The organism is Actomonas spartinae (genome assembly GCF_051209155.1).
Classification (GTDB): Bacteria; Verrucomicrobiota; Verrucomicrobiia; order Opitutales; family Opitutaceae; genus Actomonas.
Genome location: NZ_JBPJGB010000002.1, coordinates 881,052 through 937,063 on the forward strand (window position 1 = coordinate 881,052; position 56,012 = coordinate 937,063).

Sequence of the window (56,012 nt, forward strand, 5' to 3'; positions counted from 1 at the left end):
CAGGCCGCCTACGAGCGAGCGGTGGTCGACGCCCAGCGCGACAAGGACGTGGGTGTGCTTGAGGCTGAGAAGAAGGCGCAACAGCAGGTGCTCGACGCTGGCGCCGCGGCCCAGCGGGTGGAACTCGCTGCCAAGGCCGACAAGAACCGCAATGTGCTCGCCGCCCAAGGTGAGCAGGAGGCCGCGCTCCTGCGTGCGCAGGCCATCAAAGCCCTGGGTGAAGCCGAAGCCGAGGCGACCCGTTTGAAGCTGAGCGCCTATTCGGCCGAAGGTTCAGAGGCCTTCGTGCGCATCGAGGTGGCCAAGTCGATGAGCTCCGCCTTCCAGAATATCGACGGTTACCTGCCGCAGGACATGACGGTGAACCTGCTCAGCGATTCCTTCCTGCGCGCGGTGGAGTCGGTCGTCGGTGGCAAGGCCGCAGCCGATCCGGTGCCGATGCGCGCTCTGCCGAATCGCTGATCCCGAGCGGCACCACCACCGCCTGCCCAAGCCACCGCGACATCGCGGTGGCTTTTTGCGCCCCGGTGCAGAACCGGTTCACGGTATGATTTCTGGCGATGCGGTTGACCCTAAGCCGGTAAGCGTGCTGTTTTGCGGGCGTCCAGCCTTCTTCTTCCGCCCAACCTCAACTCCTGCTTGCTGTGAATAAACTGACCCAACGTCTCACCGTCGCCGCCCTCTGTCTGAGCGCGCCGTTTGCCGCCTTTGGCAACCACCACGAAGAAGCGGCCGTGCCGCTCACCAACCGGATCATCGTTGGCAGCCTCTCTGGCGCGGCCGACAAGATGGTCCAGCTCGCCAACGCGATTCCGGAAGACAAATACGACTGGTCGCCCGCCGAAGGTGTCGCGACCGTCCGTGGCGTGCTGAGCCACGTTTCCGGCGCCAACTACTACATCGGCAGCATGCTCGGCGCGAAGATGCCGGAAGGCGTCAATCCGCAGGCGATCGGCGAGGGCGCCGACAAGGCGGCCCTGATCGCCGCCTACCAGGCCTCGATCGAGTTCGCCAAAATGGCGATTTCCAAGGCGTCCGCCGAAGCGATGGCCGAGGAGATCGAATTCTGGGGCACCAAAGCCCCGCGCGCTCAGCTCGCCATGATCGTGGCCGATCACGGCCATGAGCACCTGGGCCAGATGATCGCCTACGCGCGTTCCAATGGTGTTGTGCCGCCTTGGAGCCAATAGGATCGATCCCGGATTCCACCTTCGTTTTCCGCCGCACCCATGGAGGGTGCGGCTTTTTTGCGCCGCTCGGCAGGATGGAGCAGTGCAATGCGAAACGCCCGGTTGCCTTGTCTGGCATCGTGCAGGATGCCCGAATAGCGCCGGAGGGAGATGGGCGTTAATTCTATAAAAAGCTAATAGGCAGAGTTTAAAGCAAGCTTGGTTCAGTTGGCACGCCGTTGGCGTCAAGGGGAGGCAAACCCATCCAAGCTATGAAGAAACTGTTCCCTCTCCTCCTGTTCGTGATCGGCCTCGTGCTGGTCTACTTCGGTCTCGAAGCCTCCGATTCGTTCGGCTCGGCCGTATCGGAAGTCGTGAACGACGCGCCTTCCAACAAGAGCATCGTCTTGCTGGCGGTGGGCGCCCTTGCCGCGGTGGGCGGCTTCGTCGGATTCGCGCGCTCTTCGACTTGATGCGTGATCGCCACCGATCGCGCCTGACCTCATTTCTCTCCCGCAAACCACAACCTGTATCCATAATAATAATACAATGAAAGCCAAGAAGCCCGATATCGAAACCGCCACCGCCGAACTCCGCTCCCTCATGCAGGAAGCCGAGGTCCTTCTCGCCGAAAAGGGCGGTGAAGCGGACACGAAAGCCGCTCAACTCACCGAGCGATTCAACCACCTTGTCGACGTTGGTCGCGAGCGCGCCGTCAAGGCCAAGGAAGTCGCGCAGGAGCAGTTGCACCAATGTGATGACTACGTCCGCAGCCACCCGTATCACGCCGTCGGCATTGCCGCCGGAGTGGGCGCGCTCATCGGCCTGATTGCCTCGAATCGCCGCACGGCCTGAGGTCGGTGATGTCAGCAACCGCGCAGACTCCGCCCCGCGTTTCCGCCACTGCCCGCCGCACGATGTGGCGGGCGGTGGAAAACCGCGGGCGACTGGCCGGACTCGAGCTGGTTGAAGCTCGAGGCCGGCTGTTTGCTGCGTGGTGGGGCAGCACGGTCGTTTTGTTGGGCATCCAGCTCGTCTTGGCGGCCGGATTGATCGCTCTGGTCGCGGCAACCTGGGATACCGATTGGCGGGTGGCCGCCCCGGCGATGGCGGGCGGCGTTCTTGCCGTGGTGACCTTGGTGACAGGGATGGTGGCGTGGAAGCGATGGCAGGCGTGGGCCCCGTTTGCGGAAACGCAGCGGCAACTCGCGCAGGACCTTGAATTGATCAAAGCCGAATTTGCCGCGGCAAACGACACTGTGGGGGAGGACGCCTCATCGACGGACGAGCAAGCAAGCCCGGGAGGAAACCCCTATGGAGTCTGAATTGAACGCAGAAAAGCGTCGGCTGGTGCTCGAGTGCACGTGTGACCGGATGAGCTGGAAAGTGCGGCGCCTGCGCGCCGAACGGCGCGCCGCCACTTCGATCGGGACGGATGTGTTGTTTTGGGCCAGGCAGATCAATCAGGTCGCCGGACCCTGGTTGCCACGCTGGTGGCGAACCGGCTACGCGGTGCTGAGCCGCTTCGGGCGGTAGGCGCAAGCGGTCGGCTGGCGGAGAGGCAGGGGACACAGACAGGAATGTCTGTGCTAGGTCGTTGGGCATCGTGCGGGCGAGTTATGCCTCCGGTAGCAGGCCGGCTTCCGTTTCGCCGTTGGTGAAGCGGATGGATTTGAACCCGGGCAACTCGATGCGGCGCAGGGGGGCATCGGCGTGCCATGCGGTGTCCAGGTTTACGCGCCAACCGTGGCCGGATTTTCCGCGGATGAAACGAACCGTGACCGGGCCCCAGCGCGTTGCGGTGGGACCGTAGCTGAGTTCATCGGTTTCGGTCTGTTCAAACCACGCTTTGGGTAGGCCGGCGCCGATCACAAGGTGGTCATCCTCTTCGCGCACGAAGAGGGCGCGCATCATGAGCAGCCATTCGGCAGCCGCCCAGGCGTGTTGACCATCACCCATGCAGCCGCCGCCGGTGTGGGGGTGAATCGCTTCCGGCCATTGACCGGTTGGCGAAGCGGCGTCGGCTACGGCTTGCACGATTTCGAGATATCGGTCGTCGCCGTGCCGGAGCAGGGTTTGGGCAAGGTCGAGTGAAAGGTAGGCGTTGATGCCGGAATGGATCATGTCCTGAAAGAAGCCTCCGTGATGGCGACAGTTGCGGGTCAGCCAATCAGCGGTGCGAGTGAAGAGCTCCGGGCCGAGCTCATCCAACTGCAGCGGATAGTCGCCGACCATGGTGCCGATCGCGCCGGAATCCATGCGGCGATAGGGGGAGGCGGGCACACCGTGGCGGGTCACGTCGGCAGGCAGCGTGCGCATGCTGCGCTGCAGCGCATGGGCGAGGTCGTTCGCCTCTTCGGTCCAGGTCTGGGCGGCGGTGGTTTCGCCGCGGCGGGTCGCCATGCGGGCCGCTGAGCGCAAACCGGCGAGGGCCCAAAGGTCGTCCCAATAGTAATAATCGTTGGGGCCGAGGTGTTCGGCGCTGAACCCCGGTGGCAGCAACCCGTCGTGGGGTTCACCGGTGGCGTGAACACGCTTCAGCCGCACCCAATCGGCGCCGCGGGCGAGGTCTTTCCACAAGCTCTGCGGCAGCAGGTGGCCTCCGGTTTGCTCAACGCGATCGGCGATCCACAGCACCTGACCGTTGGCATCCCATTCCCCTTCCTGAGAGTGAAAGTAACCGTCGCTCTTTTGGCGGGTCGGGAAGGCGGAGAGCACCTCGCGGGCGCGCTCCACTTCGTTGGCGGCGAGGAGGGCGTTGAGGATGAGGCAGGCGTCGCGAAACCAAAAGCGGCGGTAGGTGTAGGGGCCGGGGTAGATTTCGTGCGGTGAGAGCAGGTGTAGCGTGCGCAGCGCGGCGTCGTGCAGAAAGTTCCAGTGAGTTTCGGGAGTCTGAATACGTGGGGATCCACGCAGCGCTTCGGCCCAGGTGAGCGTCGATTGAGCCGCGACTTCGGCGGCGTCGGAGGCACGTTTTGAGCGATGGGCGGTGCGGTCCTCGGTCGGCAAGGCCATCTCGGCGGATACGGTGGTGTTGGTCTCGGGTGAGACGGGAAACAGGGCCGCACCGGTGGCCAGGCCTGCCGGGCAAACCGTGGTGGCCGGAGCCGGGACGGCCTCGTCGATGGTGACGCCCGCGATGTCACCGCGTTTGTAGTCCGAGGCGATCCAGCGGGGCGTTTCCGACCAGCGGAGCGCAGGCGCGCCGTTCACCCGCAGTTCGCCGTCATGAAAGGCGAGTTCATCGACAAAACTGATGCCCTCCGGATTGACCGGGCGAATGACGCAGGCGAGGAACCCCGCTTGGGGCGACCGCAAGGAGGCTTGCAGGCGCAAGCGCGGCGCGGTTTCGGTGGCGGAGGGCGTTTGGACGCTGGCCCGCGACTCGAGCTCGAGGCCGTGCTCGTCTGCGGTGCTGGTCACCACCTCCAGGTTTGGGTCGAGCCGGAGCTCTTGGACGCCCTGCTTCTGACGCGAGGGGAAGTGCGGCGGGATGGAGGTGGAGGCGGAAGGCAGGAACCACCAGTCGATGGACCAGCCATCGAGGATGGGGGTGACCATACCGCGTGGGTCGATGATCGGGTATTGGTCCATGCCGGGCAGACCGACCGCGGTCCAGTTGCGGTGGGTGAGGTTGACGTGCGTAAAGGAGAAGGCGCGCGGCAGGAAGGCGGGGTCGGCCGGGTCAAACTGCCGACTGGCCCAAAACGGCCACACCCAGTCGAGGTTGTTTTGCAGAACCTTGGTATTGACCAATCCGCGGGCATGAAAAGCCACGCCGGCGCGGATGAGTTCGATGGGTTCTTGAACCTCGGAGGGTTGGGAAAATTGGCGAAGTCGAGCCAGCACGGCGACGGGATCGAGAAACCCGCGTCGACGAGCGAGGCGACGAATCAGGAAGCGCCAGGGGAGCCAGGAAGACATCGGTAGGTCGAGACGTGTGAGGTTGGATTTGCGGCGAGGGGAACGGCGGCGGGCGTGGGAGGCGGGCAGCATGGAGCCGGGTCGACCTGCTTGGGTCGCCCGGCCCTGGTGAAGCGGAAACGAAGTGCGCGGGTGGGCGGACTTCGGGAGTCGAGCCGTGCGAGTGATTAGCTCTGCAGCTTGTCGGCGAGGTCCTCGTAGGCCTCCCGGACGTTTTCCCACGCGACCGCGACGCGGTCCTTGGTCTCGTCCCAGGTGTCGGCCGTGGCATCACCGAGGTCTTCGAGGGAGTCGGCGAGTTCGGAACGGGCCTCGCGGAGGTTGTCCATGCCGTCGTTCCATTCGTCGGCCATCTCATCGGAGACTTCGTCGGACTTGGCGGCGAGGGCATCGGTCTTGTCGTCGATGGCGTCGGCCATGTTGCTCATGCCGTCCTTGAAGGATTCGCGCTGAGCGTAGGTGGCATCGGCGATGTCGTTCCATGTTTCGGCGGTGGCGGACTTGGCATCCTGCCACGCTTCGGCGCTGGCTTCCTTGGCGTCGGCGACGGTGTCCTTCATGTCGGACTGCTGCTTTTCGGAACAGGCGGAGAACAAAAGGGCGACGGAGCCGAGGGTGATGGCCGGGAGAATGGTTTTGCGGTATTTCATGTGCTTAAATGGGTCGTGGTTTCGAGGGCGGGGGAAACGGTGCGCCGTGATGGTTTACGAGACCGGCGGCTTGCCACGCATGGCGCCGGCGAGGGCGGAAATCACGAGAAGCACGAGGAAGACGAAGAAGAGGATCTTCGCGATGCCAGCGGCGGCGCCGGCGATGCCCGTGAAGCCGAGCAAGCCGGCGATGAGGGCGACGATGAGGAAGGTGATGGTCCAGGATAGCATGATTTGAGTCTCCGTGTTGAGTTCGTGGTTGGGAGTGATGCCAACCTTACTAACTGGACCCGTGCCAACGGACTCAGCTACCTCGTAGGATATTGGTAAAGAATGAGAAGCGAGAATAAGGCGGCGGGCCGATTGGGCGCGGTTCGTGCGATATGCACGTGCCGCCACCGCGCATTTGGGGCGGAATGCAATGGCCCGCAGGGGCGCCGGTTGAAGCCACTTCACGCGGTCCAAGGGCAGGGGGCACAGACAGGAATGTCGGTGCCACCAAGGTCAGCTGCGGAACAGGTCGGCGGCGGTCAATTGGCGGCCGAGGCGGACGCGCATGCGGCCGCAGAGCCAGAGGAAGAGCTGCGCCGTGGTGAAGGCGTCGCCGCTGGCGGTGTGGCGTCCTACGACGGGCAGGCCGGCGTGGGTGCAGAGTTCATCCAGTCCCGGCGGGCGCTGGTTGGCATAGCCGGTCTTGTGAAAGGCGTCGAGGCGGCGGCGGGCGAGGGCGGCTGTATCCAACAAGGGGTTACGCAGGCGCGTGCCGTAGTGACGTTTGAGCGCCGCGCTGATCATCGCGGCGTCGAAGCCGATGTGATGGCCGACGACGATGTGGCCGGTGAGCACGCCGAGAAGCTCACGCAGGACCTCGGCTTCGGGCTGGCCGTGGGCGGACTCCACCGGGGAGATGCCGTGAATCTTGACGGCCTCGTTGTTGGGCGCATCGGCTTGGCGCACCAGCCACGCGCGGCGTTCCTCGATGAGGATACGGCCGTCGCGGATCGGGACAAGGCCGATACTCAGCAGGCGATCGGTATCGTGGTTGAAGCCGGTGGTTTCGGCATCGAGCACGATGAACTTGAGCTCGGGCCAGCCCTGCTTGCGGTCCACGCGCCGCGGCGTGCCCTCGTGGTAGTCCACGATGAATTCAGGCCAGGCGGTGCGTCGGAGCCAGCGGAACATGGCGGTGATTTTTTTACAGGAGGGAACGGAGGCGAACGGAGCCGAGGGACATACGGGACTTCTTGAAGAACGAAGTGTTCAGCGGAGTGGCTCTGTTTTGCTCCCTATCCTCCCGTAAAACCAATCCGTTCATTTGCCTTCGAGGCGGAAGGCGAGGCGGACGTGGGTTTGGACCATGCGCACGACGTCGAAGGCGTGGGCGAGGCGGGCTTTTTCGAGTTTCGAGAGTTTGGCCGGATTGACGAAGCGACCGGAGTCGTGGCGGTCGAGCGCGGTGGTGAGGCGCAGGGTGAGGAGCACGTCGTAGGCTTCGCGCGCGACCTTGGCGGTTTCGGCGAGGGAAGGCACGTTGCGCCGCAGGTCTTCCCAGCGCCCGCCGGTGGAGTAGCGACGGGTCTGGTTGTGCTTCAACGCGAGCAGACGGGCGGCGTCGCGCAGTGGGGCGAGCGCGCGGCCCTTGAGGTCGAACTCCCCGGAGTGGTCGCCTTTGCGCTCGACAACGAAGTTGCCCCAGAAGTTTAGCGGGGGCGGGGTTTCGATGACGAGCTCGGCGAGGCGACGTTGCAGCCAGGCGTTGTTGCGCACCGAGTCGATGACCGCCTGGCGCAAGGGGCGCGGGATGGCGGCATCACCCGCGACGTAGCGCATGTCGTAGAGCACGATGCCGCGGAAGAGTTCGTCGGGGTCGGTGGTGGTGGCGAGGGTTTCGATCTCGTCGAGCCATTCCCGTGCGGTGCGGCACCAACGCGGGTTGGATGCCATCACACCGCCTTGGCAGCGGGCGAAGCCGCACTCGACCATCTTGTCGACGACGCGCTTGGTGAGCTGAAGGAAGCGCTGGCGGTTGGCTTCGTCCTCCTCGGGGGTGTCGGCGTTGGCGAAGACGAGCGCGTTGTCCATGTCGGTCCGCAGCGTCTGCTCGCGACGGCCATCGGAACCGACGGACAGCCAGGCCCAGGGAATGCGCGGGAGCCGCGTGCCTTCGGCGGCGAGCTCGGCCGTGGCCATCTCGAGCAGGCGCTGCACGAGCTCGTCGTAGAGCTCGGCGCAGATCTGACCGAGGAAGATGGCGGAGACGTTGGCGTCGAGGTAGGAGGCGGTGATTTCCTCGACCTCGTCACACAGTTCGCGGAGGCGGGCGACGGTGCGGGCGTGGCGAAACTCCCGCAAGAGCCCGGCGGGGTGATGGCCGCTTTGCGCCAGCAGGTCCTTGTTGGTGAAAACATCCAGGGCCGGCGTGTCGGGCGTGCCGTCTTCGGTGACGCAGACTTGGCCGATACGCTCGCGCAACATGAGCAGGATGGCGGCGGTGGCCGAAGAGAGCGCGGAGACGGTGATGACCGGGCTGGCCATCACGCCGGACACCGCATCCTCCCGCGACATCTCGCCGGCGACCACGTGGCGCACGATGTTGCTTTGGGTCACGATGCCGAGCGGGTGGCGGTCGGGATCAACCACGAGCACCGACGGCACGCGCCGGGTGGCCATGAGTTTGGCCGCCTCGTGAATGGAGGTGTCGGGCGAGCAGGTGAGCAGGCGCTCCAGCGCGCGGGGTTGGATGACCTTTCCGCCGGCAAGATGGGCCTGGAGAATGTTCTTCGCGCGACCGCCGATCGTGTCGTCCTCGGGCGCCGGAATGGACTCGGTCTCGCCGCCCAAGCGGGTGGTCCAGAAGAGGTGGCGGTTGACGTAGTGGCGGGCGTCGTCGTTTTCGGCGAGCAGGCGCTGCAGGCGATCCCAGGGCAGTCCGTAGAGGATCGCATCTTCCACCACGAGGGCGGTGGTGCGGGTGGGCTGGGAACGCAGCAGGGGAGTGAGGCCGAGCAAGTCGCCCTCGTCGCGCACGGCGACGCGTTCGGTCTGGCCGTCGCTGGTGATGAGGTATTCGACGCGCCCGCGCACGAGCACGAGCAGCTCGGTGCCCGGCGGATCACCCTGTTCCCACACATGTTCCTTGGCAACGTGGACGTGCACCCGGGCGCGATCGGCGAGTTCGTCGATGTCCTCCGGCGGCAACATCGAGAACGGTGGGAAACGGCGCAGGGTGGCCGCAATGCGATCGGGGATAAGGTTGTTTTCGTCCATGCAGGCACGCCCACGCTGGCCGGTCGGCCAGCGGGAATCAATGCGAGCTTCGCGCCGACCTATTCCACCGTGGCCTGCAGCGCGAGCAGGGTCGCGCCGGGCGGCGGGACGTCGGGGTTCTCGAAGGGCAGGGTGAGCTCATCGACCATGAGGTCCGGGGCTCCGCCGAGCATGACGCGCCACACCATGGGAGCGGGCAGATCGCCGGCGCCGGGTTGCCACCAGAGGGGTCGAATCCCGAGCACCTCGTCGGCCGTGACGGTGTAGAGGCCGAGTTCGTCGTCGTAGAACTTGGCGTCGGCTTCCGCAGTGAGGGCGTCGTTGCCCAGCGCAAGCGCGGTCAGCACGAGGTCCTCGGGGGTCGCGGGCACTTCGCTGTTGGCGACGTGGGAGAAGAACTCGGTTTCGGCCGCGAAGTCACGACGCAGGGCGGCCTGGGTGCCGAGGGCGTAGGCGCCGTGGTCGAGGTCGCCGAGCTCCGCTTCGGAGCGTTTCATGGCGTGCAACATGAGGGCGTGGCCGGCGGCGTTGGCCAGCTGGTCGACCAGCGTCGAGGCACGATCGGCGCGGTCGAAGAGCAACTTGGCGCGCAGGTCGAACATCGCCTGCGGGCGCATGGCGATCGGCGAGGCGTTGAGGATGTTGCGACCTTTGTGGTGGCCCTCCAGGTCCTCCTCGGGGTCGACGTTGCCCTCGGCGCGGGCGCCGAGCGCGGTGGCCATATCCTCGCCGACGAGCGCGATGATCTCGGCCCAGGTCCAGGTTTGCACCACCGTGGCGTTGGGGGAGGTGGCGTCTTCGCCAATGACGAAGGTGCCGTCGCCGGCGGGGCTCAGGCGGTTGATGGCGTAGTCGAGCGCGCTCTTGGCGCCGGCGGCGAAGATGGGGTCGTCGCTCACGGCCGCGGCGTCGAGGCAGGCGAGGGCGATGCGGGCCTGATCGGTGAGGCGCTTTTGGAAAACGGGGATGCTGCCCTTGCTGTCGGCGGTGGCGCGGTAGAAGCCACCGTCGATCGGATCGCGCAGGGGGCTGAGGATGCGTTTGCGCAGCGCGTCGAGGGCGGTGTCACGCGCATCGCCGCCGCGGGCGATGAGGAAACGGATGGTTTCGGGTTCGAGGCTGTGGGGGGCGTCGCCGAAGGTGCCGAGCTCGGGGTTGAGGCGGGCGAGCCAGTCCTCGGCGGCAGTGGCCAGCGCGGCGTTGAGGTCGGCCGGTGGCTCGGCGGCGAAGGGCAGGTAGTTGGCGATGAGGTCGGCGGTGCCGGCGGTCGAGCGGGCGACGGCCTCGGCATCGGCGCCCCAGCGTTCGGCGACGCGACTGGCGACGACCATGAAACCCTCGCGACCCCACTCCTCGGTGGGCGGCAGGTAGGAGGCGCCTTCAATGGGGCCGAGGTCGGGCGTGAACCAGAGGTTGAGTGGCCAGCCGGGCAGTTTTTGGTCGGCGGCGAGCCACTGTTGACCGAAGCCAGCAAGGCCGGGCGCGGCGTCGCGATCGATGCGGACGCAGGCAAAGTGTTCGTTGAGGAAGGCGGCGACCTCGGCATTGGCGAAGGTCTGGCGGTCGGTGGCGCCGGTGAGCTCGTTGAGCGGATCGCTCAGGAAGAGGTAGACGGGCACCTGGCGCTCGCGGGCGTCGGCTTGGCCCTCTTCGAGCGACGTGTGCCAGCGAACCTGGGCGTGGGCGACGCTGGCAAAGGCGAGGCTGGAAACGAGGAGAACGGCGGACAACAAACGACGGGGAAGCATCATGGATGTGGGGAGGATGTCGGGGCTTAAAGGGCGGCCTGGGCGGCAGGGGCGGCCGCCACGACGGTGAGGGAGAGACCGGTCGGGGGCGCAGGGGTGCCGCACAAACGGCGCCAAAGAAAGCAAATTGGGGCCAAGCGCACAAGACCCGGCGTCGATTGCCGGATTAGCGTTCCGAAACGGCGGAGGCGACGTGATGGGGCGATTGTTTGCAACTGCCTGCATTTGCGCCTCGTTGCCCGCATGTCCGCTCCCGTTGCCCATTTCGCGCCGACCCCGACGGCGGCGCGCGCCGCGCTCGAGCGGGTGGATCCGCGCGCCTACGCCCGCACCCGCAACGCGCTCGACGGCGCGGTTACCGGCCTCTCGCCCTACCTGACGCATGGTCTGCTGGAGCTCCGCGACGTGGCGGGGGCAGTGGCGGAGCGGCACGACTTGGACGTGCAACACAAGTTGGTCTTCGAACTCGGTTGGCGCGCGTATTACCGGCACGTCTGGGCGCACCGTGGCGATGGCATCCTGAAGGCACTGCACGAGGGAGTGTTGCCCGAGGCGGCCTACCGGCGCGATTTGCCGACGGACATCGCGCGGGGCACGACCGGCGTGCCGGTGATCGACCGCGCCGTGAGAAAACTCGGCTCGACCGGTTACCTGCACAACCACGCGCGCATGTGGTTGGCGAGTTATGTGGTGCACCTGCGCAAGGTGCACTGGCGGGTCGGGGCGGATTGGATGTTCGGCCTGTTGCTCGATGGCGACTTGGCGAGCAATCACCTGAGTTGGCAATGGATCGCCGGCACCGGCAGCCACAAGCCCTACCTCTTCAACGCCGAAAACGTGGCGCGCTACGCCCCGCCGACCTGGCACTGTCCGGGAACGGTCCTCGACGCCACCTACGCGCAGCTCGACGCGTTGGCGCGCGATGCCGATTGGGTGGCGCCGGCCGGTGCCACTTCGCCGGATGCGACCGACGACGCGGAGACACAACTGCTGGCGCAACCGCCGCTCCCGGCGGATCAGCCCGAGCCCACCGCCGCGCGCTTCGCGGATCGGGCGGTGTGGCTCATTCACCCCTGGGCGCTCGGGGAGGTGCCGGCCGAACACGTGCCGGTGGCGTGGTTGCCGGCGGAGTTTTTTGCGCAGTGGAGGTGGAGCAAAGTGCGGTGGGACTTCGTGCTCACCCGACTCGCCGAACTCGACGCGCCGGTGTGCATCGGTGACTGCGCCGAACTCACCGAACTGCTCGCCGGGGCGCAGGTGGTGCGCACGCGGACTGATCCGCATATTGCGTCGATTCTGCCAGCCAATGTGGAGGCGCGTCGCGTGCAACCCCTGTTCCCCGTCGTCGACACGCGTTGCGACTCGTTTTCGCGGTGGTGGCGCCGTGCTACCAAAGGCTGTCACCGCGTCCATGATTTGCTCACGCCCACGCTTTTATGAACCAAACCAGCAACTCCTCTTCATCCATTGCACTGGTGACCGGTGCCCGTGGCGGCATCGGCCGCGCCCTCGTCGCGCAGTTGCGGGCACAGGGGCACCGCGTGGCGGCGGTTGGTCGCGTCGCCGAAACGCTCTCGACGGTTGATGCCGATGCGCACATCGCCGCCGACACCACCACGCCCGACGGCGCGGCGCAGACCGTGACCGAGTGCGCCGAGCGATTGGGCGCTCCGCCGCAGTTGTTGGCGCACTGCGTGGGCAACACGCTCATCACGCCGCTGCATCGCACCAAAGCCGAGGCGTGGCGCGAGGTCATGCGGGTGAACCTCGACAGCTCGTTTCACATGCTCGCGGCCTGGGTCGGCGCCCTGCAAACGGCGAAGCTCAAAGGCGCGGCGGTTTTTGCCAGCTCGGTCGTCGCGCGCATCGGCGTGGCCAACCACGAAGCCATCGCCGCGGCCAAAGGCGGGGTGGAGGCGCTGGTGCGGAGCGCTGCCGCCACCTACGCCAGCGCCGGACTGCGTTTCAACGCCGTGGCGCCCGGCATGACCGACACACCGCTCACCGCCGGCATGCTCAAGGTCGACGCCATCCGCGAAGGTGCCGGCAAACAATACCCGCTGGGCGGCGTGCAGACGCCCGACGAGGTCGCCGATGTGATGGCCTGGTTGCTCAGCCCGGCGGCGGCGCGCGTGACGGGTCAGATCATCCCGGTCGACGGCGGTTTCACCACGGTCCGACCGCTGGTCAAATAGCCCGTATCCAGAATCCCGATGCATCTGCTCAAACGCCTGTTCACCGCCGGCCTCCTTGGCTCCGTCGCGACCTCCGCCGCCGCCGAACTGGTAACGGCGCCGCTACCGCCGGACCTGCAAGCCTACCGCTGGCAACACCGTCTGCTGGTGCTGCGTGCGCCGGCGGACGACGATCCCGCCTATCGGCGTCAGCTCGCCGTGCTGGCGGCGGTGCCGGGCGAATTGGCGGAGCGCGACCTGCGGGTTTTCACCGAGTTTGGGGCGCCGCGTTTTTCGATTGAACTGATCGGCAAGGACGGCGGCCGCAAGGACCGTCGGGCGACCGTGCTGGATCCGACGGAACTGTTTGCGATCATCGACGCCATGCCGATGCGGCGCGCGGAGATGCGGCGGGCGGCGGACAGCTCTTAGGCGATCAGGGTAGGTATTCGATGCCGTGCTCGCGGCTGATCTCGACGATGCGGCCCATGTCCGGGGCACCGCCCTTGGCAAACTCTTCGCCGCAGCGGCTGAAGAAGGTTTCGAAGCCGGCGGGCAGGGTGAGGATCCAGTGCTGGCTCGGTGTGTCGCCCACGTTTTTGTAGGTGTGCACGCAGCCCTTGGGCAGATAGACGACGGAACCGATGGGCAGCTCGGTCCAGGTCTCGTCGAGCCGGTAGCTGATGCGGCCATTGGCCACGAGGAAGATCTCGTCCTCGTTGGCGTGGCGGTGGAGGGGCGGCCCGCCGCCGGGAGGGGTGGTGTCGAACATCACGGCGATTTTGCCGCCGGTCATGCTGCCATCGAGCATGACACGATTCACTTCACCAAAGGCGTGGATGTCTTTGCCGTCTTCGGGCCGAACAAGGATGGGTTTCATGGGAGTCGATTGAAGGCTGGGGAGAAAGGCGTTCGAGCGGCGTGTGCCGACCGAACTGGTTGCCGCGAGACGCCAACCGAGCACCGCGATCAGGTCAATTCTCCGTCACCGGCGAACCGCTTCCCCGCGGGAAGCGACGGTTGATGTGTAACGACACGTCCCTTTCTCCGGCCCCCTTTTCCGGTCTGCCTCGCGAGACCTCCATTTCTGCCCAAGGATTCTTCGTTAGCTACGATCCGCCGGGCCGGTGGCCTGCTGAGGAAGGTCGTGCGCTGGGGGCGGTTCCTTCGCCATCTCAGATGACTCGATAAACAGTTCGATGTTGTCGCTGAAATCGGTGAAGTCCCAAGACCAGAACCCGATGGATGCCGTCACCCAAGAAAAGACACAAACGAAGGCCGGTGGCTCTCCATCCCTGAAGCGGATGCGATAGACGGGTGGCGTGCAGAAGGGCACTTGGGCAATACCTTGGACATCGCTCCACTGCTTTGCGGTGGTCTTCCCGTTGCGGTGGATTTCGAGTCGATCCGCGTAAGCTGAAACCACCGCGAACCGCCACGCGATGTAGGCTATGAGTGCGAGGAAGAGGGGGACGAAGAGGACGCCGAAAATCAGCTCGTCGATCTTGGCGTGACGAAACGCGTCTGGTTCCAAATCGGTGAGCTCGAACACCAGGAACAGCAAACTGCCCACCAGCATCACCCCCATGATTTTGAACAGCGCGTAGTAGAGCCAACTGCTCTTATACCTCCGCTTGAAGAGTATCATGGTTCACGGGGTCTGTTTGCGCTGCTCCTTGGACCGGCGGAGTTGGCGGCCGGTGGCAACGTCAACACGACGGGTTGTTTTCATCCCCTCCAATCACCAATTTCCGGTGTTCAGCCAATGCCAACTGCGAACGGCGCCCAGTTTGGCTGCTGTTTGTGCTCGTGCTCAATTCAGACTCCGTCCGGCTGAGCTTCGTGCGCACTATCTGCTCGGGACGGTCACCGGCTTCGTTCGCTTGGCTGAAGCTTGCCTGCGGATAGGCGGCCAACGCGTTTCGGATCCTCTTTCCTCGTGTCTGATCCGTCGAATCACCCTCGTTGGCCGAATACTTGGTCCACGAGAGCGGTGTCGCAATATTCGACCACCGCCGTGATCAACCCGGCTTTGACGGTGAAGATCTGACAATAGGTGTTGTGGTAGGCGACGCCGGCGGTGGTCTCGGCCCGACCCGACGATTCGACCACCACGTGGTCTCCCTCCGCGATCACGGTGTGGAGCTCGGAAACGATGCCTCCTTTGAGCTGACCGAACAGCGGGCCAATGAGGTCCTGCAGCACGCGCTCTTTGCCTTGGTAGGTGCCGGAAAATTTGGTGCTGCCGATATCGGTCCAAACGAGTTCATCCGCCAGCAGACCGAGACAGGTGTTCATGTCTCCCCGGTTGGCGGCGTCGAAAAAGGCGAGAACGGTTTCTTTGTTGGTCATGGGCTGCTTTTAACCGAGATGAACCGATTCGACTATCCCTGAAATCATCGTCCCGACCACGGATACTCCATGTAGGTCGCGGTGCGTTGGGCGGTATCGTGTCCGTGGATACGGGCGACGAGGTGGAGGGCGGCGTCGATGCCGGCGCTGATGCCGGCAGCGGTGACGATGCGGCCTTGGTCGTGAAACCGGGCGGAGGCGTCGACAGTCGCGGTCGGCGCGAGGGCGGTGAGTTCGTCGAGGTTTTCGTGGTGGGTCGTGACGGTGAGCCCGTCGAGCAGGCCCGCCTTGGCGAGGACGAGGGCGCCGGTGCAGATCGAGAAGGTGAGCTCGGCGGTTTTGGCCCGATTGGCGATCCACTCCAGGGTGGCCGGTTGGCGCAAGAGGGGGCGGGTGCCGGAGCCACCAGGAACAATCAGGATATCCGGGCGCGGCACCGTTTCGAGGGTGTGGTCGGGGATGACCTTCAGGCCGTTTTTGGCGCGGACCGTGCCGGCGCTGATACCCACGGTGTGCACGTGGTAGAGCTGGTTTTGATTCAGCTCGTTGGTGACGGAAAAGACTTCGAAGGGACCGGCAAAATCCAGAACCTCGACGTCGTCAAACAGCAGAAGGGCGACGGTGCGCATCTGCTGGAAAATGCTGAAAACCCAAGAGCCTGAAACGCTGAAATTGCCGGCGGCGGCGTGGGCGAAGAGGCAACGCGGGGCGGCCTGCCGCAAGCAGTCGCCCTACCGGGGCCGGCACGGCCACGGTGGGTTCGGTGGACGATGCGAGCTCAGCTGATTTTCAGCAGGCGTTTGATCTCCTTCAGCAAGGTGTCGAGCGGGGAGGTTTTGCTGATGTAGGTGGAGATCTTGTCGGAGAGTTTTTCGTCGACGGTCTTGGCGTCGAAGAGGATGCCGGTGAGCAGAATGACCGGGGCTTCGGGCACGAGCTCGGCGAGTTGGTCAACGAGCTCGAGCCCGTCGGACTCTTCGAGCTGGAGGTCGGTGATGATGAGGTCGGGCGGATCGTCGCGCGCGATGGTGAGGGCTTGGTGCGGGGTGGCGACGCCGGTGAAACGGAAGCCGTGGGCTTCGAGCAACTCGCCGAGCAGGTTGCGGATGATGTCTTCGTCGTCGATGGAGAGGATGTGATGTTGCACGGGAAGGAGGGGCTGAAGGTCTTAAGGTCGGTGGAGCTCAGTCGTTGAGATGGAGCGTGACGACGCCGCCGACGACTTTGTCGCTGTCGCGGAGCGGGAAGAGGGAGAAGCGCACGGGGACGAGGTCGCCGCGACGGTTTTTGAGTTGGGCGGGTTGGTTGCGCAGGTCCTGGCCGCTGCGCAGGGAATGGGTGATGGGTTCGACGAGGGCATTGTCGCCCGCGGGGGTGTCGAGTTGCACAAACTCGTCGAGCGGGCGATCGACCAGCTCGGCGGTGTCGAGGCCGATGGCGCGGGCCACGGCGGGGTTGATGCGGGAAATGTTGCGCGCCTTGGTGATGACGAGGACGAGCTCGCTGATCGAATCGACGATGAGGTGGTTGTAGCGGAGCTGGTGGCTGAGGGCTTGGTTTTTCCAGCGGCTCTCGAGGTTCTCGGTCTTCAGCTGGCGATTGGCTTCGCGAAGCTCGGCGGTGCGTTCGGCGACGCGGGCTTCGAGGCGTTCGTTGTCGGATTGGAGCAGAGCGGCGGCGCGGCGACGGGCGGCGAGGTCATCGCGGATGAACCAGGCGGCGCCAAGGAGGAGCAGGATGTTGAGACCGGCGCCGAGGTAGAGGGTGGTGCGGGCGGTTTGGTCGGTGCGGTAGGCGGCGCGGTCGCGGTCGTTGAGCTGCTCGATGAGATTGGCGCGGAGGCGTTGACCGGCGGCGACGATGTTGTAGAGGCCGCCGTTGGCGGTGTCTTCGGAGAGTTGTTCCTGCACGGAAGCGGTGTCGCCGGAGCGGTGGGCGGCGAGCAGGGCGCGGGCGTGTTCGGCTCGTTCCTGGAGCAGGGCTTCGAGTTCGGCGACGCCGGCGGCGTTGGTTTCATCGGCATCGGCGAGGGCCTTGGCGACTTCGACATGTTCGGCGAGTTCGGCAAAGGCGTCGCGGAAGGCGGTTTGGCGGCCGGGGTCGTTGGTGAGCAGGAAGGTGCTTAGCGCGCCGTCGGCGGCGCGGATGGCGGCCACGGTGTCGTTGACCTCGGTGATGAGGGCGTGGGTGTGGTTGACCCATTCGGACGCGAGTTGGGCGCGTTGGATGTTGCGCAGCGAAACGCCGACGACACCGAGCAGCACGACGGCGGCGGCGATGAAGAGGACGAGGAGGATGCGGAAGGTTTTATCCATGGGAGGAAGTGGAGGCGGGGAAGGTCCCGCGGCTGCGGGAGCGGAGAACTGAAAGCGGAAGGCGGACGTCTGAAATGGAGCGCGCGGGGGCGGACGGGTTTCGGGCGGCGGGGATGAAGAGAACGATGAAAGAGAAAGATGGAGTCAGTGAAAACGAGGAGCCTACTCCACCAGAAGGGAGCTCTTGGGGGCTGGGGCTTTCTTTGGGGGCGGGTCCTTGGCGGGGTCGGCGGTGCGGACGACGGTGGCGGTGATGATCTTGCGATCGGTTTCGTAAGAGTAGACGAATTCCGAGGCGGAGGTCCAATTGGCGTTGAGCGAGGCAGCGACCTTGTCGGCGATGTCGCGCAGGGCGGGTTTGGCCTTGGTGGTGCGGAAGAAGACGGCGCGGTTGTTGTAGTCGAGGTAGGCGCGGTCTTCGGTCACGTAGCAGACGGCGTGGGCGACCATGCCGGCGAGGCGCACGTGAATGAGGCGGGTTTCGTAACCGCGCTCGGGCAACACGTGGTCGGCCAGAACCGCGTAGTCATCGCAGTCGCCGCGGCGGTTGCGCAGAAACTCGTCCGGGCTTTGAACGTGGTGGAAAAGTTCGAAGCGGAAGGTCTCGAAGTAAGCCGCGAATTTTTTGGGCGTGAGTTTGGGGGTGGCTTCGAGTTCGCGCAGGGAGATGGCCATGGCGGAGCCGGGCAATACGCCAAACAGAGATAGGCCGAGCACGAGGGTTGAGAGCTGCCGGGCTCGGGAGCGGGCGCGCGCCCGCGGAGCGCAGCCCGGCTGGGCGGCGCCGCCAGTGAAACGGGCGAGGCGTCGGAACGTGGCCATGAAAGGAGGGCAGGTCGCGTCGTTGGGGCGGACGGATTCCTACCTCCTGTCTACATCGGTCGCGAGGCGGTTTTCTTCAGCGCGGCGACCGGGAAATATCTCCCCGAGCCAGGGTGCGAAAGGTGCACAACGCCGTTGGGGACGTCGGCGTCCCCCCAGCCCCTTGCAGAGAGGGCCGGTCTAGCCGAGCTGGCGGGCGATGAGTCGGCCGAGCGTGGCGAGGGCTTGCTCGACGGCGGGCGTCCAAGGGAGACCGCAGTTGAGGCGCAGGCAATTGCGGTAGCGGTCGCGCACGGAAAAGAGCAGGCCCGGCGCAATGTTGATGCGGTGGGCGAGGGCGTCGCGGTGGAGGCGCAGGGTGTCGACGCCGGCCGGCAGCTCGACCCACAGCACGAAGCCGCCCTGGGGTCGGCTGATGCGGGTGCCGGCGCCGAACTCGCGCACGATGGCCGTGGAGAACTGCTGCACCTGTTCGCGATAAGCGCGGCGGATGGAGCGCAGGTGGTGGTCGTAGCCGCCACTGCGGAGAAAGTCGGACACCGTCTTTTGCAGCACGAGCGGGGTGGCGAGGGTGTTGGTGAACTTGAGGCGGCGCACGCGCTCGAGGTAGCGACCCGGAGCGCACCAGCCGACCCGCAGGGAAGGCGCGAGGGTTTTGCCGAAGGAGCTGCAGAGCAGGACGCGGCCGTCGCTGTCCCAGGCTTTGAGGGGTTTGGGGCGGCGATCGCCCCAGTGCAGGTCGCCGTAAACGTCGTCTTCGATGGCCGGCAGATCGTGCTCGCACAGCAAGTCGTAGAGGGTGGCTTTGCGCGCGTCGCTCATGCAGGCACCAAGTGGGTTTTGAAACGCGGGGATGACGAGCACGGCCTTGATGGGAAAGGTTTCGAGCGCGTGGCGCAGGGCATCGAGGCAGATGCCCTCGCGCGGATCGGTGGGGATCTCGATCACCTTGAGGCCGAGGGCCTGCGTGGTTTGCAGGATGCCGAAGTAGGACGGGGTCTCGATGGCAACGGTGTCGCCGGGCCGGGTCACGGCGCGCAAGGCGAGGTTGAGCGCTTCGGTGCAACCGACGGTGATGACGAGTTCGTCGTGGTTGAGGGGCGTGCCGACCTGAAGGTAGCGGCGGGCAATCTCGCGGCAGAGCGGTGGGTGCGAGTTTTCCATCGCGTAGCGACCGAGCATGGCGGGGTCGTCGCGTCCGGCAGCGCCGAGCAGACGCGCGAGTTTTTTGTTGGGAAACAAACTGTGGTGCGGGCAGGCGGCACCGAAGGCGACATAGGTTGGATCGGCGGAGACGGCGACAATCTCAGCGGCGAGGTCGCTGACGCCGACCTCGGACGGGCGCGCCATCGGGCGGGCCATGCGCGGCTCGGGAGCAAGGAGCCCGGGTCGGGCGCGCACGTAGTAGCCGGATTGGGGGCGGGCCTCGAGCAGGCCGCGATTCTCAAGGACCGTGTAGGCTTGGATGACGGTCGACACGCTCACGTCGCGCTGCATCGCCATGCGCCGAACCGAGGGCACGCGGTGACCGGGGCGCAGGGTGCCGTGCTCGATGAGGGCCTGCACCGACTCGGCCAACTGTTCGTAGAGCGTGGACGGGGGAGGCGAGGTGGCGATCATGGCGGGAGGGCGTGGTGTGGAAGGAAGGGAAGCGCGAATGCGACGTGGGAGGATAACGGACAGGGGGCGCTTCGGCCTAGTCACAGTGCTGAGTTGATGTGGCCAATACAGTTGGCGCGACAGCGTATTTTGGGGCGGCACAATTTTGTTCGGCTTGAAGGCGAGAGCGCGCTTGCGCCCGCCAGATGAACGCCCCTATGTCTTTCGAGGCTTTCATGAGCGTCGAAGTCACAGAAGTCCCCGAATCACCCCGTGTTATCTTGATCGAAGATGAGACGGTCTTCCGTCAGCTCCTCAAGCGGGCCTTGGAAAAACGGAAGGGGTGGAAGGATGTGGCGGATTATTCCGACGGCTCGGCGGGATTGGAAGCGTGTCTGGAATCGCCGCCGGATTTGCTCCTGGTGGACCTGCATTTGCCGGGCAAGCACGGTCTGGAAATCGTGCGGGAGCTGCGGCAGCGTGCCCCGGATGTGCGGATTCTCGTGCTGACCGCGCATGCTGAGCCGAAGCTACCGTCGCAGTTGATGGGTTTGGGCGTGGGGGGCTACGTCGACAAGACGGCGCCGCTGGCCTACGTGATCCAAGCGATCGATACGGTGATGGCGGGCGGTATGTTTTTCGCGTCCCACGTGCAGGCCGAGAGCGGCCCGGTGGCGGGCGGTGGTTTGCCGCCGGCTAGCACGGCCTTGCCTTCCGTTTTGTCGGCGCGCGAGCTCGAGGTGGCGCGACTGGTGGCGGCCGGTCGTTCTTCCAAGGAGATTGCATCGGATCTGGATCTGAGCACCCGCACGGTGGAAAAACACCGCGCCAACATCATGGAGAAGTTGGGGGTGCGCGAAGTCGCCAGCCTTGTGCGCTGGGTGCTGCAGAACGGCCTCGGTTGAGGCGTTCGCCGGTTCACGGCAGATCGATCGTGCCGCGCAGGTAAGTGACGGCGTGGCCGGAGATTTCGACGCGTTCGCCGCGGTCGGTGCACCACAACTCGCCACCGCGTGGAGAGAGCTGGCGGGCAGTGAGTTCCGATTTGCCGAGCTGTTTGGACCAATACGGCGTGAGGGAGCAATGGGCCGAACCGGTCACGGGATCTTCGTCGACGCCGGCGGTGGGCGCGAAAAAACGCGAAACGAAATCCACGTCGTCGCCGGGTGCGGTGACGATGACCTTGTGCGGGCTGGCGTCGGCGAGCGCGCGGAAGTCAGGCTGCATGGCGCGCAGAGCGGCAACGTCGGGCAGCACCACAAACCAATCGCGCGCCCGCGTGATGGGCGTGGCGGCGGGGAGGCCCAAGGCGGCGAGCACTGCGGTGGGTTCGGCCGTCGGATCGATCGGTTGCGGGGGGCGGGCCGGAAAGTCGAGGGCGAGTCGGACGGTCGCGGGATCACGTTGCACGGTGAGGATGCCGCTGAGGGTTTGGAAGCGGAGCTGCGACTTGTCGCGCGCGGCGGCGAAGGCCGGGGTGGGCAGGGACAGGGGCTCGTTAAAGAGCACGTGGGCGGTCGCCAGCGTGGCATGGCCGCAGAGGTCGATCTCAAGTTCAGGCGTGAACCAGCGCAGATGGAAATCGGCGACGGCGGAATCGGCGAGTGGGGTCACGAAGGCGGTTTCGGACAGGCCGTGCTGCCGGGCCATGGTTTGCAGGATCGGGGTCTCGAGCGAGGCGGTGCCGGTGGCGGGATCAAGGGGGCAAACCGCGGCGGGGTTGCCGGCGAACGGGCGCTGGGTGAAGGCGTCGACCCAATAAAATGGCAGCGTGGTCATGTCCGGAGCTGAAGGTGACGAACAGGGCAGGGCAAGTGGCGGCCGGATTGTGCGGTGCGAAGGAAACGGGCTCTGTGTCGATTTTGCAAAGTGCTGGTAATAAAGATATCCAATTATTTGCAATGCGCTTTGCGGACTCGACAGCACGCGCGCCCCCTCTTGGCTAAGGTATCCTACCGGGAATGACATTAGCTCTTTTGCGTCTAAGCCAACGGATGGTTTGGGTGACCCTCATTGCGGGTTGGACCCTTGCGTCGATCGCGCTGGGTCAGACCGTCGCCGTGGACGAACGGCCGCTGACGCGGGTTGAACTGGTCCTGCGAGGCGAACCGGGTTTTCGCCAGGCGGGTTATTACGCGGCGGTGTGGAATGGATATTTTCGCGAGGCGGGGTTGGACGTGGTGCTGCGTTATCCGCGGGCGGGGGAAGATCCCCTGCAAACGTTGCTGGTGGAGCCGGGCGTGTATGTGGTGGGTGGAGACGACTTTTTTTTGGCGCGCCTGCGGGAGCATCCGGTGGTCCTGTTGGCGGCGATCCAACAGGAAACGCCGACGGCATTGCGGGCAGTGGCCGAGGGAGAGGGCGAGGTCCGCGGGGCCGGAGCGGTAGATCTGGCCGGACGCACGATTGCGTTGCGAACGGAAGGCCGTGGGGCGCCGCTGCGGATGATGTTGCGACGCTTGCACGCCGACGAGTCCCGTGCGACTTGGATGGATTGGGCGCTGGGCGTGGCGGTGCCGGAGACGGCTGACTGGCGGCAAGGCGATGTGTTTGAGGGCGACTTCGCTTGGCTGCGCCCGGCTGACAACGGCATCGCGGTGTTTTATGGGGATTGCCTGTTCGCGAGTGAGGGGGAGCTGGCGTATCACCCGGAACGGGTCGCCGCTCTGCGGGCGGCAGTGCTGCGTGGGTGGCAAACGGCGCTCGCGGACTCCGGCGCAATGTTGGTGCAGCTGGGGCAGCACGCGGCGGAGTTGGGTTTGGTGCAGTCGCGGTCGCGGCTGCGTTACGAAGCGGACATGGCGCGCGGTCTCGTGAAGCCGGCGACGGTGCCGCTGGGGTCGGTGGACCGTGATCGGGTGCAGGAGGTCGGGGTCGCCCTGTTGGAATTGGGGTTGGTGAACGGCCCGTGGAACCTGCGCGACTTCGTTTACCAGCCGCCGACCTCGGGATTGCCGCGCTGGGTTTACGGCATCGGCGCGGGACTGGTGCTGGCGACGCTGGTGGCACTCGGTGTGATCTGGTTCAACGTGCGTTTGCAGCGGCGGGTTCAGGAAAGCACGCAGCAACTGCGCGAATCCGAGGAACGGTTTCGCGAGATGTTTCAACATGCGCCGGTGGCGATCGTGGAGGAGAACTACAGTGCGGTGGCGGCGTGGATTCTCGAGCGGCGCGCGGAGGGTATCCAAGATTTGGCGACCTGGTTGGATGAGCATCCGGAGGAGGTGTCGCGGCAGTTCAACACCGTCGAGGCGGTGCGGGCCAATGAGGCGGCATTGCGCATGGTGGGGGTGCCCGACGTGGCGTCCTACGGGCGGTGTCTCGCGCCGGATGACAACACCAGTCTGCACCGGGCGTTTCGCGAGGAGCTGCTGGCCTTGTGGCGCGGCGAGCTCGATGTGCGGGTGGAGATGACGTTTCGGCGCGGAGACGGCACGACCGGTGACGGCTTGTTGCAATGGACGGTCCCGATGGTCGGGGGGCGACCGGACTTCGGGCGAGTGTTGGTGGTGGTGACGGAGGTGACGGAGCTGCGTTCGGCGGAGGTCAAGTTGCGCGAGAGCGAAGAACGTTTTCGCACGCTGTTTGAGAGCGCGATCGAAGGCGTCTATGAATCAACGCCGGAGGAGGGCATCGTGGCGGTCAACCCGGCCTTTGCGCGGATGCTTGGCTGTGCTTCACCGGAGGGTTTGTTGGCGTGGAGCCGCGAGATCGGAGTGGGGAATCTCTATCTCGAGTCGGGTCGGCGCCATGCCTTTCTCAAGGCGCTGGGCGAGAGCGACGCGGTGTTTGATTTCGAATCGGAGATCGAGTGTGCCGACGGCACGCGAAAGTGGATCTCCGAGAACGTGCGGGCGGTGCGGGACGCGCAGGGCAAGTTGTTGCGGCTGCAGGGCTTCGTGTCGGACATCACCGATCGCAAGCGTTTCGAAAAGGCGCTGGGCGAGGAGCGGGAGCGGCTTTCGGTCACCTTGCGTGCGATGACGGAGGGCGTGATCACGACCGACGAGCGCGGCGTGGTGCAGTATGTGAACGAAGCGGCGGAGATGCTCACTGGTTGGGTCGAGGGCGCAGCTATCGGGCGGCGTCTCGGCGAGGTCTGTGTCTTGCGCCACGAGCGGACGCGGGGGGATGTGCCGGTGCCGTTCGACACGGCGATGCGCAGTGCGACGGTGGTGGATCTGCCGCGCTCCACGCAGTTGGTGCATCGGGCCGGCACGCCGCGTTTGATTGAGGGGCGTTGCGCGCCGATTCACGATGCGCGGAGTCAGCCCGTCGGAGTGGTGTTGGTGTTTCGCGATGTGACGGAGCGCGCGCGTCACGAGTCAGAGATGTTGCGCACGACCAAGCTCGAATCGCTCGGTGTGCTGGCGGGTGGCATCGCGCACGACTTCAACAACCTGTTGACCGTGGTTTTGGGCAACCTGCACCTGGCCCGCCACAAATGTGAGGACGTGGCTGACGTGTCGCGTTGGTTGCGCGATGCGGATCTCGCGGCGGAGAAGGCGCAGGGCTTAACCCAACAGTTGCTCACGTTTTCGAAGGGTGGGAATCCCTTGCGGTCGGCGGTGCGCCTCACGGAGGTGGTGCGCGAGGCGACGAATTTTGCGCTGCATGGTTCCAAGGTGCGCAGCGAGATGGATTTTCCGGAGCGCTTGTGGACGGCGGATGTCGATCGTGCGCAGATCGGGCAGGTGGTGCAGAACCTCGTGCTCAACGCGGTCCAGGCGATGCCGGATGGCGGGGTGGTGAAGATCGCGCTGCAAAACCTGCGGCATCGGGAGGATCCGGTGCGGGGGATCGCGGCGGGTGACTATTTGCAGTTGCTGATCGAGGATACGGGGATGGGCATCCCGCCCGAGCATATGAGCCGCGTATTTGATCCCTATTTCACGACGAAGGAGACTGGCAGCGGTCTCGGATTGGCGTCGGTGTATTCGATTGTGAAGCGCCATGCCGGTCACATCGACGTGAGTTCGGAGCCGGGGCAGGGAACGCGTTTTCGCATCTTGTTGCCGGCGATTCCGCAGGCCACCACTCCGGTCGCGCGGGAGACACAGCCGGAGACGGAGCGGCTGAAGGGGCGGGTGCTCTTTATGGATGACGAGGAGAACATCCGCAACATGGCGCGGACCCTCCTCGACCTGTTGGGCCTGGAGGTGAAGACGGTTGAGAGTGGCGAGGAGGTGGTGCAGTGCTATTTTGAGGCCAGGAGTGCTGGAACCCCCTTTGACGTGGTGTTGATGGATCTTACGGTGCCTGGTGCGATGGGAGGCAAGGAGGCGATGGAGGAGCTGCGCAAACTGGATCCCGAAGTGCGTGCGATCGTATCGAGTGGCTATTCGATTGATCCGGTGCTGGCGAACTACGGCGACTACGGATTTTGCGGTCGGGTGACCAAGCCCTACCGGGCGGCCGACCTCGCCCGGGTGCTCCGCGAAGTGCTGGCCGGCAACGCGATGGCCGAGTAATCCGGCGCCCAAACGACCCGCGCAGACCAATAGTATCATGTAATAAGGGACAGGTTAAAAATAATCGACTTTGGATGGGGTGGGTGTTGGCGTGGGGGTGATGAGGATGGCTCGGATTAAGGTCGATGCGGGGGAGGGGGCGGCGGTTTATCATGTGATGAGCCGCACGGTGAATGGGGAGCGGCTGTTCGATGAGGTCGCGAAGGAGGTCCTGCGTAAGCAGTTGTGGCAGATCGCTGACTACTGCGCCGTGCAGGTCTGCACGTTCGCGATCATGTCCAATCACTTCCATGTGCTCCTGCGCGTGCCGGAGCGGCAAGAGGTGAGCGATGCGGAGCTTCTGCGCCGCTACGCGGTGCTCTACCCGAAGCCGACGCGATACCAGACCGCCCGCCTCGAGGTGATCAAGGAGCAATTGGCTCAAAATGGTCCGGAGGCCGTCGCTTGGCGCACCCAACAGGTGGCACTTATGGGCGACGTCTCTCAATTCATGAAGCTGCTCAAACAGCGCTTTTCGGTTTGGTTCAATCGGTCCCATGGCCGCTACGGCACCCTTTGGTCCGAGCGCTTCAAAAGCGTGCTGGTCGAAAACAAACCCGGCGCCATGCGCACGATGGCCGCCTACATTGATCTCAATCCGGTGCGGGCAGGTCTGGTGAACGACCCGAAGGACTACCGGTTCGGCGGCTATGCAGAGGCACTGGCCGGGAATGAAAGGGCGCGGGAGGGCCTGGCGCGGTTGTTCGATGGGCCGGAGCGGGCGTCCTGGCGAGCCGTTCAGGCGGGCTACCGGCAGATGTTGTTCGGCACCGCCGTGGGTCCTCGCGAGGAGGGGGGCGTCGTTTCGTATGAGGACTTTGAGGAGGTGATGGCGCGTGGCGGGAAACTGCCCTTGTCGACCGTATTGCGGCACCGGATACGTCATTTCAGTGATGGCGCGGTGCTGGGGTCACAGACCTTTGTCGCGGAACAGCTTCGATATTATCGTCTTCGCTCGGGGCGAAGATCACGGTCCTTACCGCGTCCGGTGCCGGCGGTGACCGACTGGGGCGGATTGTGCACCCTGCGGGGTTTGCGCCGGCGGGCGTTTGGTTGACGCCGCCAGGTGACCTGCGCAAAAAAACCGGGCCCAGCGAGCCCGGTTGCAGTGGAGGGGCGCGAGTATCCCTTTATTTGATACGCACCTCGCGGCCGGTGGCGGTCGACTTGTAGATGGCGTCGAGGATCTTTTGCACGGCGAGCGATTCGGCCGGGTCAACGTAGGGCTGCTCCTTGCCCAACAGCACGTCGATGAAGTGCACCATCCGATTTTCGTGCACCAGCGGAGTGCCGGCGGCGACTTCCTCCGTGATGTAACCTTGCTTGCCCGGGCGAATGAGGCGCAGCGGGTTGAGCATCACGCCGGCGTCGGTGCCGAAGACCTGGGAGGTGAAGAAATCGTGTTGGGGCAGATGGGCGGCCCACGAGGCTTCGAGCAACACGGTGCGGCCGCTCTTGAGCTTGATCAGCGCGACGGCGAGGTCGTCGACGTCGAAGGTGGCGTTTTTGTCGATCTCGCCTTTGCCCCACTTGCCCTCGCCGCGGCCGAGGGGGCCGAGCTTGGAGTAGGTTTGGCCGCTGACCGCGACAGCATCGAACTCCCCCATAAGGAAGAGCGCGCGGTCGAGGGCGTGCACGCCGATGTCGTAGGTGCAGCCGCCGCCGGCGAATTGTTTCTGGGTGAACCAGGAGCCGATGCGCGGAATGCCGCTGCGGCGGGTCCAGGCGGTCTTGGCGTGATAGACTTCGCCGAGCTTGCCGTCGGTGATGAGCTTCTTGGCCGTCTGCACCTCGGGGCTGAAGCGCATGTTCTGCCCGACCATGAGCTTCACGCGGCGCTTCTTCGCCTCGGCGATCAACTTGGCGGCGTCCTTGGCGTTGGTTGCCATGGGCTTGTCGATCATGAGGTGCTTGCCGGCCTTGAGCGCTTCGAGGCCGACGGAGGCGTGCAGGTAATTGGGCAGCGCGACGGAAACGACGTCGATGTCATCACGGGCGAGCAGTGCGGTATAGTCGGTGACCAGGTCCGGTATGTTGTAGGTCTCGACGGCCTCGCGTCCACGCACCGGGGAAACTTCAGCGAGGGCGACGACCTTGGCGGCGGGGTGTTGCTGGAAGCTGCGAATGTGGTCGAGGCCGATGGCGCCGGCGCCGATCACGGCGACATTGAAGGAGGACTTTTTCTTGGGCATCTGGAGGGATTTTCGAATTTGGATTCTCGATTTTTTGGTTGGGGCGCGGGGGCGTCAGGCTTGGCCCCAGGACTTGAGTTGTTCGAGAGAGAGGCGGACGGACTCGAGCGGGTCGTGGTTGTATTGTTCGACCTCGATGACGTTCCACTGCACCGCGCCGATCTCGGCGGTGGCGGCGAAGATGGGGGCGAAATCGACCGGGCCGCTGCCGATTTCCTTTTCGTCCTTCACGTGCAAGAGGGTGATACGGCGGCCCTGTTCACGGATGAACTGGGTCGGGTCTTTGCCGCCTTTGTGCACCCAATAGACGTCGGCCTGGCAACCGAGGTTGGCGGGCGCAGCTTCGTCGAGCATCCAGTCAAAGACGCGGCGGCCGTCGACCTCCTTCATTTCCCAATCGTGGTTGTGAAAGTGGAGCTGGAATCCGAGGTCGCGCAACTTCGCGCCGAGGTCGTTGAGCTCGGCACCTATGCGGCGGCAGGCGTCGGCGCTGCGGTATTGGATGGCGGGCCAGGAGGGCACGATGAGGTCGGTGGCGCCGCAGGTGATGGCCTCGTCGACGACCTTGTTGAAGTCGGCCCGGAAGTGGCGGATGTTGACGTGCATGCCGGAGACGACGAGGCCGGCGTCCTTGATCGCGGCGGCGGCAGCAGCGGCATCGAGGTTGCCGAAACCTGCGGTCTCGACGCCGGAGTAACCCATCTGGGCAACCTTGGCGACAGTGCCGGCGAAGTCATCTTTGGTGTGATCGCGCAGCGACCAGAGTTGGAGGGAGGTGCGGGGAGTCGTTGAGGTCATGGAAAGGAAAGAGCAGAGGCCGCACGGTGCGCGGGGTCAACGGCCAGACCGGGCTACAGCCGGGTGTCCGACGGTGAACGTGGACGATCCTCGCTGAGCGCCAGCTCGATCTGATTATCGTCGGCACCGATCCGGGCCTGGTGGCTGAAGTAGCGGTCGCTGAGGAGCTGATCGAAGGCCAGGAGTCGCTTTATCGTGGTGTCGATTACCCGGCGCAGGTTGGCGGGGGTGGCGTCGTCGTCTGGAGCTTCGCCGGAGAAATGGCGGCCGAGGTCGAGTTGTTCGAGTTCCTCGAGCAAGGACTCCAACAACTCTTCCGCTGGCGATTCTTCGGTCCGACCGGTCAGGCCGCGAATGTGGAACAGGGCGCCGTGAATCTGGGAGAGGTTGTGCAATACGCTACGCGGGGCATGCGGCTGTTGCAGGAACAGCTTGGCGACAAAGACCGGTTGGCTGCGCGTGCGGAAGAGACGGCGGTAGGCGTCCTGTGAGCCGAGCATGCGCAGCAGGGCGGAGAGCTCGGGGTTGTCGCGGAAGAGGAGTTGGCGGTCGAGGTCGTGTTCGCGTGCGGCGTGATCGCGCGCGGCGTGCTCGGCGGCAGCGACCAGCACGTGGCGCAGGGTGCTGGCGGTGACGTGGGCGCGCTCGAGTTGCTGCCCGATCTGGAGAAAGTGCCAGCCGGCGTCGTGCAACATGGTCCGCGAGGCAGAACCGAGGCAGGCGTTGACCTCATCGAGCACGCGGGTGATCGCCTGCTTGGCTGCACTCGAACGCATCGCGCGGGCCTTTTTGGTGCGGGCGGCGGAGGGTTGCGCGGCGAGTTCGCGCAGGGTGGCGTCGAGACGGGTGAGCACGCTGCCCGCCTCGGGACTCACGTAGTCGCGGAGTTGGCGGGCGTTGTTGGCGGCGGTGGTGACGCTGTTGATGAGCGAGCTCGGGTGGGATTTGCCGAGGGTCATGCGCCAGAGCAGGTCGCTGGTGAAGGTGGCGGTGGGGCTGGTGCGCGCGTCGATCTTGAGGTCGCTGTGGCCGGTGGCTTCGAGCAGGCCGCGCCAGAGCGGCAGCCAGCGCCGCCGGTCGGCGCCGGAGATTTCCTCGAGCGCCACATCATCGAGGATGTGCAGCATGCGCGCGGTCGACTCGGCGCGTTCCAGATAGCGCCCGAGCCAGAACAGCGATTCGGCCGCGCGGGAACTGGGGACGGTGGACTCGGCGCCGGCAACGACGTTGGTCTCGTAATCGGCCAACGCGCCGGCGGTTTGTTCATCGCCGGCGAGCACGATGACATCGGCACAGGGGCCGACGCGGTCTCGCGGGTAGGGACCTTTGCCGACGTTGATGATACCGCCGGGAAGGACCGCGATGTCGGTGCCGCGGGCGAGGGTGAAGGCGCTGAAACGAAACGGCGACTGCGCCTTGGGGGCATTGGGCAGGGGCACCGACTCGAGGGTGGGTTGAGCGACCCAGGCGTGTGGGTTTTCGCGCAACATGCGGGGCAGCACATTGCCCTTGATGCGGAGTGGCGCGCGATCGGGTTGGCCGACGCGCGGCGAGTGGGTGGGGCGCAGGTGGAGTTCGTCGGCCTGTTCGATGATGGCGTCAATCTGGTCGGTGTCGGTGCAGATGTAGGTCGGCGCGGACGGGAGGATCAGACGCTCGCCGAAATAGAAGCGGGCGAGAGCGGGCCAGTAGGCGTTGAGGGCGCGGTTCTCGGCCACGCCCGAGCCGATGGCATTGGCGACCACAACGTTGCCGGCGCGGATGCATTGCATGAGCCCGGGAATGCCCACCGATTCGAAGTCGGTCGAAAACACGACCGGATCAATGTAGGCGTCATTGAGGCGGCGGTAGATGACATCCACGCGTTCGAGACCGGCGACGGTTTTGAAATACACGTGGTTGTCGAGGACCAGCAGGTCGTCGCCCTGCGCCATGCGCAGACCCATCTTGCGAGCGAGGAAGGAGTGCTCGGAGTAGAACGGGTAGCGGGGGCCGGCCGACAGGAACACCATCGACGGGTGCGCACGATTGGTGGGGGCGAGGCCGCGCAACACATCGACGAGTTCGAGCGGAAAGTTGATGACCGAATGGTAGTCGGGCAGGGCGCGGTAGAAGTCGCCGATCTCCTGGGTGAGGAAGCGCCGGTTCTGCACGGCGTAACTCAGACCCACCGGCGCGTTGGTGTGGACGTCGGTGAAGTGCCAACCGACGGTGGTCTTCACCAGGTCGAAGCGGATGAGGGTAGCCGGGGCCAGGCGTTCGGGCTGGAGGCCGAGTGAGGGTCGGCGGAAGTAGGGGTCAGCCAGGGTGACTTCGGGCGGGACAACCTCGGCGTGGAGCGCGCGTTGCTCGTGGTAGAGATCGGCGAGGAACGCGTTGATGAGTCGGGCCCGTTGCCGGATGCCGGCTTCGAGCAACGTCCACTCCTCCGGCGGAATGATGAGCGGCGTGGGCTCCAATTCCCAGAAGGCGCGGTCGGCGTCGCGGTCGGTGGGGAAGAGGTCGGTCAGCCCGGCGTCCCGCACCGACAATTTAAGCCGGTTGCGCAAGGGCCGCAGCTGGGCCTTGGACGGATGGGGGATCGATCGGGAGCGCGGAGACACGAGGAGAGAAGCGCGGAGTAGAAGGCAGAGGCCGGTGTCGGATCAAGCGTGGTTACGCCGCGGGCGCGCGTAAAAAGAGTTTGTGTCTGCGGGGGCGATGCGGCGTGGTTTCGCGGTGCTTAAGGGGGTAAAGCTCTCCGTGTTGCCGGCCGTTGTTCGGGCCACCCGAGTGTTTTTCGGTGTCGGGATGATGATGTTCGGGAGTGTTGGCTTTGCCTCGGGGGTGGCGGCGAGTGAAACCGACACGCCGGATGAATCGCCCGCGGTCGCGGCTGCGTCCATCGACTGGGAGGCGGTCAAAGCGGAGTCGTTCGACTTGGTTTGGACGACGGTGAGCGAAGGCTATTTTGATCCGGAGTTTGGCGGCGTCGATTGGGCGGGGATGCCGGCGAAGTATGCGGAGGCCTTGGCGGCGGCGGACGATGCGGCCGCGCTGCGCACGGTGCTCTCGCGACTGTTGTTGGAGATCGACCAAAGCCACTTCGCCATCATCCCGCAGGAGGCGACCGTTTTCCGGCCCGAAGAGCGGGAGCGGGTGGGCACGGTCGGTGTGCGGTCGAGTGTGGACGGGGGCATGGTGCTCGTGCAGTCGGTGGCGGAAGATTCGCCGGCCGCCGGATCGGTAAGCCCAGGCGACGCCATCATTGCCATCGATGGTCACGGGGTGGAGCCGTGGGTGGAGCAGATGAAGGCGGCGGGCGTGCTGCCGCAAAAGCGGGATCGCTTCCTGCGTGCGTGGGTGGAGTCGTGGCTGGCGGCCCCGGTGGGCACGGCGGTGCGCCTCGATCTACGCGATCCCGATGGCGCCACCCGGGAGGTCGTTCTGGAATCCGTCGCCCATGAGGGCCCGTGGGCCCAACCGATGGGAAACTTCCCCTCCCAACCTTTGGAAATTGTGGCCGAGTCGGCTCCGGCGCCGCAGACCGCCTATTTGAAATTTAACTCGTTCTCGCCGCATTTGATGGCGCAGATCCGGCGCTTTCTGAAGGACCTCGCGGCGGACCAAGGCCTGGTGCTCGACCTCCGGGGGAACCCGGGAGGCCTGACCCAGATGGCATCGGGCATCGCCGGCCTCATGTTGGACTATCCAGACTCACTCGGCGAAATGCAGCTCCGGCAAGGGCGCCTGTCGGTGCCGGTGTTTCCGCAGGCCGACGCTTTTTCCGGGCCGGTGGCGGTGCTGATCGACGGTGGGTCGGGATCGACGAGCGAAATTCTCGCGTCCGGGCTGCAAGACCTTGGTCGCGCCCGACTTTTTGGGCAGACCTCGGCCGGCGCGGCGCTGCCCTCGTCCTTCAAGCGACTTCCGACCGGCGACTTGTTTCAGTATGCCATCGCCGATTTGCGGAGGCCGAACGGCGCGGCGATCGAAGGCAATGGTGTCGAGCCCGACGAGGTGGTGGAGGCGGCGCGCCGTGATTTGCAGGCCGGACTCGATCCGGTGCGGGCGGCGGCGGAGGAGTGGATCGCCGCGCAACAGCAGGACGCTGGGGAGGTGACGCCATGATTTTTTGGCAATGCCGCGCTAGGAAATGGAGGCGGCAGGTTAGCTGGGCGATCGGCTTGGCGCTGCTGTGCCTTGTCGCGCAGACGGGCGTAGCTGAGGATGAGGAAGAGGATCGGTCCGAAGAGTTTGCCCGGTCGTTGCTCAAACGGTGGCTGTGGGAGTCGGGCGGGGCGAAAAAGATCCAAGATGTGCCAGCCATCCGCATGGAGGGCAAAGTGTCCACGCCGGCGTTCTCGATTCCGATGGTGCAGCTCGCGTCACGCGCGGGACATTTTTTGCAGGAGCTTAGCTACCAAAACGGAATGCATTTCCGGGAAGTCGTGACTCCGGATCGGGCGTGGTTTGAGCACAGTTTTTTGGGCGTGGGAGTAATGAGGCAGACGGAGGCGGCGGAACGGGTTCGTTGGCTGGGGCCTTGGCTCGCGCTGGATTGGGAGCACTGGTATCGCTCGGTGCGCAAACTGAAGGATCAGCAGTTTGAAGGGCGCTTCAGCAATGTCGCGGAGCTCGAGCTCGTGGGCGGCGGCAGCGAGCGGTGGTATTTGGATTTTGCCGACGGGATGTTGCACACCGTCGTGCGGCCCGCCGACCTTGATCGACCGCTGTCGGCCATGCGGATCGACGCGTGGCGAGAGCTGAACGGCTTCGCGCTGCCCCGAAAAATCACCCGTTTCGATTCCGGTTTTGAACTGGCGATCGAGCGGGACGAGTTCACCGCCTTGGACGAGGTGCCTCAGGAGCTGTTTCGCCTCGATGAATCGAAGTGGGAGGATGCGACGATGGTCGAAGCCTTGTTGGCCCGTTATCATGAAACGATTGGGGGCGACACGATGCTGCGCACGCTGCGTTCTCGCGTGATCCGCCAGACTTTGAATGTGCTCTCCAGTGGGGTGGTGGTCCGAATGATTTCCTACCGCAAGATTCCCAACCTCTCACTCGATGTGAAACACGTGGAAGGTATCGGGACCACCTGGAGTGGCTTCAACGGAAAGCAGGCCTGGGAGTTCAGCGAGATCACCGGCTTCCGTTTGTTGGAGGGCGCGGAACTTCAGCAAACCATGATCGAGGCGGACATGTTCAGCGCCGCCCGAATGCGAGACCAGTTCCGGCTCGTGAGTGAGCTTCGACGGGCCGAGTCGACTGATGGGGTTCACCATATTGCCCGTCTTTCCTCGTTCTCCGCGCCTGGCGGCGAGTTTCACTTCAACGCTGAAACAGGTTTCATCGACAAGGTAATTTCAGGCGTGGTGGCGCCGGGTGGAGGCGTCCTTCAAGTCGAAGTGGCGCTGCAGGATTTTAGGGAGTTTGACGGAGTATGGATACCCACCCGGGTGCACACGACCAACCCTGCGATAGAAACCGTATCGGAGGTGCTCTCGGTTGAACACAACGTGGACTTGCCGGATGAGCTGTTCGCGCCGCGACCGGAAGGGGTCGACTATTTTGAGGAATACTCTCGGTGGGAGGACGAGGAAACGGTGCCGTAGGTCGGCTATTAGTCGGGCGGTTTATCCGCCCATCTCCACTGTTGCCATAGGGCGGGAATGGCGAAGGATCAGCGGTTTCCCGATATGTTTAAGAAGATCCTTTCGGTGCTGCGCGGCAAGAAGGCCGACGCGTCCGACGCACCGGCGGCCAAACAGGCCCAACCCAAATCCAATTCTAACAAACCCTCCGGCGAGCGCCCTGCGCGCCCGTCCGGCGAGGGCTCGGACCGTGGTGACAAGAAGCGCCGTTCGCGGGGCGAAGGCCGCGGTGGTCGCGGTGAGCGCAAAGAACGTGGCCCCCGCAGCGACAAACCGCGTGGCGAAGGTGGCCGGGGCCGCGGTGGTCGGGGCCGGGACCGCGGTGATCGTGGCGACCGCGGTGGTCGCGGTGGCCGGGAGCGCCAGCGCCCGGAGCGCGATGACTTTGAGCATCCGCGCAGCGAGCCGATCAAGCCGGTCACGCCGATCGACATCCCGCCGCAGGACACGGAGTTCTCCCAGCTCGGCCTCAACGATGCGCTGGCCTACTCGGTCGCCGAAAAAGGTTACACCTCGCCGACCCCGATCCAGGCCCAGGCCATCCCGCAGGTGCTGGCCGGTCGCGATGTGATCGGCTCGGCCCAGACCGGCACCGGCAAGACGGCGGCCTTCGCCCTGCCGATTCTGCAGCGCCTTGGCGCCCACGGCAAGATGCGCTGCCTGGTGCTCGAACCGACGCGCGAACTCGCGCTGCAGGTCGAGGAAGCTTTCCAGATGTATTCCAAATACACCGACCTCACCACGACGATCGTGTATGGCGGTGTTGGATACGGCAAACAGCGCGAGGACCTGAAGCGCGGTGTCGATGTCTGCGCGGCGACGCCGGGCCGCTTGCTCGATTTGCTCGAGGACGGTTCCACCCACCTCAATGACATCGAGATCGTGGTGCTCGACGAGGTCGACCGCATGCTCGACATGGGCTTTCTGCCCGACGTGCGCCGCATCGTTGAAAAGTGCCCGCGCGCGCGCCAAACCCTGTTCTTCACCGCGACCCTGCCGCCCGAAATCGCCTCGCTGGCGGACTGGGCGCTGACCGATCCGATCGAGGTCAAGATCGGCATGCAGCGCAAGCCGGCCGAGACGGTGTCCCATGCCTTTTACCCAGTGGTTGCCTCCCAGAAGTTCAGCCTGCTGCAGCAGCTCATGGAACGCACCGAGTTCAAGAGCGTGATCGTTTTCACCCGCACCCGCATGGGCGCGGACCGCATCGCCCGCCAGCTCAAGAAAGAGAACCACACCGTCGGTGTGCTGCACTCCGACCGCAGTCAGCGGGAACGCGTCGAGGCCCTGCAAGGTTTCAAGTCGGGCACCTTCGAAGTGCTCGTCGCGACGGACATTGCCGCCCGCGGCTTGGACATCGCGGGCGTGTCGCACGTGATCAATTACGACGTGCCGGAGAATCCGGAGGACTACGTGCACCGCATCGGCCGCACCGGTCGCGCCCAGACCAGCGGCGACGCCTTCACCCTCGTGACCGAGGACGACGTCCGCTACGCGCGTTCGATCGAGCGGTTCATCGGTGCCGAAGTGGAGCGCAAGCGCCTCGAAGACTTCGACTACATTTACTCCGCGCTGTTTGATCCCAACTCGCAGCAGGCCGCCGCCCCGGCGGTCCGCAAGTCGCGCTTGCGGCGCTAAGAAAAAACCGGACGCCGCGAAGCGTCCGGTTTTTTGTTTTTCTGAAGATGGGGTTGGCCGATCAGATCTTCGGGAACTTGGTCCACTTGGCGCCTTTGGCGGAGCTCTTCACGACGGTTTCGATGAAGAGCATGCCGGCGATGCCATCGTCGACCGTCGGGAAGTCGTAACCCTTCTTCGGCGGCTTGCGGCCGGAAACGGCGTCGGCGATCGCGGTGGCGGCAGCGAGGTAGACATTGGCGAATGCCTCGATGAAGCCCTCCGGGTGGGCGAAGGGGGTGCGGGTGGCGCCTTGGGCGGCGGCGCCGAGGTAGCTGTTGCCCCGGCGGTAAACCTGGGGCGGGGCGTCGGCGCGTTTGAAGACGAGTTCGTTGGGATCCTCCTGGTGCCACTCAAGGCCGCCCTTGGTGCCGTAGACGCGAATGTTGAGGTTGTTTTCGTCGCCGTTGGAGATCTGCGAGGCGAAGAGAATGCCCTTGGCGCCGCCGGCGAAACGGACGAGGCAGTTGCCGTCATCGTCGAGAGGGCGGCCCGGGATGAAGGTGGAGAGCTCGGCGCAAATCTCGTCGACCTCGAGGCCGGTGATGTAGCGCGCGAGGTTGTGGGCGTGGGTGCCGATGTCGCCCATGCAGTTGGAGACGCCGGCGGTGGACGGATCCATGCGCCAGTTGGAGATGGCGCCGTCGCCCTTTTCTTCGAGCGCGGTGATGGCGTAACCCTGCGGGTATTCGACGACGATCTTCAGGATTTTGCCGAGTTTGCCGCTGGCGACCCAGTCGCGGGCCTCCTTGACCATGGGGTAGCCGGTGTAGTTGTGGGTGAGGGCGAAGACGCAGCCGGTCTTCTCGATGATCTTCTTGAGTTCGCGGCCTTCCTTGACGGTGAAGCAGAGCGGCTTGTCGCAGACGACGTGGATGCCGGCTTCGAGAAAAGTCTTCGCCACCGCGAAGTGGGTGTTGTTGCGCGTGACGATCGAGACGAAGTCGATGCGTTGGTCGGCGGGCAAGGCGGCTTCCGCGGCAGCCATCTCGGCGTAGCTGGCGTAGACACGGGCCGGGTCGAGGTGGAAGTCCTGGCCGGAGAGTTTGGATTTTTTGGGGTCGGAGGAGAAGCAACCGGCGACGAGCTCAATCTTGCCGTCGAGGTTGGCGGCCATGCGGTGCACAGCGCCGATGAAGGCACCACGGCCACCGCCGACCATGCCCATGCGGAGTTTACGGTTTAGTTTCATAGTTCGGGGAAGGAGGAGAGGAGGGACTGAGAGGCAGGGCGTTTTTTACCACGGATGGACACGGATGGCTTCGCTACCGCTACGCGATGAAACGCGAGGCGGAGTCGGCGCAGGTAGACCTGCCTCCGTGTTTATCTGTGTCCATCTGTGGTAAGAAAATGACTCAGAGGGCGACGGGTTGACCGGTGGCGGCGGAGGCGTAGGCGCCGTCGATGATCTTCATGAGCGAGAGGGCCTCGGCCGGAGTGTTGAGCGGGGCTTCCTCGCCGGAAATCGTTTTTACGAAGTTGGCGGCGGAGCGTTCGCGGCCCATGGTCTCATCGCTGGCCACCTTGACGGTGCGGTTCACCTGCACGCCGTTTTCGGTGGTGTAGAGATGGCAGTCGTCGACGGAAGTTTCATCGAGACCATCAACGCCGAAGAGGCGACGGATCATGCCGCCGGCCTTGGAGCCCTGGAAGGTGCAGGAACACTCCTCGCGCTCGTTCATCTCGGCCCACGAGATTTGGAAGCCGAGGGATTGGCCGGTCTTGAAGGTAATGAAGCCGTGGGCGGCGGCCTCGACATCGTTGACGCCCTGGGCGTTGTCGGGAATGCCCCACGGGCCCTTGAAGGCTTTGTCGTCGATGTGGTCGTTGTAAGTGCGGGCGAGGATGTGGGCCGGTTCCGGGTAGCCCATGAAGTGCAGACCGAGGTCGATCATGTGCACCAGGTCGATGAGCGGACCGCCGCCGGCGAGGGCCTTGTTGGTGAACCAACCGCCGAAGCCGGGAATGCCGGCGCGGCGGATCCATTTGGCCTGGCAGGAGTTGATCGTGCCGATGGAACCGTCGTCCAGGTAGCCGCGCATGGCGTAACTCTCGGGCCGGGCGCGGTTGTTGAAGTTGAACATGAGTGTCTTGCCGGCCGCGTCGGCGGCGGCCTTGAGCTCACTCATCTCGGCGGCGTTCATGGCCGGTGGTTTTTCGCAGAACACGTTCTTGCCGGCCTGGAGCGCCTGGAGCGACAAGGGGGCGTGGAACTTGTTGGGCACGATCACCGACACGCCGTCGAGCTCGGGCAGCGCGGTGAACATCTCGGCGATGTCGCCGAAGGTTTTTTCGATGCCAAACTTGGCCGCGGTGCGATCCGCGGCGGCCTTGTTGACGTCGGCCATGGCGATGACCTCCGCACCAGCTGCGCGAAATCCGTTGATGTGATAGCCGGCCATGCCGCCGGCGCCGATGATGGCGAGTTTTTTGCTCATGAAAGAAGGATGAGGCTGAGGGGCAGGAATGGTTTTTTTAACCACGGATGGACACGGATGGCTTCGTCCCGCAGGCGCGGGACTACGCACCGCAACCCGATCGGTGAAGTCTTCCTTTAGGATTTAGGAATTAGGATTTGGGATTTCTCCGCGGCCCTGCCGCGGAGCATTACTGGTTCTCCTTGTCGAAGGCGGCGTCGAAGGCGACGGCGCTCTTGGAGAAGTCGATCTGTTTGCAGAAGGCGGCGGATTCGGTGCCGCCTTGGACGCGGTCCATGCGGATGTCCTCCCACTCCACGGAGAGCGGGCCATTGTAGCCGACGTCGTTGAGGGCGACGATGATCTCCTCGAAGTTGATGTCGCCGCGGCCGACGGAACGGAAGTCCCAGAAGCGGCGGGCGTCGCCGAAGCCGGTGTGGCCGCCGAAGACGCCGACGTCGCCGTTGCCGTGATCCCACCAGACGTCCTTCATGTGGACGTGGAAGATGCGTTTGCCGAACTCGCGGATGAACTTCACGTAGTCGACGCCCTGATACCCGAGGTGGGAGGGGTCGTAGTTGAAGCCGAAACGCTTGTGGTTTTTGAGCGCCTTGAGGGCGGACTGGGCGGAGGCGATGTCGAAGGCGATCTCGGTCGGGTGCACCTCGAGGCCGAAATTCACGTTCTCCTTGTCGAAGGCGTCCATGATCGGGCCGAAGCGCTTGGCGAAGTCATCGAAGCCGGCCTGCCAGTATTCCATGGAGGTCGGCGGGAAGGCGTAGATGGAGTGCCAGATGGAGGAACCGGTGAAGCCGTTGACGGTGAACGGAGCGCCCTTCTTGGCCCCGGGTTTGGCGTCGAAGAACTTGCGCGCCATCTTGGCGGTCTTGATCAGCTGCTTGGCGGCGCGCTTGCGCACGCCCTCGGGCTTGCCGTCGCCCCAGACGGCGGGCGAAAGGATGGCCTTGTGGCGCTCGTCGATGTTGTCGCAGATGGCCTGGCCAACGAGGTGATTGGAAACCGCGAAGCAGTCGAGGCCGTGGTCGGCGAGCAGTTCCCACTTCTCCTTGATGTATTTCGCGTTGACGGCATCGACGTCGAAATGGTCGCCCCAGCAGGCGAGCTCAAGGCCATCGTAGCCCATCGACTTGGCGAGCGGGGCGAGTTTTTCGAGGGGGAGGTCGGCCCACTGGCCGGTGAACAGGGTGACGGGTCTGGGCATGATGTTGATCGATGATTTCCGGTCCGAATCGGGCCGGGGATTGAGGGGTGAGGGTTGTGAGTTGCGAAGAAAGGAAAGGTCCGCGCGAAGCGGGACGGAAACCCTTTATCCAGCAAGTGTTTCACGCAACCTCGAATGCGGTGCGAGCGCGTTGATCCGTTGAGCGTCGGCGAAGGTCAACGGGACCGCGCTCGATGAAGGGATTGGACGTGACGCGGGTTTACCGTAGTTCAAACCTTCGTCTTTCCTCCTTATGACCTGGCGCCGTCTTTTGCTTCTACTGCTCGCCCTCTCGGGAGGGTTGCGCGCGGCCGAATTGGAGGGGGATCAGCCGGTTGTCATTCAAGCCGCCCGTTTGGAGTATCCCCGCGAGGCTGCGATGCGCGGCATGGATGGTTTCGCCAAGGTGGTGATCGAGGTCGATGAGACCGGTCGTCTGGTCGACTACCTGGTCGCGGAAGCTTCCCATGAATATTTCGCCGCCGGGGCGGTGAAGATCGTTGAGGAAGCGACCTATCTGCCGGCGCGGCTGGACGGCAAGCCGGTGCCGCTGCGCGCGGAGGTGCCGATCGAGTTCAAGGCGGATGGCATCATCGTGAACTCGGACTTTCAGACCATCGTCGATCTGTATTTGCAGGGCGGTCACGCCCGCGAACGCTCGTTCCGCTTGGCGACCCTACAGGACCTTGATCGCATTCCCGTGCCGATTCAGGTGGACCCGCCGCCGTTCCCCGCGGATCTGGCGCGGCAGGGCGTCGTGGGCGAAGTCGTGATAGATTTCTATATCGACGAGAAGGGCATGGTGCGCATGCCTGCGATTGCGAGCGGTGAGCACGACGAACTTGAAACGCTGGCGGTCAATGCGGTGCGATCCTGGCGATTTGAACCTCCCCTGCGGGATGGGCGGCCGGTGATTGTGCGGGTGCGGCAACCGTTCCGCTTCCGCGAAGGCAGTCCGGTCGCGGAGTAGGGGGGCGGCGCGGGGCGTCGTCGGAAAGCCGAAAAGCTGAAAACTCAGTCCGTCAGGCGGCGGGTGAGCTTTTCGCGCAGTTGTTGGCGGGCGCGGTAGAGGCGGGTTTCCACCCCGCGGGGGGAGCAGCCGACGATCTCCCCGATTTCGTGGTAACTCAGGCCGTCGAAATGGTGCAGCAACACGACGGTGCGCAGGCGGTAGGGCAGGGTTTGCACGGCCTCGACCAAGGCGGCGGCGCGGTCGTTGCGCTCGGCTTCCTGGGCCGGGGATTCGGGTTGGCTGCCGATGGGATTGGTGCCGGCAGGTTCGCCGGTCTCGGTCATCTCCTCCCAGCTGTCGCCGGGGTGGCGGCGGCGCCAGCGCAGGCGGTTCCGACAAAGGTTGGCGGTGGCGGTGAAGAGCCAGGCGCCGAGGCGGGTGTCCTCGCGCAGTTTTGGACCGGCCCGGTGCAGCCGCACGAAGGTTTCCATCGCGACCTCGTGGGCGTCGGTGCTGTGCTGGAGGTAGCGCCAAGCGAAGGCGTGAAGGCGCGCGGCCCATCGGTCCATGACCCGCCGGAGTGCAGCGGCATCGCCGGCACGCAGGCCGGACAAATCAGCGAGATCGGGGTCGCTCTCGGCCTCGGACATTGCGTTGGGGTGGACGCGGGGGGCGGGGCTCGGGCTATCAGGGGCGGGCTGGTGGCGCGGCCGAGGTGGCGGGGGCAACCAGCGCGAGATAGCGGGAGCGTTGTTGGGGAGACATGACATCGGCGGTCGCTTCGATGAGCGTGCGGGCGGAGTGATCGGCGGCGGCCTCGATTTCGCGGCGCTCCGAAACGAAGCGGGCGAACTCAAGAAAATCGACGCGGCCTTCGGAGCGGCGCGTCTGCTCAAAATCGGCGAATTCGCTGTCCATGCGCGCGATTTCCAGGGCGAGTTCGCGCAGGCGGGAAGAGGAGCGGGCGTGCAGCTCGACGACACGGGTGAATTGGTCGTCGGTCAGGCGCAGGTCCTCGCGCATCCAGGCAAGTTGGCAACTCAGATCGCCGTCGTCGCAACCGGAGCGCCAGTTGGTCCACGTTCGAAAAGCAATGAGGCCGGCGGCGAGGCCGAGGAACATGACCACAAAGCCGCGGTTCATGACGCGTCCTCCGGGCTGGGGCGGCTGGTGGTGGTGGGACTCACGCTGGCCACGGGATGTTCGATGCGCGGGTTGATGAGCTGCAGGTAGCTGTCGACGACGCGGGCATGGGTGCGGCTGCGTTCGGCACCGACCCGCATCTCGGCGATGAGCAAACCGAGCAAGACACAGGCGCACACGAAGACTGCGGCGAAAGCGGGTTGAGCGAAGACCCGTTCGAGGCGGCGCCACCAAACCAGCGGCGCCGCGGCGGGTCGGGCGGCGATGCGTTGCTGCACTTGGGCCTTGAAGTCAGCCGCGAGTGGCGGCGGCTTCGGGTAGGCTTTGAACAACTCGTCGAGTGGGTCGGGAGAGGAGGACATGGCGAAAGAAAGCGGGGCGACCGGGAAGATCGGCAGCGCAGTTCAAACGCTAAACCCCGCGTTTGGCGAGAGTCCGCCAAGAATCCGCCCGGGAGCCCCCGTCAACGATACAGCCAGTAGCGTTGGCTCTGCTGCTGGTAAATCGCGGCCTGGCGTTTCCATTGCTTGAGCCAGGGATCGAGGTCGATGTCGGCGCCCTCGCGCTTGATCGCCTCGAAGAAGGCCTCGGAACCCATGTGCTTGAGAAAGAGGCCGGCGGTGGCGCTGTCGGCGGCGGCGAAGGGGTTTTCCGCTTCCATGGCGCAGGCGAGGCGCATGAGGTGGAAGTTCATCTCGCAAGGATTCCAGGCGCTCCAATCCGCCACACGCAGGTAGAGACCCTCGGTCGGTTTGCCCTCGCGGGTGGTGGCGCGGACACGTTGCACGGCAATGCCGGGGACGTTGAGGGCACGCAACAAAGACTCCAGTTGGGCAATGCGCGTGCCTTTGTGCGCGATGCCCCGGAACGGATAGTCGACGCCCACGCCGTGACTGAAGTCGCCCAGGTAGGTGCCGAGTCCGACCATGGGGTAACCCACGACGGCGGCGAAGTCCGGGATCATCGGCGAGGTGGGCACCCAGGTGAGTCCGGTCTCGGGCCAGCGCATGTTGCGCCGCCACCCCCGCATGGGCACGATCTGCAGTTTGCCGGCCTCTCTGGTGGCGTCGTCGAGGTCGAGCACTCCGGGCGCGAATTTCGCCATGCGAGCGAGCTCGGCGATGGTGAGGCCGTGGACGTAGGGAACGCGAAACGCGCCGACGTAGCTCTTCCATTTCGCATCCAACGGAGGCCCGTCGACCTTGAGGCCACCGAGCGGATTGGGGCGGTCGAGCACGATGAACTCCACGCCCTGTTCGAAGCAGGCGGTCATCGCGAGGCGCATACAACTGATGTAGGTGTAGCTGCGGGTGCCGATGTCCTGCAGGTCGACCACGAGCGCATCGAGGCCGGCGAGCATCTTGGGCGTGGGGGTGCGGAAATTTCCGTAGAGCGAGTAGACCGGAAGCCCGGTGCGTGGGTCGATCTTGTCGTCGACCGGGACGTTGGCTTTTTCGTCGCCGTAGATGCCGTGCTCGGGGCCGAAGAGTGCCACCAGGTTCACCTGCGGCGCGCGGCGCAGCACGTCGATGGTGCTTTCTCCGCGGCGATTGCGGCCGGCGGGGTGGGTGAGGAGACCCACACGTTTGCCGCGAAGGACGTCGAAGCCGTTCGCTTCCAGCACGTCGATGCCGAGCATGACCGGGAAAACGGTCGCCGGCGTTGTCGGCGTTTGCGGTGTGCTCGCGAAGGTGTGGGCGGCGGATGGCGGCGTGGGGCTGGCGCGGGTCGACGACGCCGTGGGCGTCGTGCGCTGCGGACCACCGGCGGCGCAGCCGAGAAAGCCGGCGACGATCAAGCCAGCGAGAGGAAAGAGGGAAAGCCAGGAGCGGGTGAGGGGGCGGCCGGTCATGAAACGCGGCTCACTCTGAGGCGGCGTCCGGAGGGGTCGAGTCGGAACGACGCTTGCGTTCGGCGACCTTGACCTTGTGCGCCTGCGCCTGGGCCACGCCGTTGCGCCAAAGAATGTCCAACACGAAGCCAAGCAACGCGCCGGCGATCAAACCACCGAGAAGCAGCGAGTTGAGCGTGGTGCCGAGTGTCTGCGTCCAGGCCAGGGCCTCCGGACCGTGAATGTCGAAGTGCCCGGCATGCTCCAACGGCGTGCCCGAGTCGCCTGGCACGATCTCGGTGCTGACGCCGAAGCCGGACTTCAGGATGATCCAGTGGCCGAGTTGGTAGGTGGCGTAGTAGAGGGGGGCCGCCGTGACGGGATTGGTGATGAACTGCAGGCCCACCAGGATCATCACGTTGCAGCGCAACAAGAGGGCGAGGCCGAAGGCGAGCGGGACTTGCACTCCCATGGTCGGCAAGAGCGCGGCGATGGCGCCGGCGTAGAGTGCGGGCCGCACGTCTTCCTGGCGAAACGACCACAGGTAGGCGCGCTTGCGGGCCAAATCGGCGAATCGTCCGATCACCGGATAACGATGGAACCGGGCCCGTCGTGGCGCGTAACGCAGCAGCGCCTTGACCCGGCGAATGCGGGCGAAGCGGCGCTTGCGATGTTCAGGGTGATCGTGGTCCACGGCGACGGGGGAGAGGGGCGGGAAACGTTCCACCGCCGCGGAATGGGCGCAAGGGGTTTTGGGCGAAAACAGGCGGCCCGGGGGTGGGGTCAGGCGGAGTCGAGCTGTGCGCGCAACACGACCGCGAGGTTGGCCGCCGTGGCGGGCAGGGCTTCCGCCAAAGGCAAGCCTGGCGGAGACACGGCACGCAATTGGCATCCGGCGGGCGGTCGAGGCACATCGACTGCGCCCGCCAACACCCAAACTTGTTTGCCGGCGGAGAGGGCGCGCCGGGCGAGCGCGCCGGGACCTTTGCCTTCCAGCGAACTCTCATCGAACCTGCCTTCGCCGGTGATCACGAGGTCGGCCGCGGCGATGCGCCCGCTCAGATCGAGCCAGTCCTCCACCAAGTCGAAACCCGGCACGAGGCGCGCTTGCGCGGCGGTCAACAGCCCGTAAGCGATCCCGCCGGCGGCACCGGCACCAGACGTGGCTTCGAGGCCGGGCCGGGCTACCGCTTGGCCGATGAGTTGGGCGACGCGTGCGGTTTCGCTTTCGAGGCGGTCGCGGTCGCCGGCTTGCAGGCCTTTTTGCGGACCAAAAACCGTGGCGGCGCCGCGCGGGCCAAGCAGGGGATTGGACACATCGCAGGCGATGCGGATCGGCGGCAGCGTGAGCTCGCCGGGGATGAGTTGCGAAAGTTCGGACCAACCCGCGGGACAAACGCGGGTGATGGGCGAGCCGTCCGCGCGCAACGCCTGCCATCCGAGAGCGGTGAGGGCGCCAACGCCGACATCGTGGGTCGCGCTCCCGCCGACCCCCAGCAGGATGGCCTCGGCGCCCGCTTCGATCGCGGCGCGGATAAGCTCTCCCGTGCCGCGCGTGTCGGTCTGCCACGGATCGCGCTCGGCGGGCGCGAGCGATTGCAGGCCGCTGGCGCTGGCCATTTCGATGACCGCGAGGGTGCGGGCGGTGCCAAGCTCGAGCCGGGTCCGGGTCGCGTCGTTCAGTTGGGCAACTTCAACCAAACCAAAACCCGCCGGCGCGCGTTGTCCGCGTGGGCCGGTGGCCTCGACCTCAACCCAGCGACCGCGGGCGGCGGCAGTCAGGATGCCGGCAAAACCCTCTCCGCCATCGGCCAACGGACATGCGTCGGAAACCCAGTCGGGCCGCTCGGTGGCGATCACGTCGTGGGCGATCGCGCAGGCCGCGGGTGCGGTGAGGGCGTCTTTGAATTTATCGAAGGCGATCAACACACGCATGTGGCGGACCCTGCCAGCAGGCCGCCTGCCAGCGCGAGCCACATTTGCTCCAGGGGCCCAAGCCATTTGTCACGTCTGACGTGACAAACAGTCATGTTGGGACCTGGGGAAAGTTCTCGCATGGACTGGGGTGCTGAGCAGGCTGCGCGGGCATGTTGTGCCGTTGCCAACCTGGATTTGAGGAGCTGCTCGCAGGCGAAATCGCTGCGCGGGGCGGTCGCGTGATCGGGCAGGGCGGCGGGTGGCTGCAGGCCGAGGGTGCTTCGCCCGAGGAGCTTTGTTTTGCGCACTCGGTATGGCTGGAGCCGGTGCGGGTGGCAGGGGAGTCGGTCAATCAGTTGGCCGGGGCGGTCCTGGACTTTTTTCTCGGCTCGATGCGTGGCGAGCGGGTGGAGGCGGCGTGGCCGTGTGTGTTCGCGACGGCGGCGGGATTGGACGGGCTCGGGCGTCGCGCCTCCGGCGTGGAAAAGGCCTTTCATCCCTTGCTCAAAAAACGCCTCGGCCGGGTGGCGCGGCTGGCGGAACCGGAGGTGCCGGCGGGCGTGGGGCCGGTGCGCGGGTTGTTTGTGCTGTTCACCGATTTCGGCGAGGCGTGGCTGGCCCGCGACGTTGTGCGGGGCGGGCAACGACGCATGGCCGATGACGCGTTGGCGCCGTCGCGCAGCTATCTGAAGGTGGAAGAGGCGTATGGGGTGATCGGATACGAGCCGGACGGGGGCGAGACGGTGGTCGATCTCGGGGCCGCGCCGGGTGGTTGGAGCTACAGCGCCGCCAAGCGGGGCGCGCGGGTCATCGCGATCGACAACGGACCGATGAAGGGCGGTGCACTGGACCATCCGCTCATCGACCATCGCCGCGAGGACGCGTTTGGATTTAGGCCGGCGGCGGGTGAGGTGATCGACTGGCTGTTCTGCGATCTGGTGGAGGAACCGCATCACGTGGCGCGCAACCTCATCGCTCCGTGGCTGGTAAACGGCTGGTGCCGGCGATTTGTGGTCATCCTCAAGTTTGGCCGCGTCGATCCGGTGGCCCTGCTGCGGGAGATGACGCGACCGGACTCGCCGTTTGTGGCGCACACCCGGAAACTGCGGGTGCGGCACCTGTGGCATGATCGCGAGGAGTTCACTTTGGTGGGTGAGGTGATCGAAAAGTAAGAAGTCGACGGCGCGTAAGGGGCGCGTTTTGGTCGCCCGTTGATGAGTTCCCCTGTCTGTAATCCGCTGAAGTTGGAAGGTCCGGTGCGTGAAGCACCCCGGGCGTTTGAGACACTGCGGATCGCCGTGGTCGGCACGCCCAAGGCCGGCAACACGTGGCTCACGCATCTGCTGAGCGAGCTCTACGATCTGCCGATCGTGCACCTGAATGCCGATTACCGCACGATCGATTGGGCGGGGCTGGGACCGCGTTGGATCGGGCAACAGCATTTCCCGCCGGACCGGGCGCTATTGGCGAAGGCGGAGGAGCAGGGCATCGTGTTTGTGACGCCGCTGCGGCATCCGGGTGATGTGCTGGTGTCGTTTCGCCACTTCGTTGATCGACGTGACGAGCATGACGAGGAGGATGAGAAGGACCCGGAGTCGCGACCGGATTGGATGATGCGCGACGGGCAGGGGGTGTTTGGCGGCGCGACGGCACGTTGGATCGAGCGCGGGTTTTTCCTGAAACTGCACCAGTCGATCTATTGGCTGCGCGGTGGTTGGACGCACGGGGTGCGGTATGAAGATCTGTGGTATCAGCCCGTGCAGACGCTGGCCACGCTGGCCGATCGCATCCTGCCGCGTGAGCGCGATGCGGTGCGACTGGCGATCTGCGCCTGCGAAATTGACCTCATGCGCGCGCGGCACGATCCGGACGGGAAACTCGTCCGCAAAGGCGGCGTGGGGGGGTGGATGACAGAGCTGCCGGAGCGACATCAGGAGTTGTTGCGGAGCCTGCCGCCTTATCCCGATCAGATCGCGGCGCTGGGCTACTCGATGGATCCGGCGGATCCGCGCAATGAGATCGTCGAAAAGCGGCCGACGGAGGACAACCCGTTCCCGGGCGGTCGGTTTGAAAACGGCGTGCCGGTGGCGCCGATGATCGTGCGAGCCTATTTTGACCTGACCAAGAAGGATCCGACGCGTTGGCGCAAAGCGGGCTCCAACGAGATCGACCAACAGGCGTTTCACGACTGGCTGCTGAGTCCGGCGGCGGCCGATCCGCATGCCGGGGCGGTGGCGCCGGTGATCACGGAGTTTGCGATGTATTTCTATTCGATCCGGGAAGATCTGCGGCAGGTGTTTCCCGATGTGTTCGGCGCGGACCGGCGCGAGTTTGGCGACTGGTTCATGTATTGCGCGGTGCGGGAGTTTCGCATCGACCGCAGCTTCGCCATGCCGGTGTTGACCTCGTGGGCGCGGGGCTGACGCACTGACCGGCCTCAGCGAGGCCGGCTACAGCGGGGAGCAGCAAGGTCGGATGGATTTCGCGTCGACGAGGCGGGGGTCGAGCGTTGAAGTGGCCGGCTATGTTGCCTGTGCCCTGCGCTCCGTTGCCGCTGGATGGGCCGGTTCATGAACCGGCCTGTGAGTTTGATAGCCTGAAGATCATCATCGTCGGCACGCCGAAGGCGGGCAACACGTGGCTGCGCTACCTGTTGGCCGAGCTCTACCACCTGCCCATGGTGGCGCTGGACCCGGACTTCCGCGTCATTGATTGGAACGCCTTTGGTCCGCGCTGGGTGGGGCAGCAGCACTATCCGCCGGAGCCCGAGTTGATCGCGCTGGCGAAGGAGCGTGGATTCGTCTTCGTGACGCCGGTGCGTCACCCGGGCGATGTATTTGTTTCGTTGCGACATTACACGGACAACCGCGACGAGCGGGACGACGATCCGGAGCACATCCGCGCGATGCGGCCCGACTCGATGCTGGCGGACGGCGCGGGCAACTATGGCGAACACTCGCTGCACTACGCGAAGCGGGGCTACTACCTGAAGACGCACCTCTCGATCTACTGGCTGCGTTGCGGCGTGACGCACGGCGTGCGCTACGAGGACCTGTGGCTGCGTCCGATCGAAACCTTCAAGGCCCTGACCGACCGCTTGGTGCCGCAGCCCCTCGACAAAGTGCGGCGCGCGCTGTGCGCCTGTGAAATCGGGGTGATGCAGTCGACCAAGGACCGGCGCAAAACCTTCATGCGCAAAGGCGGGCTCAATAGCTGGACGGAGGAGTTGCCGTCGGAGATCCAGACGGTGTTGCGTGAGCAGGAACCCTATCCGGCGCAGTTTGCGGCGCTGGGCTACACGATGGATCCGGCCGATCCGGCGAACGTGCGGGTGACCGATCCGGCGCGCGCGGGAAATCCGTTTCCCGGTGGCACCTTTGCCAACGGCGTGCCGCTCGCGCCGATTTTGCTGCACATCTATTTTGAGGAGACGAAGCACGATCTCGAGCGTTGGCAGGATGGCGGCTCGATCGAGCCGGGCAGTTTCTACGCATGGTTGATGAGCCCGGCGGCGGCCGATCCCACCCACGGGAAGGGCGTGCCGGTGATCACTGAGTTTGCGCATTACCTGTATCGGTTGCGCACCGATTTGCCGGGCGTGTTCCCGGATGTGTTTGGCGAGCACCGGCGCGCGTTTGGCGACTGGTTTCTCTACAGTGCGGCCTTGGACTTTGAGTTCGACTGGTCGTTCACCCTGCCGGTCGTGTCGTCCTGGGCGTTGGGGCCCGCGGAGGAGCGCGGGAAGGGGAGCGCATGAAGGCTTCGACCACGATCAACGTCTGTGGGCTGGCGGCAGTCACAGCGCGGTGGGAGCAGGCGCCGGAGACGATCCTACGCTTGTTTTTCGATTATCCGACCGGCCGAAAGATCGGTGGCATCACCAAGTCGCTGGCTCAGGCGCGCAAAGTTTATCGCTGCGTGGAGCCGGCCGAATTGGAAAAAGTCGCCGGGACGGTGCACCACGGCGGCATCGTGGCGGTGGTCTACGCTCCGCCGCCCAATTCCCCCAAGCGTGGCGACCCGGAGCAGTGGGCGGCTGACGGCGCGCGCGGACTCGTGCTCGATCGCGTGGGCAACGCGCACAATCTCGGCGCGATCGCGCGCACCGCCGCGTTTTACGGGGTCAAGCATATCATCATTACGGATACAGCGGACACCGCGCGGCCGAACGACGCGGCCTATCGCGTGGCGGAAGGCGGGATGGAGGCGGTGCAGGTGTGGCAGCCGCGCAACCTGATCGCCTTGCTGAAAGATTTGAAAGCGGCGGGTTACGCGCTGGTCGGCGCGGCGACGCGCGAAGGCTCCGACCGGGTCGGCGGCCTGGCCGCGAAACAACCGGTGATGCTGGTGCTGGGGAATGAAGAGCACGGCCTGAGCGACGAGGTCGCGGCCCTGTGCACCCACCGCGTGACGCTGGCCGGCACGGGAGCGGTGGAATCGCTCAACGTTTCGGTGGCGGGCGCGATCCTGATGGATCGACTGTGGGGCCGTTGAGCTGAAACGGCGTTGCCGTGCGGGCGCCGCGCAGTCAGATTGCGTTACCCCATGCGACTCGACGGCTGCTCCCTGCTTCTGGTGGAAGACGAACCCCTGCTTCGGCGGCGCTTCACGGCGCAGTTGGAAAAGCACGGCGCGGAGGTTTCGGCCGCGGCCACGCTGGCGGAAGCGCGCCGTTTGTTGGCCGACCTGGCCTTTGATTTCGCGCTGCTCGATGTGAATCTGCCCGATGGCCGCAGCCTCGATCTGCTGCGGGACGGGGCGGTGGGGGGCGACACGGTCGTGGTGGTGATGACCGCGGAAGGAGGTGTGGAGGGCGCGGTTGAGGCCATGCGCCTGGGGGCGGCCGATTATCTGGTGAAACCCTTTGAGGCGGCGGAGGCGGCGGTGCGGTTGGCGCGGGCGCAGCAATCCCGCCGCAAGGCGCGCGGCGAGGCTCATCGGGAAGCCCGGGAGGTGGCGCAGGACGGCGCCTTGGTATTTGGTTCGTCGTTACAGGGAGTGCGTTCCTTGCTCGACAAGATCGTCGCGGCCGACCGACGGGTGGAGGCGGCGCGCGGCGCGCCGGCGCCGGTGTTGATCGAGGGGGAAACGGGCACGGGCAAAACCTCGTTTGCGCGGTGGCTGCACCGCAATGGCCCGCGCGCGAAGGGCCCTTTGATTGAAGTGAATTGCTCGGCGTTGCCGGACGCGCTGGCGGAATCCGAACTCTTTGGCCATGAGCGCGGCGCGTTCACCGACGCGAAGGAGGCGAAGATCGGCCTCATGGAGGCCGCCGATGGCGGCACCTTGTTTTTGGATGAACTCACCAGCCTGTCGGCGGCGGTCCAGGCGAAGCTGCTGACCGCGATCGAAGACCGCGTAGTGCGGAGACTCGGCGGACAACGCACGATCGCGGTCGACGTGCGCATCGTGGCCGCGGCGCAGGGAGACTTGGCGGCGCGGGTCGCGGCCGGTGAGTTTCGCGAAGACCTACGGCAACGGCTCGACCTGTTTCGCGTGCGCATTCCGCCGTTGCGTGAACGCGGCGAGGACGTTGTCGCGCTCGCCGAAGCCCTGGCCGAGCGGATCGCGGCGCGTTATGGCCTGCGGGTCGGGGCGATTCCGGCGATCGGTCGCACGCGGCTGCTGGCGCACACCTGGCCGGGAAACGTGCGTGAGTTGGCGCACGAGATTGAGCGCTCGGTGGTGTTTGACGACGATCAGCTTACGTTTGCCGGACTGGCCGGGGCGGACGAGGCGGAGCCCTCCGGCGCTTGGCTGCGGCGGGGCTTTCGGTTTCCGGAGGAGGGCGGCTTCGAGCTGGAAGCAGCGATCGACCAACTCGTGGATCGAGCCTTGGCGCAGGCGGCCGGCAATGTGTCTGCCGCGGCCCGGCTGCTCGGCGTGCCGCGCGACACCGTGCGCTACCGTTTGAAACGTCGCGACGGCGGCGAATGAACGCCGCCGGCTGGGAAGTATTTCCCACCGCTCGCACCCGGGGTTGGGAAATAGTTCCCAATCCTCGCGAGGGTCCTGATCGCCCGATTATCATGTAAGTAACCTTAAGGCAGCGAGAAACGTCTCTTTTCTATCGTTGGCACGTCCAGTGCAGGGTTCAGGAGCACCAGCACTTTTCCAAATCACTCACCCGGAGAACATCATCATGAAAGCCTCCCTTCTCAAAATCCTCACCCTTACCGCCACTGTTGGCGTGGTCGGTTCATTGGCACAGACCGATGGCACGGCCCAGCCGGTCGATCCCGGTCCCGTCACCGCGGTGCCCGGTCAAGGCCCGCGAGTTCGCGCTCACGTCCCGGACGCCATGCGCCTGCCTGGCTATGAAAACCTGCCGACCGAAGTGCAGGACCTCGTCAACCGCTTTCAACAGCAACGTCAGGACTGGGTCGCCAACCGACGCCAGTTGCTTGCGCGCCTGCAGGATATGACGGCCGAGGAACGCGAAGCGGCCATCGCTGAGTTGCGAGAACTGCAACGCACCCAAGTGCGCGAACAACGCGAGCTTGCCCGCCAAATCCGCGACGAAATGCGCGAGCTGCGCAACGCCCGCCGGCGCGCCGGCGGTGGCGGTGGCTGATCTTTCGACGGCACGATTTCACGCTGGTTCGTGACGTCGTTAACGCCGGATGGGTCACCTCGGTGACCCATCCGGTTTCCCGACCCGATCCGCGCCAACCGTGCCTCCGCTATTCTTCCTCTCTTTCAACCCCCCCTCCATCCTTTCCACCAGCGTGAAGAGAATCCCCGAAATCTCCCGGCCGCGTCGCTTGTGCGGTGTCGCGCTGCTGTTGGTTGCGACCCTCTCGGGGCAGGCCCAGGAGACGGACGATCTAGCCCTCGCCGCCGCGGAAGATGAGCTCACGCCGGAATTGGCGGCGTTGCTCGACGACCTGCGACCAGGGGCGTGGCAGACGTTGGCCGGTGTATCCGCCGCGTGGGGACAGCGAAGCAACCCGGGGCTCAGCACGATTGCGGCAGAGTCGGCGACTTTCGGTCAGCTGGGACTGGAGGGATTCGCACTGCGCGAATCGGAGCGATTCGATGCGTTGGCACTGCTCGATGGCTACGCGCGCTGGTATGACGGCCATCCCGCGGTCGACGACGAGCAGGCATGGTTTGGTCGCGGCGAGGCCCGTTGGCGGCCGTGGGCGTGGGTGCAAGCCAGCGGCAGCCTGCAGGGGTATTGGCAGGATCAAGTGCTGGACATCACCGAGTCCATCGGCGCGCGCACCGTGGTGCCGGTGAAAGTGGCGGGCGGCGATCTCGGCGGCCAACTGCGGCTGCAATTGCCGTGGGGTTTCGCCGTGCAGGGCGGAGCGAAGGCACGGCGGGCGGACTATCAGGAAGTGCCCGAGGACCATGCTGCGCGCGAGTGGCGGGGTGAACTGATTTGGTCGCCGGCTGCTTGGCTGGAGTTTGCCGGCGCGCAGGTGTCCGCTGCGCGGGACTACGATTTCCGCGGCGAGGCGACCACGGGAGGACGCATTCTCGAAGACACGCGGCTCGGCTTCGATCAGACCGGCACGGAGGCGCGGGCGCGGGTGCGTTTCGTGGCGGCGGGGCGTTGGACGCTCGAGGGGCGTTGGGGAACCCTGGAGAACCGTGACGGGACTTCGGGGTTTTATGACTACGACCGTGATCGCTGGTCGCTCGACGTGGAGTGGGCCTGGCGGAACTGGACGGTGCGCGGTCGGACGGAGCGCAGTGAGGTGACCTATCTCGTGCAGACCGTGGGAGCGGGGCTCACGCCGGATCCGCGCACGCAACAGGATACCGTGTGGGAGGCGGAACTGCGCCGCGGTTTGGGCGAGCGTTGGGAGGTGTTTGGCCAGTTCCAACACGACGAAAGTCTGAGCAACGAAACCGATGCCAGCTACACCGATGAGATGGTGTGGTTTGGACTGAACCGCCTCTTCTGACGCTAATTTTCATCGCCGATCACCGATGCCGCGAAGCCTCAGCTCCCGCCAAGTCCAATGGACCGCCCTGCTCGCCGCAGCGTTGTTGCTGCTGGCGCTGGTCGGCATGGTCGCCTGGCCCGTTCGGCGGGAGCTGCAGGGCGGGGTGTTGGACCGCGAGGCGGCGGCGGTCGCGGCGGTCGCGCGGTTGCAGCGCGATCTTGGAGAGACGCGCTTTGCCCAGCTCGGACTCGAGGCGACGATCGATGACGTGTTCGAGGCGTTGCTGGAGTCCTCGCGTCTCGAAGGTGTGGCGGCGATACAAGTTTATGGTGCCGACGGCGCCGCAGCGCGTGAACTCCCCTTGGAGGCTTATGTCGACGAGCTCGCGCCGGCGAAGCGAACGGAAGAGGCGCGGGCGCGGTTTCATCCCGGCGCGCCACCGGCCGACGCCGCCGGCGAAGCGTTGGCCCTGACGCCGGGGCCGTGGGTCGAAGTGATCGTTCCCCTCGCGTTGCCAGGCGAGAACGCGCATCGCGGCTGGGTGCGCTATTGGAAGGACGGACGACCGATGGCGGCGGAATTGGCGGCGGTGGATCGTCAGTTGCTGACCGTGGTTGGTTGGGCCGGCGGCCTGGGCGCGGTGGTGTTGGTCGGCGGGTTGAGCTGGGCCTTTGCCCGGTTGCGGCGACAGGCCGAGGACTTGGCGCACGCGAACCGCGAGTTGCTGCTGCACACCAAGACCGCGGCGATTGGCGCGATCAGCTCACACCTCATCCACGGGTTGAAGAATCCGCTCGCGGGGCTGGCAGGCTTCATGGCCGAAGAGCCGGAATCCCGGGGTAGAAGCCCGGGTGAAGCCTGGCTCGAAGCGGCCGCGACCACCCGACGCGTGCGCGGCATGATCAATGAAGTGCTGGCGGTGCTGCAGGACGAACGCGACGGCACCGACTACACCGTGACGGCCGCGGAGGTGTGCGCGGCGGCGACGGCGCGGGTGGAGAACGCCCTGGCCAAAGCGGAACTCACGTTGCGCGTTTCCGCGGATGGCGCTGTGCCGGCGATGGATGGCCGCACGGCGGCGTTGGTTGGGTTGGTGCTCGGCAACCTGCTCGACAATGCCATCGCGGCGACGCCGCGCGGGGGCAGCATCACGGTGCGTTGCCAAAGCGAGTCGGGAACCATTTGTATTGAAGTGGAGGATACGGGGCCGGGTTTGCCGGCGGCGGTGCGGGCGGCGGCGTTTGCGCCGGTGCAAAGCACCAAGGCCAGCGGGGCGGGACTCGGGCTGGCGCTCAGTCGGCAATTGGCGCGGCACGCCGGCGGCAGCCTGACGGTTGCCCGAAGCGACGCGCGCGGCACTTGCTTTCAGCTCTGCGTGCCGGTCACGGTGGAAAGGACCCTGTCATGAAATTCGTTCAGTGGTGTCGGCTCGGTTGGTTGTTGGGATTGGCGGCGGGCTTGGCCGGTGTTCGCGGGCAAAGCGACGGCACACTGTTGTGGACTTACACCACGCTTTCGTCGGCGGCCGGCGGGGCGATCGTCTCGGCACCGTCGGTTGATGCAGATGGGACGGTTTATTTTGGTTTGGAGATCGGCAGTTCCTCGGCGCTGATCACGGCGGGTCGGGTGTTGGCGCTGCGGCCGGATGGTTCGCTGAAGTGGCAGACTAATCTGCCTGATTGGGTCGACGCCTCGCCGCTGGTGGGGCGCGACGGCGAGACACTTTATGTGGGTTGTTGGGACGGAAAACTGTATGCGCTCGATCGGGGCACCGGGGTGGTGAAGTGGAGCTACGATACGGAGGCCTTCATCAGCGCGAGTGCGGCCCAGGCACCGGACGGCACGCTGTATGTGCCCGGTGGAGACGGCTTATTGCACGCGTTGACCGAGGCAGGCGCGGTGAAGTGGGTTTTTCCGGCGACCGATTGGATTCAGTCGGCGCCGACGGTGGCGGCGGATGGCGTGGTCTATTTTGGATCGTGGGACGATTCGTTCTACGCGGTGAATCCCGATGGCACGCTAGTTTATCGTGCGGAGACGGGTGGCGACGTGGTGGGCGGCGCGGCCATCGCGGCGGACGGCACGGTGGTGTTCGGTTCGCGCGACCGCTATGTGTATGCGCTCAACCTCGACGGAACGGCCAAATGGTCGGTGCTGACGGGCGACGGCGTCGAGGCGTCGCCGGTGATTGGCGAGGACGGGACGATCTACATTGGCTCAACCGACGGCGTATTTCGCGCGATTGCGCCCGACGGCACGATCAAATGGACGCGCGATGTTGGCGCGGAGATCTATGCGACGGCGGCGGTGCGCGCGGACGGATCGATCGTGGTGGGCGCGAGCGATTATCAGGTGCACGCCTGGGCGGCCGACGGCACCCCGCGGTGGACGGTGGAAGCGGGTGACTGGCTCGACAGCTCGCCGGTGGTGGCGACGGACGGACGCATTTACGTCGGGAGTTATGACAAGAAGCTCTACGCGATCCACGGCACGAGCGGACCCGAACTCAGCGGGGACTGGCCGCAGTTTCAACGCACGGCGCAGCGTGGTGGTTGGCAACCGCGCGGCGAAACGGGGGACGCGACCGGGCGGTTGTTGAACCTGTCGGTGCGCACCAATGCGGGCACGGGCGCGGAGACCCTGGTGGCGGGTTTCGTGGTGGCAGGCGACGGGCAGCGCGCGATGTTGTTGCGCGGGGTGGGACCGACTCTGGCGCAGGCCTACGGGTTCACGACGGCGTTGGCCGACACGCAGCTGACGATTTACGCGCCGGGCGGGACGCAGATCGGTTTCAACGAC

General features: G+C 65.3%; 52 protein-coding genes (2 of these 52 cut by a window edge). 25 read left to right on the top strand and 27 right to left on the bottom strand.

The window, feature by feature from the left end:
• The 6 genes from AC0MRV_RS11235 to AC0MRV_RS11260 form a co-directional block, all read left to right on the top strand.
• Nucleotides 1-462 carry the final stretch of an SPFH domain-containing protein gene (locus AC0MRV_RS11235; protein WP_472764562.1) on the top strand. 705 nt of this gene lie to the left of the window's left edge, so only the last 462 of its 1,167 coding nucleotides appear in the window; its start codon lies off the left edge, out of view; its stop codon occupies nt 460-462.
• 182 nt (nt 463-644) lie between these two features.
• Nucleotides 645-1,190 (top strand): DinB family protein, encoded by a 546-nt coding sequence (locus AC0MRV_RS11240; protein ID WP_472764563.1) that lies wholly within the window; start codon nt 645-647, stop codon nt 1,188-1,190.
• 251 nt (nt 1,191-1,441) lie between these two features.
• Nucleotides 1,442-1,642, top strand: a complete 201-nt coding sequence (locus AC0MRV_RS11245) for a DUF3185 family protein (protein ID WP_472764564.1) — start codon at nt 1,442-1,444, stop codon at nt 1,640-1,642.
• A gap of 76 nt (nt 1,643-1,718) precedes the next feature.
• The gene (locus AC0MRV_RS11250) at nt 1,719-2,024 is read left to right on the top strand and encodes an ElaB/YgaM/YqjD family protein (protein WP_472764565.1); all 306 of its coding nucleotides are present in this window, start codon (nt 1,719-1,721) and stop codon (nt 2,022-2,024) included.
• Between the two features lie 8 nt (nt 2,025-2,032).
• Nucleotides 2,033-2,494, top strand: coding sequence for a phage holin family protein (locus tag AC0MRV_RS11255; protein WP_472764566.1), 462 nt, complete (start codon nt 2,033-2,035; stop codon nt 2,492-2,494).
• A 1-nt stretch (nt 2,495) separates the two neighbouring features.
• Complete coding sequence (locus AC0MRV_RS11260) at nt 2,496-2,705, top strand: hypothetical protein (RefSeq protein ID WP_472764567.1); 210 nt, start codon at nt 2,496-2,498, stop codon at nt 2,703-2,705.
• A gap of 81 nt (nt 2,706-2,786) precedes the next feature.
• Here AC0MRV_RS11260 and AC0MRV_RS11265 read toward each other — a convergent pair whose 3' ends face one another.
• The 6 genes from AC0MRV_RS11265 to AC0MRV_RS11290 form a co-directional block, all read right to left on the bottom strand.
• Nucleotides 2,787-5,093 carry a glucosidase family protein gene (locus tag AC0MRV_RS11265; protein ID WP_472764568.1) on the bottom strand — a complete coding sequence of 769 codons (2,307 nt, stop codon included), beginning with the start codon at nt 5,091-5,093 and terminating at the stop codon, nt 2,787-2,789.
• A 167-nt stretch (nt 5,094-5,260) separates the two neighbouring features.
• On the bottom strand, nt 5,261-5,743 hold the full coding sequence (locus AC0MRV_RS11270) for a sll1863 family stress response protein (RefSeq protein WP_472764569.1): 483 nt from the start codon (nt 5,741-5,743) through the stop codon (nt 5,261-5,263).
• Nucleotides 5,744-5,797: 54 nt separating this feature from the next.
• Nucleotides 5,798-5,974, bottom strand: a complete 177-nt coding sequence (locus tag AC0MRV_RS11275) for a DUF1328 family protein (RefSeq protein ID WP_472764570.1) — start codon at nt 5,972-5,974, stop codon at nt 5,798-5,800.
• 273 nt (nt 5,975-6,247) lie between these two features.
• The gene (locus tag AC0MRV_RS11280) at nt 6,248-6,925 is read right to left on the bottom strand and encodes a 3'-5' exonuclease (RefSeq protein ID WP_472764571.1); all 678 of its coding nucleotides are present in this window, start codon (nt 6,923-6,925) and stop codon (nt 6,248-6,250) included.
• Between the two features lie 129 nt (nt 6,926-7,054).
• Nucleotides 7,055-9,010, bottom strand: a complete 1,956-nt coding sequence (locus AC0MRV_RS11285; protein WP_472764572.1) for a DUF294 nucleotidyltransferase-like domain-containing protein — start codon at nt 9,008-9,010, stop codon at nt 7,055-7,057.
• 59 nt (nt 9,011-9,069) lie between these two features.
• On the bottom strand, nt 9,070-10,761 hold the full coding sequence (locus AC0MRV_RS11290) for a DUF255 domain-containing protein (RefSeq protein WP_472764573.1): 1,692 nt from the start codon (nt 10,759-10,761) through the stop codon (nt 9,070-9,072).
• A 240-nt stretch (nt 10,762-11,001) separates the two neighbouring features.
• Between AC0MRV_RS11290 and AC0MRV_RS11295 the strand changes: the two genes are divergently transcribed.
• The 3 genes from AC0MRV_RS11295 to AC0MRV_RS11305 are packed head-to-tail and all read left to right on the top strand — an operon-like array spanning nt 11,002 to nt 13,364.
• Nucleotides 11,002-12,198: an FAD-binding domain-containing protein gene (locus AC0MRV_RS11295; RefSeq protein WP_472764574.1), complete on the top strand. Its 1,197-nt coding sequence runs from the start codon at nt 11,002-11,004 to the stop codon at nt 12,196-12,198.
• Nucleotides 12,195-12,953: an SDR family NAD(P)-dependent oxidoreductase gene (locus tag AC0MRV_RS11300; RefSeq protein ID WP_472764575.1), complete on the top strand. Its 759-nt coding sequence runs from the start codon at nt 12,195-12,197 to the stop codon at nt 12,951-12,953. The genes AC0MRV_RS11295 and AC0MRV_RS11300 overlap by 4 nt, the downstream gene beginning before the upstream one ends.
• Nucleotides 12,954-12,971: 18 nt before the next feature.
• Nucleotides 12,972-13,364, top strand: a complete 393-nt coding sequence (locus AC0MRV_RS11305) for a DUF4174 domain-containing protein (protein ID WP_472764576.1) — start codon at nt 12,972-12,974, stop codon at nt 13,362-13,364.
• A 4-nt stretch (nt 13,365-13,368) separates the two neighbouring features.
• On the opposite strand, the gene AC0MRV_RS11310 is transcribed toward AC0MRV_RS11305, so the two are convergent.
• The 8 genes from AC0MRV_RS11310 to AC0MRV_RS11345 all read right to left on the bottom strand — a co-directional run bounded on the left by AC0MRV_RS11310 (nt 13,369) and on the right by AC0MRV_RS11345 (nt 20,041).
• Nucleotides 13,369-13,812 carry a cupin domain-containing protein gene (locus tag AC0MRV_RS11310; RefSeq protein ID WP_472764577.1) on the bottom strand — a complete coding sequence of 148 codons (444 nt, stop codon included), beginning with the start codon at nt 13,810-13,812 and terminating at the stop codon, nt 13,369-13,371.
• A 225-nt stretch (nt 13,813-14,037) separates the two neighbouring features.
• Nucleotides 14,038-14,580, bottom strand: a complete 543-nt coding sequence (locus AC0MRV_RS11315; RefSeq protein ID WP_472764578.1) for a hypothetical protein — start codon at nt 14,578-14,580, stop codon at nt 14,038-14,040.
• A 308-nt stretch (nt 14,581-14,888) separates the two neighbouring features.
• Entirely contained in the window at nt 14,889-15,284 is a 396-nt protein-coding gene (locus tag AC0MRV_RS11320) for a nuclear transport factor 2 family protein (protein ID WP_472764579.1), read from the bottom strand.
• A 44-nt stretch (nt 15,285-15,328) separates the two neighbouring features.
• A complete protein-coding gene (locus AC0MRV_RS11325) occupies nt 15,329-15,913 on the bottom strand; it encodes a DJ-1/PfpI family protein (RefSeq protein WP_472764580.1) in 585 nt (194 codons plus the stop codon).
• A gap of 149 nt (nt 15,914-16,062) precedes the next feature.
• Nucleotides 16,063-16,431, bottom strand: a complete 369-nt coding sequence (locus tag AC0MRV_RS11330; protein WP_472764581.1) for a response regulator — start codon at nt 16,429-16,431, stop codon at nt 16,063-16,065.
• A gap of 37 nt (nt 16,432-16,468) precedes the next feature.
• Nucleotides 16,469-17,599: a CHASE3 domain-containing protein gene (locus AC0MRV_RS11335; RefSeq protein ID WP_472764582.1), complete on the bottom strand. Its 1,131-nt coding sequence runs from the start codon at nt 17,597-17,599 to the stop codon at nt 16,469-16,471.
• A gap of 162 nt (nt 17,600-17,761) precedes the next feature.
• Nucleotides 17,762-18,421 carry a transglutaminase-like domain-containing protein gene (locus AC0MRV_RS11340; protein ID WP_472764583.1) on the bottom strand — a complete coding sequence of 220 codons (660 nt, stop codon included), beginning with the start codon at nt 18,419-18,421 and terminating at the stop codon, nt 17,762-17,764.
• Between the two features lie 180 nt (nt 18,422-18,601).
• Nucleotides 18,602-20,041, bottom strand: a complete 1,440-nt coding sequence (locus tag AC0MRV_RS11345; protein ID WP_472764584.1) for an aminotransferase-like domain-containing protein — start codon at nt 20,039-20,041, stop codon at nt 18,602-18,604.
• A 197-nt stretch (nt 20,042-20,238) separates the two neighbouring features.
• Between AC0MRV_RS11345 and AC0MRV_RS11350 the strand changes: the two genes are divergently transcribed.
• On the top strand, nt 20,239-20,925 hold the full coding sequence (locus AC0MRV_RS11350; protein ID WP_472764585.1) for a response regulator: 687 nt from the start codon (nt 20,239-20,241) through the stop codon (nt 20,923-20,925).
• A 13-nt stretch (nt 20,926-20,938) separates the two neighbouring features.
• On the opposite strand, the gene AC0MRV_RS11355 is transcribed toward AC0MRV_RS11350, so the two are convergent.
• Complete coding sequence (locus AC0MRV_RS11355) at nt 20,939-21,799, bottom strand: PhzF family phenazine biosynthesis protein (protein ID WP_472764586.1); 861 nt, start codon at nt 21,797-21,799, stop codon at nt 20,939-20,941.
• Nucleotides 21,800-21,981: 182 nt separating this feature from the next.
• Here AC0MRV_RS11355 and AC0MRV_RS11360 point away from each other — a divergent pair, with 182 nt between their 5' ends.
• Both AC0MRV_RS11360 and AC0MRV_RS11365 read left to right on the top strand, forming a co-directional pair.
• On the top strand, nt 21,982-25,491 hold the full coding sequence (locus AC0MRV_RS11360) for a PAS domain S-box protein (RefSeq protein ID WP_472764587.1): 3,510 nt from the start codon (nt 21,982-21,984) through the stop codon (nt 25,489-25,491).
• A 106-nt stretch (nt 25,492-25,597) separates the two neighbouring features.
• Nucleotides 25,598-26,587 (top strand): transposase, encoded by a 990-nt coding sequence (locus tag AC0MRV_RS11365; RefSeq protein ID WP_472764588.1) that lies wholly within the window; start codon nt 25,598-25,600, stop codon nt 26,585-26,587.
• Nucleotides 26,588-26,660: 73 nt separating this feature from the next.
• Here the strand turns inward: AC0MRV_RS11365 and AC0MRV_RS11370 are convergent, their stop codons facing one another.
• From AC0MRV_RS11370 to AC0MRV_RS11380, 3 genes are read right to left on the bottom strand one after another with little or no spacing between them, the layout of a single operon-like run.
• Nucleotides 26,661-27,722: a Gfo/Idh/MocA family protein gene (locus tag AC0MRV_RS11370; RefSeq protein ID WP_472764589.1), complete on the bottom strand. Its 1,062-nt coding sequence runs from the start codon at nt 27,720-27,722 to the stop codon at nt 26,661-26,663.
• Between the two features lie 54 nt (nt 27,723-27,776).
• Complete coding sequence (locus AC0MRV_RS11375; protein ID WP_472764590.1) at nt 27,777-28,520, bottom strand: sugar phosphate isomerase/epimerase family protein; 744 nt, start codon at nt 28,518-28,520, stop codon at nt 27,777-27,779.
• 53 nt (nt 28,521-28,573) lie between these two features.
• A complete protein-coding gene (locus AC0MRV_RS11380; RefSeq protein WP_472764591.1) occupies nt 28,574-31,123 on the bottom strand; it encodes a circularly permuted type 2 ATP-grasp protein in 2,550 nt (849 codons plus the stop codon).
• A 187-nt stretch (nt 31,124-31,310) separates the two neighbouring features.
• Here AC0MRV_RS11380 and AC0MRV_RS11385 point away from each other — a divergent pair, with 187 nt between their 5' ends.
• The 3 genes from AC0MRV_RS11385 to AC0MRV_RS11395 all read left to right on the top strand — a co-directional run bounded on the left by AC0MRV_RS11385 (nt 31,311) and on the right by AC0MRV_RS11395 (nt 35,794).
• Nucleotides 31,311-32,630, top strand: a complete 1,320-nt coding sequence (locus tag AC0MRV_RS11385; RefSeq protein WP_472764592.1) for a S41 family peptidase — start codon at nt 31,311-31,313, stop codon at nt 32,628-32,630.
• On the top strand, nt 32,585-34,117 hold the full coding sequence (locus tag AC0MRV_RS11390; protein WP_472764593.1) for a hypothetical protein: 1,533 nt from the start codon (nt 32,585-32,587) through the stop codon (nt 34,115-34,117). Before AC0MRV_RS11385 ends, AC0MRV_RS11390 begins: the two co-directional genes overlap by 46 nt.
• 84 nt (nt 34,118-34,201) lie before the next feature.
• On the top strand, nt 34,202-35,794 hold the full coding sequence (locus AC0MRV_RS11395) for a DEAD/DEAH box helicase (protein ID WP_472764594.1): 1,593 nt from the start codon (nt 34,202-34,204) through the stop codon (nt 35,792-35,794).
• A gap of 61 nt (nt 35,795-35,855) precedes the next feature.
• Here the strand turns inward: AC0MRV_RS11395 and AC0MRV_RS11400 are convergent, their stop codons facing one another.
• From AC0MRV_RS11400 to AC0MRV_RS11410, 3 genes are all read right to left on the bottom strand, one after another.
• Nucleotides 35,856-37,025 (bottom strand): Gfo/Idh/MocA family protein, encoded by a 1,170-nt coding sequence (locus AC0MRV_RS11400; protein ID WP_472764595.1) that lies wholly within the window; start codon nt 37,023-37,025, stop codon nt 35,856-35,858.
• A gap of 163 nt (nt 37,026-37,188) precedes the next feature.
• On the bottom strand, nt 37,189-38,271 hold the full coding sequence (locus tag AC0MRV_RS11405; RefSeq protein WP_472764596.1) for a Gfo/Idh/MocA family protein: 1,083 nt from the start codon (nt 38,269-38,271) through the stop codon (nt 37,189-37,191).
• Nucleotides 38,272-38,440: 169 nt separating this feature from the next.
• The gene (locus AC0MRV_RS11410) at nt 38,441-39,472 is read right to left on the bottom strand and encodes a sugar phosphate isomerase/epimerase family protein (protein WP_472764597.1); all 1,032 of its coding nucleotides are present in this window, start codon (nt 39,470-39,472) and stop codon (nt 38,441-38,443) included.
• A gap of 253 nt (nt 39,473-39,725) precedes the next feature.
• Here AC0MRV_RS11410 and AC0MRV_RS11415 point away from each other — a divergent pair, with 253 nt between their 5' ends.
• Nucleotides 39,726-40,442, top strand: coding sequence for an energy transducer TonB (locus tag AC0MRV_RS11415; RefSeq protein WP_472764598.1), 717 nt, complete (start codon nt 39,726-39,728; stop codon nt 40,440-40,442).
• 44 nt (nt 40,443-40,486) lie between these two features.
• On the opposite strand, the gene AC0MRV_RS11420 is transcribed toward AC0MRV_RS11415, so the two are convergent.
• From AC0MRV_RS11420 to AC0MRV_RS11445, 6 genes are all read right to left on the bottom strand, one after another.
• A complete protein-coding gene (locus AC0MRV_RS11420) occupies nt 40,487-41,074 on the bottom strand; it encodes an RNA polymerase sigma factor (protein ID WP_472764599.1) in 588 nt (195 codons plus the stop codon).
• A gap of 37 nt (nt 41,075-41,111) precedes the next feature.
• Nucleotides 41,112-41,567 carry a hypothetical protein gene (locus AC0MRV_RS11425; protein WP_472764600.1) on the bottom strand — a complete coding sequence of 152 codons (456 nt, stop codon included), beginning with the start codon at nt 41,565-41,567 and terminating at the stop codon, nt 41,112-41,114.
• Nucleotides 41,564-41,929 (bottom strand): hypothetical protein, encoded by a 366-nt coding sequence (locus tag AC0MRV_RS11430; protein WP_472764601.1) that lies wholly within the window; start codon nt 41,927-41,929, stop codon nt 41,564-41,566. The genes AC0MRV_RS11425 and AC0MRV_RS11430 overlap by 4 nt, the downstream gene beginning before the upstream one ends.
• A gap of 101 nt (nt 41,930-42,030) precedes the next feature.
• Nucleotides 42,031-43,419 (bottom strand): DUF1343 domain-containing protein, encoded by a 1,389-nt coding sequence (locus tag AC0MRV_RS11435; RefSeq protein ID WP_472764602.1) that lies wholly within the window; start codon nt 43,417-43,419, stop codon nt 42,031-42,033.
• Nucleotides 43,420-43,429: 10 nt separating this feature from the next.
• Nucleotides 43,430-44,092: a DUF2062 domain-containing protein gene (locus AC0MRV_RS11440; RefSeq protein WP_472764603.1), complete on the bottom strand. Its 663-nt coding sequence runs from the start codon at nt 44,090-44,092 to the stop codon at nt 43,430-43,432.
• Nucleotides 44,093-44,181: 89 nt separating this feature from the next.
• The gene (locus AC0MRV_RS11445; RefSeq protein ID WP_472764604.1) at nt 44,182-45,333 is read right to left on the bottom strand and encodes a glycerate kinase; all 1,152 of its coding nucleotides are present in this window, start codon (nt 45,331-45,333) and stop codon (nt 44,182-44,184) included.
• Between the two features lie 152 nt (nt 45,334-45,485).
• Between AC0MRV_RS11445 and AC0MRV_RS11450 the strand changes: the two genes are divergently transcribed.
• The 9 genes from AC0MRV_RS11450 to AC0MRV_RS11490 all read left to right on the top strand — a co-directional run.
• The gene (locus tag AC0MRV_RS11450; RefSeq protein ID WP_472764605.1) at nt 45,486-46,487 is read left to right on the top strand and encodes an SAM-dependent methyltransferase; all 1,002 of its coding nucleotides are present in this window, start codon (nt 45,486-45,488) and stop codon (nt 46,485-46,487) included.
• A 42-nt stretch (nt 46,488-46,529) separates the two neighbouring features.
• The gene (locus tag AC0MRV_RS11455; protein ID WP_472764606.1) at nt 46,530-47,738 is read left to right on the top strand and encodes a sulfotransferase family protein; all 1,209 of its coding nucleotides are present in this window, start codon (nt 46,530-46,532) and stop codon (nt 47,736-47,738) included.
• A gap of 101 nt (nt 47,739-47,839) precedes the next feature.
• Complete coding sequence (locus tag AC0MRV_RS11460; protein WP_472764607.1) at nt 47,840-49,072, top strand: sulfotransferase family protein; 1,233 nt, start codon at nt 47,840-47,842, stop codon at nt 49,070-49,072.
• Complete coding sequence (locus tag AC0MRV_RS11465; RefSeq protein ID WP_472764608.1) at nt 49,069-49,809, top strand: TrmH family RNA methyltransferase; 741 nt, start codon at nt 49,069-49,071, stop codon at nt 49,807-49,809. The genes AC0MRV_RS11460 and AC0MRV_RS11465 overlap by 4 nt, the downstream gene beginning before the upstream one ends.
• Nucleotides 49,810-49,860: 51 nt before the next feature.
• Nucleotides 49,861-51,252, top strand: a complete 1,392-nt coding sequence (locus tag AC0MRV_RS11470; RefSeq protein WP_472764609.1) for a sigma-54-dependent transcriptional regulator — start codon at nt 49,861-49,863, stop codon at nt 51,250-51,252.
• A gap of 205 nt (nt 51,253-51,457) precedes the next feature.
• On the top strand, nt 51,458-51,889 hold the full coding sequence (locus AC0MRV_RS11475) for a hypothetical protein (RefSeq protein ID WP_472764610.1): 432 nt from the start codon (nt 51,458-51,460) through the stop codon (nt 51,887-51,889).
• Between the two features lie 154 nt (nt 51,890-52,043).
• Nucleotides 52,044-53,231, top strand: coding sequence for a hypothetical protein (locus AC0MRV_RS11480; RefSeq protein ID WP_472764611.1), 1,188 nt, complete (start codon nt 52,044-52,046; stop codon nt 53,229-53,231).
• Nucleotides 53,232-53,256: 25 nt separating this feature from the next.
• Nucleotides 53,257-54,621 carry a sensor histidine kinase gene (locus AC0MRV_RS11485; RefSeq protein ID WP_472764612.1) on the top strand — a complete coding sequence of 455 codons (1,365 nt, stop codon included), beginning with the start codon at nt 53,257-53,259 and terminating at the stop codon, nt 54,619-54,621.
• Nucleotides 54,618-56,012: the 5' portion of an outer membrane protein assembly factor BamB family protein gene (locus AC0MRV_RS11490; RefSeq protein WP_472764613.1), read on the top strand. The gene runs 600 nt beyond the window's last position; the window shows 1,395 of its 1,995 coding nt (coding positions 1-1,395); its start codon is at nt 54,618-54,620; the stop codon falls past the right edge of the window. Before AC0MRV_RS11485 ends, AC0MRV_RS11490 begins: the two co-directional genes overlap by 4 nt.

Bases quoted from the DNA above. Each gene is read 5' to 3' on its own strand.
- AC0MRV_RS11245 (WP_472764564.1), top strand. From the start codon at position 1,442: ATGAAGAAACTGTTCCCTCTCCTCCTGTTCGTGATCGGCCTCGTGCTG.
- AC0MRV_RS11250 (WP_472764565.1), top strand. From the start codon at position 1,719: ATGAAAGCCAAGAAGCCCGATATCGAAACCGCCACCGCCGAACTCCGC.
- AC0MRV_RS11255 (WP_472764566.1), top strand. From the start codon at position 2,033: ATGTCAGCAACCGCGCAGACTCCGCCCCGCGTTTCCGCCACTGCCCGC.
- AC0MRV_RS11265 (WP_472764568.1), bottom strand. From the start codon at position 5,093: ATGTCTTCCTGGCTCCCCTGGCGCTTCCTGATTCGTCGCCTCGCTCGT.
- AC0MRV_RS11270 (WP_472764569.1), bottom strand. From the start codon at position 5,743: ATGAAATACCGCAAAACCATTCTCCCGGCCATCACCCTCGGCTCCGTC.
- AC0MRV_RS11275 (WP_472764570.1), bottom strand. From the start codon at position 5,974: ATGCTATCCTGGACCATCACCTTCCTCATCGTCGCCCTCATCGCCGGC.
- AC0MRV_RS11280 (WP_472764571.1), bottom strand. From the start codon at position 6,925: ATGTTCCGCTGGCTCCGACGCACCGCCTGGCCTGAATTCATCGTGGAC.
- AC0MRV_RS11285 (WP_472764572.1), bottom strand. From the start codon at position 9,010: ATGGACGAAAACAACCTTATCCCCGATCGCATTGCGGCCACCCTGCGC.
- AC0MRV_RS11290 (WP_472764573.1), bottom strand. From the start codon at position 10,761: ATGATGCTTCCCCGTCGTTTGTTGTCCGCCGTTCTCCTCGTTTCCAGC.
- AC0MRV_RS11295 (WP_472764574.1), top strand. From the start codon at position 11,002: ATGTCCGCTCCCGTTGCCCATTTCGCGCCGACCCCGACGGCGGCGCGC.
- AC0MRV_RS11300 (WP_472764575.1), top strand. From the start codon at position 12,195: ATGAACCAAACCAGCAACTCCTCTTCATCCATTGCACTGGTGACCGGT.
- AC0MRV_RS11305 (WP_472764576.1), top strand. From the start codon at position 12,972: ATGCATCTGCTCAAACGCCTGTTCACCGCCGGCCTCCTTGGCTCCGTC.
- AC0MRV_RS11310 (WP_472764577.1), bottom strand. From the start codon at position 13,812: ATGAAACCCATCCTTGTTCGGCCCGAAGACGGCAAAGACATCCACGCC.
- AC0MRV_RS11315 (WP_472764578.1), bottom strand. From the start codon at position 14,580: ATGATACTCTTCAAGCGGAGGTATAAGAGCAGTTGGCTCTACTACGCG.
- AC0MRV_RS11320 (WP_472764579.1), bottom strand. From the start codon at position 15,284: ATGACCAACAAAGAAACCGTTCTCGCCTTTTTCGACGCCGCCAACCGG.
- AC0MRV_RS11325 (WP_472764580.1), bottom strand. From the start codon at position 15,913: ATGCGCACCGTCGCCCTTCTGCTGTTTGACGACGTCGAGGTTCTGGAT.
- AC0MRV_RS11335 (WP_472764582.1), bottom strand. From the start codon at position 17,599: ATGGATAAAACCTTCCGCATCCTCCTCGTCCTCTTCATCGCCGCCGCC.
- AC0MRV_RS11340 (WP_472764583.1), bottom strand. From the start codon at position 18,421: ATGGCCACGTTCCGACGCCTCGCCCGTTTCACTGGCGGCGCCGCCCAG.
- AC0MRV_RS11345 (WP_472764584.1), bottom strand. From the start codon at position 20,041: ATGATCGCCACCTCGCCTCCCCCGTCCACGCTCTACGAACAGTTGGCC.
- AC0MRV_RS11350 (WP_472764585.1), top strand. From the start codon at position 20,239: ATGTCTTTCGAGGCTTTCATGAGCGTCGAAGTCACAGAAGTCCCCGAA.
- AC0MRV_RS11355 (WP_472764586.1), bottom strand. From the start codon at position 21,799: ATGACCACGCTGCCATTTTATTGGGTCGACGCCTTCACCCAGCGCCCG.
- AC0MRV_RS11360 (WP_472764587.1), top strand. From the start codon at position 21,982: ATGACATTAGCTCTTTTGCGTCTAAGCCAACGGATGGTTTGGGTGACC.
- AC0MRV_RS11365 (WP_472764588.1), top strand. From the start codon at position 25,598: ATGGCTCGGATTAAGGTCGATGCGGGGGAGGGGGCGGCGGTTTATCAT.
- AC0MRV_RS11370 (WP_472764589.1), bottom strand. From the start codon at position 27,722: ATGCCCAAGAAAAAGTCCTCCTTCAATGTCGCCGTGATCGGCGCCGGC.
- AC0MRV_RS11375 (WP_472764590.1), bottom strand. From the start codon at position 28,520: ATGACCTCAACGACTCCCCGCACCTCCCTCCAACTCTGGTCGCTGCGC.
- AC0MRV_RS11385 (WP_472764592.1), top strand. From the start codon at position 31,311: ATGATGATGTTCGGGAGTGTTGGCTTTGCCTCGGGGGTGGCGGCGAGT.
- AC0MRV_RS11395 (WP_472764594.1), top strand. From the start codon at position 34,202: ATGTTTAAGAAGATCCTTTCGGTGCTGCGCGGCAAGAAGGCCGACGCG.
- AC0MRV_RS11400 (WP_472764595.1), bottom strand. From the start codon at position 37,025: ATGAAACTAAACCGTAAACTCCGCATGGGCATGGTCGGCGGTGGCCGT.
- AC0MRV_RS11405 (WP_472764596.1), bottom strand. From the start codon at position 38,271: ATGAGCAAAAAACTCGCCATCATCGGCGCCGGCGGCATGGCCGGCTAT.
- AC0MRV_RS11410 (WP_472764597.1), bottom strand. From the start codon at position 39,472: ATGCCCAGACCCGTCACCCTGTTCACCGGCCAGTGGGCCGACCTCCCC.
- AC0MRV_RS11415 (WP_472764598.1), top strand. From the start codon at position 39,726: ATGACCTGGCGCCGTCTTTTGCTTCTACTGCTCGCCCTCTCGGGAGGG.
- AC0MRV_RS11420 (WP_472764599.1), bottom strand. From the start codon at position 41,074: ATGTCCGAGGCCGAGAGCGACCCCGATCTCGCTGATTTGTCCGGCCTG.
- AC0MRV_RS11425 (WP_472764600.1), bottom strand. From the start codon at position 41,567: ATGAACCGCGGCTTTGTGGTCATGTTCCTCGGCCTCGCCGCCGGCCTC.
- AC0MRV_RS11430 (WP_472764601.1), bottom strand. From the start codon at position 41,929: ATGTCCTCCTCTCCCGACCCACTCGACGAGTTGTTCAAAGCCTACCCG.
- AC0MRV_RS11435 (WP_472764602.1), bottom strand. From the start codon at position 43,419: ATGACCGGCCGCCCCCTCACCCGCTCCTGGCTTTCCCTCTTTCCTCTC.
- AC0MRV_RS11445 (WP_472764604.1), bottom strand. From the start codon at position 45,333: ATGCGTGTGTTGATCGCCTTCGATAAATTCAAAGACGCCCTCACCGCA.
- AC0MRV_RS11450 (WP_472764605.1), top strand. From the start codon at position 45,486: ATGTTGTGCCGTTGCCAACCTGGATTTGAGGAGCTGCTCGCAGGCGAA.
- AC0MRV_RS11455 (WP_472764606.1), top strand. From the start codon at position 46,530: ATGAGTTCCCCTGTCTGTAATCCGCTGAAGTTGGAAGGTCCGGTGCGT.
- AC0MRV_RS11460 (WP_472764607.1), top strand. From the start codon at position 47,840: ATGTTGCCTGTGCCCTGCGCTCCGTTGCCGCTGGATGGGCCGGTTCAT.
- AC0MRV_RS11465 (WP_472764608.1), top strand. From the start codon at position 49,069: ATGAAGGCTTCGACCACGATCAACGTCTGTGGGCTGGCGGCAGTCACA.
- AC0MRV_RS11470 (WP_472764609.1), top strand. From the start codon at position 49,861: ATGCGACTCGACGGCTGCTCCCTGCTTCTGGTGGAAGACGAACCCCTG.
- AC0MRV_RS11475 (WP_472764610.1), top strand. From the start codon at position 51,458: ATGAAAGCCTCCCTTCTCAAAATCCTCACCCTTACCGCCACTGTTGGC.
- AC0MRV_RS11485 (WP_472764612.1), top strand. From the start codon at position 53,257: ATGCCGCGAAGCCTCAGCTCCCGCCAAGTCCAATGGACCGCCCTGCTC.